Source organism: Cytobacillus gottheilii (assembly GCF_900166665.1).
Classification (GTDB): Bacteria; Bacillota; Bacilli; order Bacillales; family Cytobacillaceae; genus Cytobacillus; species Cytobacillus gottheilii_A.
Map to the genome: position 1 here is coordinate 4,094,544 of NZ_LT800494.1, position 57,671 is coordinate 4,152,214.

General features: G+C 38.1%; 49 protein-coding genes and 1 riboswitch (1 of these 50 only partly in view). Of the genes, 9 read left to right on the forward strand and 40 right to left on the reverse strand.

Annotated elements, in window-relative coordinates:
- Window positions 1-496: 496 nt before the first annotated feature.
- Window positions 497-1,678, forward strand: coding sequence for an IS256 family transposase (locus B7E07_RS20170; RefSeq protein WP_080844263.1), 1,182 nt, complete (start codon window positions 497-499; stop codon window positions 1,676-1,678).
- Window positions 1,679-2,137: 459 nt separating this feature from the next.
- Here the strand turns inward: B7E07_RS20170 and B7E07_RS20175 are convergent, their stop codons facing one another.
- The 6 genes from B7E07_RS20175 to B7E07_RS20200 form a co-directional block, all read right to left on the reverse strand.
- Window positions 2,138-3,391 carry an exo-beta-N-acetylmuramidase NamZ family protein gene (locus B7E07_RS20175; protein WP_080848599.1) on the reverse strand — a complete coding sequence of 418 codons (1,254 nt, stop codon included), beginning with the start codon at window positions 3,389-3,391 and terminating at the stop codon, window positions 2,138-2,140.
- 69 nt (window positions 3,392-3,460) lie between these two features.
- Entirely contained in the window at window positions 3,461-5,548 is a 2,088-nt protein-coding gene (locus B7E07_RS20180) for a glycoside hydrolase family 3 N-terminal domain-containing protein (RefSeq protein ID WP_080848600.1), read from the reverse strand.
- Window positions 5,549-5,566: 18 nt separating this feature from the next.
- Entirely contained in the window at window positions 5,567-7,276 is a 1,710-nt protein-coding gene (locus tag B7E07_RS20185) for a serine hydrolase (RefSeq protein WP_080848601.1), read from the reverse strand.
- Window positions 7,277-7,527: 251 nt separating this feature from the next.
- A complete protein-coding gene (locus B7E07_RS20190; RefSeq protein ID WP_176215311.1) occupies window positions 7,528-9,024 on the reverse strand; it encodes an AbgT family transporter in 1,497 nt (498 codons plus the stop codon).
- 628 nt (window positions 9,025-9,652) lie between these two features.
- The gene (locus B7E07_RS20195; protein WP_080848603.1) at window positions 9,653-11,476 is read right to left on the reverse strand and encodes a coiled-coil domain-containing protein; all 1,824 of its coding nucleotides are present in this window, start codon (window positions 11,474-11,476) and stop codon (window positions 9,653-9,655) included.
- Window positions 11,473-13,458 carry an efflux RND transporter permease subunit gene (locus B7E07_RS20200; RefSeq protein ID WP_139785755.1) on the reverse strand — a complete coding sequence of 662 codons (1,986 nt, stop codon included), beginning with the start codon at window positions 13,456-13,458 and terminating at the stop codon, window positions 11,473-11,475. Before B7E07_RS20200 ends, B7E07_RS20195 begins: the two co-directional genes overlap by 4 nt.
- Window positions 13,459-13,747: 289 nt before the next feature.
- Here B7E07_RS20200 and B7E07_RS20205 point away from each other — a divergent pair, with 289 nt between their 5' ends.
- Window positions 13,748-14,266, forward strand: a complete 519-nt coding sequence (locus B7E07_RS20205) for a TetR/AcrR family transcriptional regulator (RefSeq protein ID WP_257391509.1) — start codon at window positions 13,748-13,750, stop codon at window positions 14,264-14,266.
- A gap of 182 nt (window positions 14,267-14,448) precedes the next feature.
- On the opposite strand, the gene B7E07_RS20210 is transcribed toward B7E07_RS20205, so the two are convergent.
- The 4 genes from B7E07_RS20210 to B7E07_RS20225 all read right to left on the reverse strand — a co-directional run bounded on the left by B7E07_RS20210 (window position 14,449) and on the right by B7E07_RS20225 (window position 19,962).
- Window positions 14,449-15,192, reverse strand: a complete 744-nt coding sequence (locus B7E07_RS20210; RefSeq protein WP_080848605.1) for an MOSC domain-containing protein — start codon at window positions 15,190-15,192, stop codon at window positions 14,449-14,451.
- A gap of 188 nt (window positions 15,193-15,380) precedes the next feature.
- Window positions 15,381-16,268: a glycine betaine ABC transporter substrate-binding protein gene (locus B7E07_RS20215; RefSeq protein ID WP_080848606.1), complete on the reverse strand. Its 888-nt coding sequence runs from the start codon at window positions 16,266-16,268 to the stop codon at window positions 15,381-15,383.
- A gap of 1,234 nt (window positions 16,269-17,502) precedes the next feature.
- Window positions 17,503-18,228, reverse strand: coding sequence for a 3-ketoacyl-ACP reductase (locus B7E07_RS20220; protein WP_080848607.1), 726 nt, complete (start codon window positions 18,226-18,228; stop codon window positions 17,503-17,505).
- A gap of 210 nt (window positions 18,229-18,438) precedes the next feature.
- Window positions 18,439-19,962 (reverse strand): glycine betaine uptake BCCT transporter, encoded by a 1,524-nt coding sequence (locus B7E07_RS20225; RefSeq protein WP_080848608.1) that lies wholly within the window; start codon window positions 19,960-19,962, stop codon window positions 18,439-18,441.
- A 774-nt stretch (window positions 19,963-20,736) separates the two neighbouring features.
- Here B7E07_RS20225 and B7E07_RS20230 point away from each other — a divergent pair.
- Window positions 20,737-21,816, forward strand: a complete 1,080-nt coding sequence (locus tag B7E07_RS20230) for an iron-containing alcohol dehydrogenase family protein (RefSeq protein ID WP_080848609.1) — start codon at window positions 20,737-20,739, stop codon at window positions 21,814-21,816.
- Between the two features lie 242 nt (window positions 21,817-22,058).
- Here B7E07_RS20230 and B7E07_RS20235 read toward each other — a convergent pair whose 3' ends face one another.
- From B7E07_RS20235 to B7E07_RS20265, 7 genes are all read right to left on the reverse strand, one after another.
- Window positions 22,059-22,799 carry a hypothetical protein gene (locus B7E07_RS20235; RefSeq protein WP_080848610.1) on the reverse strand — a complete coding sequence of 247 codons (741 nt, stop codon included), beginning with the start codon at window positions 22,797-22,799 and terminating at the stop codon, window positions 22,059-22,061.
- A 4-nt stretch (window positions 22,800-22,803) separates the two neighbouring features.
- Window positions 22,804-23,487, reverse strand: coding sequence for a hypothetical protein (locus B7E07_RS20240; protein WP_257391510.1), 684 nt, complete (start codon window positions 23,485-23,487; stop codon window positions 22,804-22,806).
- Window positions 23,488-23,626: 139 nt separating this feature from the next.
- A complete protein-coding gene (locus B7E07_RS20245) occupies window positions 23,627-23,959 on the reverse strand; it encodes a DnaJ family domain-containing protein (protein WP_080848611.1) in 333 nt (110 codons plus the stop codon).
- A gap of 226 nt (window positions 23,960-24,185) precedes the next feature.
- Window positions 24,186-25,622 carry a glycoside hydrolase family 1 protein gene (locus B7E07_RS20250; RefSeq protein ID WP_080848612.1) on the reverse strand — a complete coding sequence of 479 codons (1,437 nt, stop codon included), beginning with the start codon at window positions 25,620-25,622 and terminating at the stop codon, window positions 24,186-24,188.
- 58 nt (window positions 25,623-25,680) lie between these two features.
- Window positions 25,681-27,534: a beta-glucoside-specific PTS transporter subunit IIABC gene (locus B7E07_RS20255; RefSeq protein ID WP_080848613.1), complete on the reverse strand. Its 1,854-nt coding sequence runs from the start codon at window positions 27,532-27,534 to the stop codon at window positions 25,681-25,683.
- Between the two features lie 189 nt (window positions 27,535-27,723).
- A complete protein-coding gene (gene licT / locus B7E07_RS20260; RefSeq protein ID WP_080848614.1) occupies window positions 27,724-28,554 on the reverse strand; it encodes a BglG family transcription antiterminator LicT in 831 nt (276 codons plus the stop codon).
- Between the two features lie 178 nt (window positions 28,555-28,732).
- On the reverse strand, window positions 28,733-29,656 hold the full coding sequence (locus B7E07_RS20265; protein ID WP_080848615.1) for a LysR family transcriptional regulator: 924 nt from the start codon (window positions 29,654-29,656) through the stop codon (window positions 28,733-28,735).
- 121 nt (window positions 29,657-29,777) lie between these two features.
- On the opposite strand from B7E07_RS20265, the gene garD reads away from it, so the two are divergent.
- Window positions 29,778-31,286, forward strand: coding sequence for a galactarate dehydratase (garD, locus tag B7E07_RS20270; RefSeq protein ID WP_080848616.1), 1,509 nt, complete (start codon window positions 29,778-29,780; stop codon window positions 31,284-31,286).
- Window positions 31,287-31,420: 134 nt separating this feature from the next.
- Here garD and B7E07_RS20275 read toward each other — a convergent pair whose 3' ends face one another.
- From B7E07_RS20275 to B7E07_RS20300, 6 genes are all read right to left on the reverse strand, one after another.
- A complete protein-coding gene (locus B7E07_RS20275; RefSeq protein WP_257391559.1) occupies window positions 31,421-33,757 on the reverse strand; it encodes an ABC transporter permease in 2,337 nt (778 codons plus the stop codon).
- Window positions 33,758-33,767: 10 nt separating this feature from the next.
- The gene (locus tag B7E07_RS20280) at window positions 33,768-34,529 is read right to left on the reverse strand and encodes an ABC transporter ATP-binding protein (RefSeq protein ID WP_080848617.1); all 762 of its coding nucleotides are present in this window, start codon (window positions 34,527-34,529) and stop codon (window positions 33,768-33,770) included.
- Window positions 34,530-34,651: 122 nt separating this feature from the next.
- Window positions 34,652-35,917 carry a HAMP domain-containing sensor histidine kinase gene (locus tag B7E07_RS20285; RefSeq protein WP_080848618.1) on the reverse strand — a complete coding sequence of 422 codons (1,266 nt, stop codon included), beginning with the start codon at window positions 35,915-35,917 and terminating at the stop codon, window positions 34,652-34,654.
- Window positions 35,917-36,603, reverse strand: a complete 687-nt coding sequence (locus B7E07_RS20290; RefSeq protein ID WP_080848619.1) for a response regulator transcription factor — start codon at window positions 36,601-36,603, stop codon at window positions 35,917-35,919. The genes B7E07_RS20285 and B7E07_RS20290 overlap by 1 nt, the downstream gene beginning before the upstream one ends.
- Window positions 36,604-36,788: 185 nt before the next feature.
- Window positions 36,789-37,178 (reverse strand): GtrA family protein, encoded by a 390-nt coding sequence (locus B7E07_RS20295; protein ID WP_080848620.1) that lies wholly within the window; start codon window positions 37,176-37,178, stop codon window positions 36,789-36,791.
- Between the two features lie 45 nt (window positions 37,179-37,223).
- Window positions 37,224-38,333 carry a phosphatidylglycerol lysyltransferase domain-containing protein gene (locus tag B7E07_RS20300; protein ID WP_080848621.1) on the reverse strand — a complete coding sequence of 370 codons (1,110 nt, stop codon included), beginning with the start codon at window positions 38,331-38,333 and terminating at the stop codon, window positions 37,224-37,226.
- A 246-nt stretch (window positions 38,334-38,579) separates the two neighbouring features.
- Here B7E07_RS20300 and B7E07_RS20305 point away from each other — a divergent pair, with 246 nt between their 5' ends.
- Window positions 38,580-38,909 carry a hypothetical protein gene (locus B7E07_RS20305; protein WP_080848622.1) on the forward strand — a complete coding sequence of 110 codons (330 nt, stop codon included), beginning with the start codon at window positions 38,580-38,582 and terminating at the stop codon, window positions 38,907-38,909.
- Between the two features lie 136 nt (window positions 38,910-39,045).
- Here B7E07_RS20305 and B7E07_RS20310 read toward each other — a convergent pair whose 3' ends face one another.
- The 7 genes from B7E07_RS20310 to B7E07_RS20340 form a co-directional block, all read right to left on the reverse strand.
- On the reverse strand, window positions 39,046-39,537 hold the full coding sequence (locus B7E07_RS20310; RefSeq protein ID WP_080849315.1) for a YehS family protein: 492 nt from the start codon (window positions 39,535-39,537) through the stop codon (window positions 39,046-39,048).
- Between the two features lie 215 nt (window positions 39,538-39,752).
- Window positions 39,753-40,505, reverse strand: a complete 753-nt coding sequence (locus B7E07_RS20315) for a cyclase family protein (RefSeq protein ID WP_080848623.1) — start codon at window positions 40,503-40,505, stop codon at window positions 39,753-39,755.
- 86 nt (window positions 40,506-40,591) lie between these two features.
- Window positions 40,592-40,689: riboswitch (SAM riboswitch) on the reverse strand.
- A 70-nt stretch (window positions 40,690-40,759) separates the two neighbouring features.
- Complete coding sequence (locus B7E07_RS20320) at window positions 40,760-41,482, reverse strand: dihydropteridine reductase (RefSeq protein ID WP_080848624.1); 723 nt, start codon at window positions 41,480-41,482, stop codon at window positions 40,760-40,762.
- A gap of 66 nt (window positions 41,483-41,548) precedes the next feature.
- Window positions 41,549-42,301, reverse strand: a complete 753-nt coding sequence (locus tag B7E07_RS20325) for an iron ABC transporter ATP-binding protein (protein WP_080848625.1) — start codon at window positions 42,299-42,301, stop codon at window positions 41,549-41,551.
- Entirely contained in the window at window positions 42,298-43,362 is a 1,065-nt protein-coding gene (locus B7E07_RS20330; protein ID WP_080848626.1) for an iron chelate uptake ABC transporter family permease subunit, read from the reverse strand. Before B7E07_RS20330 ends, B7E07_RS20325 begins: the two co-directional genes overlap by 4 nt.
- On the reverse strand, window positions 43,359-44,375 hold the full coding sequence (locus B7E07_RS20335; RefSeq protein ID WP_080848627.1) for an iron chelate uptake ABC transporter family permease subunit: 1,017 nt from the start codon (window positions 44,373-44,375) through the stop codon (window positions 43,359-43,361). Before B7E07_RS20335 ends, B7E07_RS20330 begins: the two co-directional genes overlap by 4 nt.
- Window positions 44,376-44,394: 19 nt before the next feature.
- Window positions 44,395-45,420, reverse strand: coding sequence for a siderophore ABC transporter substrate-binding protein (locus B7E07_RS20340; RefSeq protein ID WP_080848628.1), 1,026 nt, complete (start codon window positions 45,418-45,420; stop codon window positions 44,395-44,397).
- A gap of 565 nt (window positions 45,421-45,985) precedes the next feature.
- On the opposite strand from B7E07_RS20340, the gene B7E07_RS20345 reads away from it, so the two are divergent.
- Window positions 45,986-46,471 carry a zinc ribbon domain-containing protein gene (locus tag B7E07_RS20345; protein ID WP_080848629.1) on the forward strand — a complete coding sequence of 162 codons (486 nt, stop codon included), beginning with the start codon at window positions 45,986-45,988 and terminating at the stop codon, window positions 46,469-46,471.
- A gap of 474 nt (window positions 46,472-46,945) precedes the next feature.
- On the opposite strand, the gene B7E07_RS20350 is transcribed toward B7E07_RS20345, so the two are convergent.
- From B7E07_RS20350 to B7E07_RS20370, 5 genes are all read right to left on the reverse strand, one after another.
- Window positions 46,946-47,428, reverse strand: coding sequence for a hypothetical protein (locus B7E07_RS20350; RefSeq protein WP_080848630.1), 483 nt, complete (start codon window positions 47,426-47,428; stop codon window positions 46,946-46,948).
- Window positions 47,429-47,511: 83 nt separating this feature from the next.
- A complete protein-coding gene (locus B7E07_RS20355) occupies window positions 47,512-47,715 on the reverse strand; it encodes a PIN domain-containing protein (RefSeq protein ID WP_080848631.1) in 204 nt (67 codons plus the stop codon).
- Window positions 47,716-48,179: 464 nt separating this feature from the next.
- Entirely contained in the window at window positions 48,180-48,893 is a 714-nt protein-coding gene (locus tag B7E07_RS20360; RefSeq protein ID WP_218970440.1) for a hypothetical protein, read from the reverse strand.
- 8 nt (window positions 48,894-48,901) lie between these two features.
- Window positions 48,902-49,351, reverse strand: a complete 450-nt coding sequence (locus tag B7E07_RS20365) for a protein-export chaperone SecB (RefSeq protein WP_218970441.1) — start codon at window positions 49,349-49,351, stop codon at window positions 48,902-48,904.
- 60 nt (window positions 49,352-49,411) lie between these two features.
- Complete coding sequence (locus tag B7E07_RS20370; RefSeq protein WP_080848634.1) at window positions 49,412-50,008, reverse strand: hypothetical protein; 597 nt, start codon at window positions 50,006-50,008, stop codon at window positions 49,412-49,414.
- Window positions 50,009-50,618: 610 nt separating this feature from the next.
- Between B7E07_RS20370 and B7E07_RS20375 the strand changes: the two genes are divergently transcribed.
- From B7E07_RS20375 to B7E07_RS25280, 3 genes are read left to right on the forward strand one after another with little or no spacing between them, the layout of a single operon-like run.
- Entirely contained in the window at window positions 50,619-50,984 is a 366-nt protein-coding gene (locus B7E07_RS20375; RefSeq protein ID WP_080848635.1) for a recombinase family protein, read from the forward strand.
- The gene (locus B7E07_RS20380) at window positions 50,965-51,285 is read left to right on the forward strand and encodes a recombinase family protein (RefSeq protein ID WP_080848636.1); all 321 of its coding nucleotides are present in this window, start codon (window positions 50,965-50,967) and stop codon (window positions 51,283-51,285) included. The genes B7E07_RS20375 and B7E07_RS20380 overlap by 20 nt, the downstream gene beginning before the upstream one ends.
- The gene (locus B7E07_RS25280) at window positions 51,270-51,578 is read left to right on the forward strand and encodes a recombinase family protein (protein WP_080848637.1); all 309 of its coding nucleotides are present in this window, start codon (window positions 51,270-51,272) and stop codon (window positions 51,576-51,578) included. Before B7E07_RS20380 ends, B7E07_RS25280 begins: the two co-directional genes overlap by 16 nt.
- Before the next feature lie 534 nt (window positions 51,579-52,112).
- Here the strand turns inward: B7E07_RS25280 and rlmD are convergent.
- From rlmD to B7E07_RS20410, 5 genes are all read right to left on the reverse strand, one after another.
- Complete coding sequence (rlmD, locus tag B7E07_RS20390; protein ID WP_080848638.1) at window positions 52,113-53,492, reverse strand: 23S rRNA (uracil(1939)-C(5))-methyltransferase RlmD; 1,380 nt, start codon at window positions 53,490-53,492, stop codon at window positions 52,113-52,115.
- A 563-nt stretch (window positions 53,493-54,055) separates the two neighbouring features.
- Entirely contained in the window at window positions 54,056-54,991 is a 936-nt protein-coding gene (locus B7E07_RS20395) for a diacylglycerol kinase (protein ID WP_080848639.1), read from the reverse strand.
- A 305-nt stretch (window positions 54,992-55,296) separates the two neighbouring features.
- On the reverse strand, window positions 55,297-56,211 hold the full coding sequence (locus B7E07_RS20400; protein WP_080848640.1) for a LiaF transmembrane domain-containing protein: 915 nt from the start codon (window positions 56,209-56,211) through the stop codon (window positions 55,297-55,299).
- 15 nt (window positions 56,212-56,226) lie between these two features.
- Window positions 56,227-57,303 carry a hypothetical protein gene (locus tag B7E07_RS20405; protein WP_080848641.1) on the reverse strand — a complete coding sequence of 359 codons (1,077 nt, stop codon included), beginning with the start codon at window positions 57,301-57,303 and terminating at the stop codon, window positions 56,227-56,229.
- On the reverse strand, window positions 57,303-57,671 hold the 3' portion of the coding sequence (locus tag B7E07_RS20410; RefSeq protein WP_080848642.1) for an anti-sigma factor. Its footprint extends 114 nt past the window's final position; 369 of the gene's 483 nt are visible here — the last part of the coding sequence; the start codon falls outside the window, past its right edge; its stop codon occupies window positions 57,303-57,305. Before B7E07_RS20410 ends, B7E07_RS20405 begins: the two co-directional genes overlap by 1 nt.

Genomic DNA, 57,671 nt, shown 5'->3' on the forward strand with positions numbered 1-57,671 from the left:
TACCGCCATTTTTGGTCCCTATACATAGCAGTGCTTTTTTTGTTTGGTTATAGGAAGGTGGTGGGTTGTTCTCATAACCGTTTTAACAGCAGCATTTTAGCAAGGGAAAAAATAAAAGTGCCCGTCAGGTGAGAAATCTAGTGCGGACGGGAAGTAAAGTTAGAAGGAAGTGCCCGCCAAGAGTAAAACCAAGAGCTGACGGGAAGTAAAGTAGCAGGAAAGTGCGTGTTAGATGGAAAACCAAGAGTTGAAGGGAACTAAAGAGCAAGGAAAGTGCCCGTCAGTCGGAAAACCAAGAGCTGTCGGGAACTAAAGTACGCTTAAAGTGCCCGTCAGCTGAAAAATCAAGAGCTAGCGGGAACTAAAGAGCTATCAAAGTGCCCGTCAGAAGAAAAATCAGATTAAGTCCATATAATTGTGTAAAAAGAAAGAGTCATTTTATTCCTATTTGTCCACAATGTTAACGACCAAGAAAACATTGGAAAGAGGGATAAAAATGACTCAGTTACAGTTTAACCTAGATATGGACGTTTTAAAAGAATCGATTATGAATTCTAATCTTGAGCTTATTGTGAAATCTACCTTAGTATTAGTCTTGAACGAATACATGGAAAAAGAACGAGATGACTATTTAAATGCAGCTGCCTATGAACGTTCTTTAGACCGTCGTGATTATCGAAATGGATATTATGAACGTGAACTCATCATGAGTATCGGAAAGTTAAGAATAAAAGTTCCCCGAACAAGAGGAGGTGAATTTTCGCCTTCTATCTTTGAGAAATTTTCGCGTGTTGATCAGACACTTATATTATCTATGTTAGAAATGGTCATCAATGGAGTTTCCACTAGAAAAGTAAAGAATATCGTAAAACAATTATGTGGCCAGAGTGTATCAAAATCTTTTGTTTCCTCCCTAACAGAGAAACTGGATCCTGTAGTAAAAGCCTGGGCTAATCGCCCACTTAATGTCGAATATTATCCGTATCTCTACGCTGATGCCACCTATATAAAAGTTCGAGAGAATAACAAGGTCATTTCAAAAGCAGCTTATTTGATTACTGGTATGGGTGAGGACAAAAAGCGTAAAGTACTTGGCTTTAAAATAGATCACGTCGAGAGCTTTCAAGCATGGCAAGAGTTCTTTCAAGATTTAAAATCTCGAGGGTTACAATCACCAAAATTAGTGATTTCAGATGCACATGCTGGATTAAAGAAAGCAATAGAAAGAGTATTTATAGGTACGGCATGGCAAAGGTGCACTGTTCATTTCAAACGAAATATTGTTAACGCACTTCCAAAAACAGGATCACGACAAATCATTTCTGATCTGAGAAGAATATACCAAGTAGTATCAGTTGAAGAGTCAAGAAAATATAGGGACAAATTTATTGAACTATATGCAGAAAATAAGAAAGTAAGAAAGGCAATCGAAATTCTCGAAGAAGGTTACGAAGACACGATCCAATTTCTAAATGAACCAGAAAAGTATCAAATACACATTTTAAGCAATAACTCATTGGAAAGGCTCAACCAAGAAATTAGAAAACGAGTGAGTGTGATCCGTATCTTTCCTAATAATCAGTCTGCATTTCGATTAATTGGTGCATTGTTAATGGAGAATGAAAATTTAGAATTAAATAAGAAAGTATACCTTACCGCGGAGCGAAATTTTGCTTAGGAGAAGGGGGTACCCCCTTCTCCTAAGCAAAATCAACTAACAGCTATTAATAGGTGGTAACATTGTGAAAAGGAATTTACACAATAATAAGGACTTGACTTTTTTTCACAGCTGGCGGGCTCTTTCTACCGACTTTTGTGCCCCCCCACCTTCTTTTTTCACAGCTGGCGGGCTCTTATTTACGCTCTTTGTGCCCCTCGGCTTCTTTTTTCACAGCTGACGGGCTCTTTCTACCGACCTTTGTGCCTGCAAGCTTCTTTTTTCATAGCTGACGGGCACGTTCAACACCTCTTTATGCCCCCCACCTTCTTTCTTCACAGTTTGCCGGCACTTCCTCTCGCTCTTAAAACAGCTAAACCAGCAGCACGTTATCCTTTCCTCCTTAAAAAGCAAAAACCCGAACTCTTTTAACCATAGTTCGGGTTTTTGTTGAAATGAAATCTATTTGTCTAAGGAAGCCTATTTATATAGTAAAAACTGCTTTCTAACTTTCAAGAATGATCGTAATTCATCTTCCCATTTGTTTTTCATTTCATCCACTGTTTTCCCTGATTCAATGTCCTCCCGAATCCAGCCATTCCCCATCAGCTGGTCGAAGAATGAGATCCCGCTGCTGTTTTCGGCTCTGAATTCAAATTGATCCGGATATAAGTCATGAATTGTTTTAACAATATGCAAGCCTGCTTCAACTGGTTTAAAGTCATCGCTGTCGGTAATATGGATTTGGACTCCATGGGAAAGGGTTCCTGCATGCTTAGAGAATGTTGGTGTGAACGAGGCTGCTCGGAATGTCACGCCAGGCAGCTTCTTTCCATTTAAGCTTTTAGCAAGCTCATCTCCATTGATAAAAGGAGCGCCAATTAGTTCGAAAGGTTTCGTAGTGCCGCGCCCTTCAGATATATTGGTTCCCTCAATTAAAGCACCGCCAGGATAAGCTAAAGCTGTATCTAGTGTTGGCATATTCGGAGACGGCATCACAAATTCCAGTGGTGTGTCCGAATAATACATGCTCCGCTTCCAGCCTTTCATTTCGACCACATGCAAATCTGCACCAATTTCAAATTCTTCGTTAAAAAGCTTTGCCAGCTCCCCAACTGTCATCCCATGGCGAAGCGGAATAGCATAATTGCCGATAAAGGAAGAATATTTCATATCAAGAACGGGTCCCTCTACCTTTAAGCCTCCCAGCGGATTTGGGCGATCCAGTACAACAAAAGGAATACCCTTTTCCTTTGCTGCTTCCATCGCATAAGCCATTGTGTATATATACGTGTAAAAGCGTGTCCCCACATCCTGTATGTCAAATAGAAGCACATCTATTCCTTCAAGCATTTCAGGTGTAGGTTTTCTTGTCGCGCCATATAAACTGTAAACAGGCAACCCGGTTTTTTCATCAATATAATATTCAACATATTCTCCTGCCTGTGCACTTCCTCTTACTCCATGCTCAGGTCCATATAATGCAACAAGATCTGTTTCTGGATCCTCGTGCAATACATCAACAATGCTGTTTAATGATTGATCAACACCTGTTGGATTCGTAATTAAGCCGACTTTTTTGCCTTTAATTAAATCCTTTTCCTTATCTAATAAAACCTCAACGCCTAATTGAAAGCTTTTCCCCTTCTTTTTCTTGTCATTCTTCGCTGAAACGCCTGCTAAACCGGAAAGCACTAATGTAATGGTTATTAAGAAAATGATCCATTTCTTCATTCAAGCATCTCCCCTCAATTGATTCCCAGAAACAGCAGACCCCTTACGAACCCGCTGTTCCTAAAAACTTTAATAATTTAAGCCATAGCCAAATTCATATAATGTATTTCCATCACGATCAGGAATCGTTACAGGCAATTGACCGCTTGGATTGATTTCCCCGAAAATAGCTGCTGCAGAACCGTGGAAGCTGGCCGTTCTAAATCCGTATTGCGCGATATAAGCATCCACTTCATTGAAGGACATGATGTCATATGGATTGCGAATTCCAACTGCAATAACAGGCGCCTCTGTCTGGGCTGAAATATCACGGATCATTTTCATTTGTGGATGGTCGTAAGCGCGGCCCGCTACATTGGATGTATGTGAACCGACAATGACAGCATCGGCTGCTGCAATCGTTTCTTTCTGTTCATCTGTAAGAACAAAGTTTGATGATACTGTAATAACCTCTGTATTCTGATGATGCTTCTTAATTGCATCACCAAGCACTCCAATATAGCTGCTGCCTACAACCGCAATTTTTTGATTTTCATCAGCGTGAAGCGGGAGAACGCCGTTATCATTTTTAACCAATGTAATAGACTGCTGTGCCGCTTCCTTCTCAATTTGTTTATGTTCTTCGGAGCCGACCACTTGCATGGCATTTGCAATCTTCTCTTCAATGGACTGCGGCTCTTCCTGCTTGATTACACCCCGGTCAAGCTTTAACTTTAAAATTCGCTGTACAGATGCTTCAATGCGATTTTCAGAAATTTCACCTGTTTTCACTGCCTCTACAAGTCCTTCGGCAACCTCCTGCAAGCCAACCGGCATAAGAACAATATCTGTTCCCGCTTTAACCGCTCTGATTGCCGCATCCACAGGTCCAAAATGATCGGCGATGGCTTTCATATTCATGGCATCGGTGGTAATAACCCCTTCATATCCCATCTCATCTCGCATCAGTTCAGTCAGCACTTTATGAGATAATGTTGCCGGAAGTGAGATTTCTTCTCCAGTTTTTTGTGAAATCACTTTTGTATTGTCAATGTTCGGGAATGTGACATGTGCCGTCATAATTGCATCAATTTCTGCCTCCATTGCTTTTTGGAATGGATACAGTTCTACTTCTTTTAATCTTTCTAGGTCATGCGGAACCTCAGGCAGACCTAAGTGTGAATCGACTGCCGTATCTCCATGTCCTGGAAAGTGCTTGGCCGTTGCTGCCACACCTGATGCCTGCATGCCTTTTGTATATGCAACACCCATTTCTGCAACAAGCTCCGGATCTTCTCCAAACGAACGAACGCCAATTACCGGGTTATCAGGATTATTGTTTACATCTAATACTGGTGCAAAATTCATATTAAAACCAAGGGCGTTCAATTCCTCACCGATTGCATGCCCAACTTTTTCGGCCACTCCAGCAGAGCGTGTCGCTCCTAATGCCATATTGCCTGGCATGTCGGTGCCTGATTGAAGACGGGTGACGATACCGCCCTCCTGATCAATCGTCATCAGAAGTCCATATTTTTCAGAAGCTTCTTCATAGGAGGAGACCAGTCTGGCTGTTTGCTCTGTTGTCACAACATTTTCTCTGAAAAGGATAACCCCTCCCAGATGATAATCTTTAACGAGCTGTTCGATTTCTGGAAGCATTTCAGTCACATTTTCTCCATCCCATGTTCTAAAATCTGGCATAAGCATTTGCCCAACCTTTTCTTCGATGGTCATTGAGTTAATAGACTTAGAAATCAGATCATATTGCTTACCTTTTTCCTTCTTAAAAAATGGTTCTTTTGATTTTTCATTTCCTTTATACTGAACGGCAATCCGATCACTTTCCTTGCCAGCTGATACTGTAATAAATGTTTTTCCTTTTTTTCCTGTGAGTGTCATTTCGCCTTTGTCATTAACAGTTGCAACATTTTTATTAGAAGACTTCCATTTTAATGTTTCGTTATTGACTGTTTTGAATTGCCCATCATTATAAACATTCAGTACAGTCAGTTTATAACCGTCAGCCGGCTGCCGATCGATATCAGGCACATTTTCCAATAGAACGAAATCTTTCGTTTTGCTCTTTGCTGCCTGTACTCCAGCTGGCAGTGCCATAGAAGCAAGGAGCAATATTGTCAGGATACCTACAAGTCCATTCTTTAAGAAGTTTTTCATGAAGAGAGCCTCCTCTGTTTAATATCTTCTTTTTTCCCAGCCATCGGTTGATAATTTCAACTTGATATCTTTTCCGTTCGACTGCTTTAGTACTGCATCGTGAATATACCAGCCCCGCCCATTTACGGTCGCATCTGTTTCATACCGGAAGCGGATGTAGTTGCTTCCACTCGGGATGAAGACTTTGCTCTTCTTCCAATCAATACTTGTTCCTGTGTATGGGGCACCAATAGATGTCCAATTCTCTCCATCTGTTGAAACCTCAATGTAGCCATAATCGCTCTCATTTTCAATTCTGTACCAAGTATCAAAGGTTAATACTGCAGCTTTTTCCGCCTCAACTTCAGCAGTCAAGGTACGATCAAGCTCATCCCCATACCCAGAAAACCACGCTTTCTTTTTAGAAGGCATTGCCACAGGAATGGCGTCTGCTGTTAATCTGGCAACCTGTCTTCTGGCAGGGTTTGTTGAAACCGTCTCGCGGGATGGATGAACCCGATTTGTCAGCAGAATGCTAATGGTAGCGTTATTTTTGTTCACCACAATTGAAGTTCCTGTATATCCTGTATGACCTAAAGTACTGCCTTCCGATAAAGCATCCATATACCAGCCTTGCCCCAGCTCCCAGCCGAGACCATGATCATCTCCAGGAAAAGCTTCATTCTGGTTTTCCTCCAGCAGCTTCACGGTGTCAGCCTTCAAGATCTGCTTGCCAGCATAACGGCCGTCATTTATAAACATATGAGCCAGTTTGCCTAAATCCTCTGCTGTTGAAAATACACCCGCATGACCAGCTACTCCTTCAAGTGACCAGGCATTTTCATCATGCACCTCACCCCAGACAAGACCTCTGCCAATTGAGGATTGATCTTCAGTGGCAGCAATCCTGTGCTTCAGTGATTCAGGCGGGTTGTACATGGTATCTTTCATTCCTAATGGTTCGGTTATATGCTTTTTAACAAACACATCAAGGCGATCACCTGAAAGCCGCTCCACTAACGCACCAAGTGTAATCATATTTAAATCACTATACGTATACTGAGTGCCAGGTTCAGCCTCTAATTCATGCGTAAATACAAGCTGTAATCTTTCATCACGGCTATTCGCTTGTGAATACAGCGGAATTCCAGGTTCAAATCCAGACGTATGCGTCATAAGCTGTCTGATTGTAACTGCTTCTTTTCCGTTCTGCTCAAACTCGGGAATATAGAGTGCAACAGGATCGTCTAATTGAAATTGCCCTTCCTCATACAATTTCATTGCGGCTACCGTTGTAAAAATCTTGCTGATGGAAGCGACGTCAAAAATCGTATCCTTTTTCATTGGTATAGGATTGTCTGCTTCTGTGAACTCTCCATCTGTGTACTGATAGGCATTTCCATAAGCCTCATGCTTAACAATATGACCTCTCCTTGCCACTAAAGCGACAGCTCCAGGCATTGTTCCTTCTTCAATCAGCGCTTCGATTGCCGGATCCATTTCCTTTAGGGGCTGTTTCATCATTCCAGCACTGCGCGGTGAACCCTTATGCAAAACAGGCGAAATGGATCCCGGACGATCCCAGGAAAATAGAGGATGCATCCTTTGACTAGTTTTTTTCTTTTTTTCCATCGATTCCATCCTTGGAGGTTCATTTAATGGTTGCTGAGCCATTACGGGATCTGCTCCTGACATTAAAACGGATGTAGTGAATAAAATTGCGGCAACAGTCATTGCTTTTCTTTTCATTGGCACACCTCCATTTATTTATGACAGCACTTACAATTGTGCTTCCCTTTTAGGGTATCGAAATAATAGTATAGTTGTCTATACCAAAATAGTCTTAAAATTCAGATGGTTCTAATTATCTAGGAAGTGATTTAATCTTCTAAAAATCATTAACGTATTTATACTTTCCATATTATTTTCTAAGCATACTGCCTCCCGAAAGGATAAAAAAAGAACCTGTCTTTCATTAAGAAAGATCAGGTTCAAATTTTTTATGGATAAGTAATCGGTGAATCTGTTCCAATCGGAAGACCTGTCACCATCCAAATTAATAGCATCGCTACCCATGCAATTGTAAAGGCAATGGAGTATGGAAGCATAGTAGAAATCAATGTACCAATACCAACTTTTTTATCGTACTTCTGCGCAAACGCAATGACGATCGCAAAATAAGGCATTAATGGTGAAATAACATTCGTTGTTGAATCAGCAATACGATAAACAAGCTGAGTAAATTCAGGGGAGTAACCTGACAGCATCATCATTGGAATAAATACCGGCGCCATAATTGCCCATTTGGCAGAAGCACTTCCGATAAATAAGTTGATGAAGCCTGAGATTACAATAAACGTCAAGATAAGCGGAATGCCTTTAAAGCCTGTTGCGTCAATTAAGTCCGCACCTTTAACGGCTAGTACGGTTCCTAGATTTGACTCTGTAAAATACGCTACGAATTGTGATGCAACAAATGCTAATACAATGTACGAGCCCATCGTTGCCATTGTATCTGACAGCTGACTCGCGACATCTTTATCATTTTTGATCGATTTAGTAATTCGTCCGTACACCAAACCAGGAATGAAAAACATGATAAGGATTACAGGCACAAGCACCCCTAAAAATGGAGTATCAACAAAACTTTCTTGTCCAGCACGTAATGGTCCCCAAGATGGGATAACCAATAGCGCAATAGCAATACCCGTTACAATTAAAGATAATAATGCTCCCCATAAACCTTTTTTCTCTTCTGGTTTTAGATAGGAAACATCTTCAGTGACATTTCCTTTATATGTGCCCAGACGAGGCTCAACAATCTTATCAGTAATAATTGTACCAACTATGGTAATAAGGAAAACAGAGGCAATCATGAAATAGTAGTTCATTGCATAATTCATGCCTGCTGCATACTCCGGATCAATGATCGCTGCAGAATCCATTGTTAAACCGCCTAATAGCGGGTCCAAAGAAGTCAACAGTAAATTGGCACTGAATCCGCCGGAAACCCCTGCGAATGCTGCAGCAAGTCCTGCCAATGGATGTCGTCCAAGACCTGCAAATAATACCGCTCCAAGAGGAGTTAGAACAACATAACCAGCATCAGCAGCCATACTTGACATAACACCGCCAAATACTAAAGCAGCTGTCATAAGTACGCGCGGTACAGATGTTACAAGGCCGCGAAGAGCAGCACTGATTAATCCAGAACGTTCTGCAATTCCAATCCCGAGCATAGTCACAAGAACTGTGCCTAATGGAGTAAATCCAGTGAAGTTAGAGACTGCGCTTTCAAAAAGGTATAAGATCCCTTCTGAATTTAATAGGTTTTTGACTTCTATCATTTCTCCTGCATTCAGCGGGTCTTCTACTTTAAGGCCAGCAGAAGCAAAGATAGCAGACAAAACAACTACTGCTAAGGCAAAAAAGAAAAACAATGTAACCGGGTCTGGCAGCTTGTTGCCGACACGCTCAATTACATTTAAAAAACGCATAACGAAACCGTTCTTTTGAGCTTTTTCCAAGATTAAACCTACCCTTCATTTTAATAAAAATATAATTTTTATACATTAGTTAGTATAGACAATAGTTTCATAGAATGGAATAGATTTGGAAGTATTCAAAATAGTAATATAGTTATAAATATTATAAAAATGTAAGGGTTAATCCCTCTTTAGAGGTTAAAGTCCGTTTTATTTTCAGTTTGATTCATATATCCTCTATACATCTAGTACATTTTTTGCTCATACTGCTTAGACTTTTAGTTAAATCCCTCCTTTAAATATTATATTTAATCTTATATACAAATAATGAATGACTATTAATATACAAAGTATTTCTATACACGAAATATACAAAATTTATTCATTTCTTTCAAAGTGACTGGGAGAAACCAAAATAATATTTCTAAATACGAATATTCAATAAAGGTTGGCGTTTAAACAAACCCGTTCCATTTCACTCATATTAATAAGATATATTTTATAATCACAAATAAAAAAAAGAATGATTAGAAAGATGAACTTCCTAACCATTCGGTTCTATGAGCGTGTCACATACTTATGCCCCAGTCTCTTTACGATTTACGGCTCTTAATTCCAGTCAAATCTTCCGTCCGCGAGCTTATCTAAACAAATCAAGCAGCAAATCCCAAAAACCTTTTTCTTCTTCAGGCTCTGCTGTTTTTGTTTCTTCTTCCTTCTTCTCAATACTCTCTGTCTTGATTACAAATTGCACAGAGTATACATCTTCATTTTTAGGAGAAGTGAACGATACGGGCGTGAAATCGGATTTATCATATTCACCGATCATTTCATTGATTTGCTCTTGCATTTGAGCTGGCATATCTTTCGTTTCTTCATATAATTGTGCTGTTCCATCTTGAAGAGCAGATGCCCCTTCATTTAATTCACTTGTTCCATCTGCAATGCCTGTGATGCCTGTGTGCAATTGATTATAAGATGAAGCAAGCTCGTTCACTCCTCCAGTATAACCTATCAAACCTGAGTGAAATTCACCGTAATTAGCAGATAATGCCGCCAATCCTGTTTGAAGTTCTTCCAATCCGCTCATATCCATACCTTGTAGAGAATTAGTAAGATTCTCAGAGATTGAAGATAATGTCCCGCTCATCGTCTTCATGTTCCCATTCAACTCACTCAACGAAGGCTCTACCGCAGCAAATGCTGCTTTGACAGCAGAATAGGTTGCTTTCACCTTTTGAGCAACATTATATGTCGCGATTAACTTATCCAGCACTTTTGCAGCCTCACCATCGGCATTCAGATTTTCAATTGCCTGTTTCTCCTGCTCTGTCAGTTGCCCTGCAGGAATTTCAGCAATAGCTGCATCTAAGGCTTGATAGCTTTGTGCATACTGATCACCTAATTCATTTAAGCCACTAGCAGCTTGCGTTAACCCAGCAGCAAGCTCTGATAGGCCTTTTGGCAATTCAGTCAGGCTACTTAGGTCCATATTGGATGTTGGACCTGATAACGCATTGCTCATTTGTGTTAACGCTCCGCCAATCTCTTTAGACGCATTGATGATCTCATAAGAAGAACCGTCTAACTGGTTAATGCCATTGAGATACTCACTGGAACCGCTTCTCATAGAAGAAGCTCCGCTGTTTAATTGCGACACTCCAGTCTTTAAATCCGCCACGCCGCTATTAAGCTCTGCGATCGCATCGGTTAAAGCACTCATATCATCTGTTAGGTTATTGATTTCAGATGTGTCAATTGGCAAAGTGGAAGGTGCAGCAGCAATATCAATTCCTTGGAACTCAAAATCATTGACATCCGCTTGCACACTAAGCGTATCTTCCTGCCCTGGCATCACGGTGAAAGTCACTTGTTTATTTTCGCCTGCATTGGCAATCATTCCACCTGATGCTTCAATATTTTCATATAGGTTTGATAGCTGCAGGGAAACCTGCAGTAAATAATTTTCATAAAAAACACGATCTACATTGTCATTTGCCCTTACATCCATTGAAATCTCAAGCTGTCCTGACTGTCCGGCAAGGTCTGCAGCATTGATTTCATTTCCATTTAAAGAATAAGTGATATCAATATTCCACGGTAAATCGGTATCCCCCTGCATATTGCCCTGATAGTAAAATTTCCCCTCAGGTGCTTGAACCGATACGGCCTCATCTTCTTGCTGTATCTCAGTTAAATCCGTTAAATTTTTGACACTTTCATATGTTCCAAAGTCTTGAATTTCTCCAGCTTTTGCAACATCCAGTGTATTGACGACATAGATTTCCTCTAACGTGCCGCCTGCTTCTAACGTTGCATAAATCACTTCATCCTTTGAAGTGAGCTGTCCATCCGTACCTTCCGCATAAGCCCGGTTATGTGAAATCCCATTATTAAGGAATGAAGGAAGGCAGATTAAAAGCGCTAGTGTACATCTGAATATCTGTTTATTTCTCATCATCATTCTCCCTCATAAAAGTTTGCTTTCATTGTTGTTTTCTTAATAAACTTATCGAATACAACAAGCATCGCCGGCAATAGCAGCACAACCATGATAAATGCTAGTAAAGCTCCTCTTCCTAATAATAATCCGATCGACGAAACAATTGGATTCGATGAGGTTGCCCATAAAATAAACCCTACACTTGATAAAATAGCCGCAGAGATTGAAATTGAAAATGTTTTTTCATCTAATGTTTTCTTAATTGCCTTCATTGCAGGCATCTTTTTGCGATGTTCATTATAGGCTTCTGTAAGCAGGATCGCATAATCAACCGTTGCTGCCAGCTGAACGGTGCTAATAATTAAATAGCCTACAAACACTAACGACGAATTAGAAAAGTATGGAATGGACAGATTGATCCATACGGCCGATTGAATGGTCAGCAGCAAAACAACTGGTATCGAAATGGATCTAAACGTTACGATCAGGACAATCGCAATCGAAACCACCGTTAAAATATTGACCACAATATTATCTGTTGCTACCGTATTTTTTATATCATACAGGGTCACGCTCTCTCCTAAGCTAAACGCTTCATCTCCATAATAATTTTCCGCTGTTTCTTCTACATTACTGACAATTGAAAAAGGGATATCTCCTTCAGTTGCCTGATTTGTATTAATAATAATCCGGCTATAATTCTCAGAATAAAATTCACTAGTAATGGATTCTCCTAAGTATTCAGGCGGAATCACAGTTCCGACATTATTGACATAAGCAATCACACTAGTAACATAATCAAGCTGCTCAAGCTCCTCCACAAGCTCCGATTCTTTAGCAGGATCACCTTTAGGTACTAGGAGCACAATTGGCGTCGTTTCACCAAACGCCTCTTTTATAACAATAAAGTCACTGCCAGCACGTGTTGTTTCTGGCTGTTCCCCTAGTCCATAAGTAAATGTTGTATTACTTTGGGCTAAAAACGCTGGAACAATGATTATCAATACAAGCAATAAGCTTGGAAACCTAAGCTTCATCATGAGTTTTCCGGTACCCGTAAAGCTTGGCACAAAGCTTTTATGCTTCGTTTTATCCATCCACTTATAAAAATAAAGCGTTAGAGCCGGCAAGAACACCATAACACTAATGAAACTCAATATAATTCCCTTAACTAAGTTTAAACCGAGATCAGAACCGATTTGAAACTCCATAAAGGTTAATGCAATAAAGCCGAAAAAGGTAGTCGCTGCACTTGCCGTAATAGCAGGAAATGATTTTTTCATAGCAAGCTGCATCGCTTCCTCGGGACTATTCGTTTTCTTTCGGTAATCAGAAAAGCTGTGCAGTAAAAACACGGCATAATCAAGAGAAACGGCCAGCTGTAAAATAGGTGCTACAGACTGTGTGACAAAAGAAACCTCTCCAATAAAAATGTTCGTTCCTAAATTAATCAGCACAGATACACCTATTGCAGTTAAGAAAAACAACGGTTCAATCCACGAAGTCGTCGAGATGACAAGAATGAAGATAATAAGAGGAACCAATAAAATCGCCGCATACATCGACTCTGTCCCTGCCATTTTTTGAGACGAAGCTGTATTAATCGCTTCTCCGGCAATAGCACCATCTTCTCCGATCAATTCATAGATCGCATCTGTAATGGCTACTTCTTCACCTGCTGTAACAGCGATTGAAAACAATGCTTTTTCATTTTTATAATAGGATTCAACGGTATCTGCATCTGCCATTTCTAATGGCGTCTTTAAATCAACGACGTCATCTAGCCAAATAACCTCCGAGACTCCATCAATAGCTGCTAATTCTTCCTTAAAACTAAGCGCCTCCTGGACAGTTACATCTGGTATCATTACTCTTGTATTGGGGACAGAAGCAGTAAACTCTTCCTCCATAATCTCCAATGCTTGGGTCGACCCTGCATCATCCGGCAAGTAATCAACCATATTGTAATTCACGGACACAAAGAACTGTGCCGCTGTAGACATAATCGTAACTAAAGCAAACGTCAGCAAAACGGCTTTTTTATGTTTGATAATATATTCTGCAATACGAATCTTTTTTCACCCTCTCTTGAGTCATTTGCCATTACACTTTATCATTATATAAACACGGTGTTGGCTATTCAACAAACAGTTACTTTCATTATGTACGTTCTCCAACACATTTACTGAAAATGTTGAGGAACTAACTCATACATCTGTAAAAAAGAAGAAAGGGTTGTTGGTTTTGAGTTTAAAATTAGACAGACGCAAACAATATACACGCATGGTGCTAATGGAAAGTCTAGTATCGTTATTGCAGAATAAACAAATATCTGCTATAACGATCAAAGAAATTTGTGAGCTCGCCGATATTAATCGTTCTACATTTTACTCCCACTATTCCAATCAATATGACTTATTAAATTCCATTGAAGAAAAATTTATCGACGATATGATGGCCGCACTAAAGCAATATAACTTTTCAAAAGAGGAAGAAGCTTTCTTAATTATCGAGAAAATTCTGGAGTACATCTCAAAAAACAAGGTCATATGCCAAGTACTTCTTAATCAGAGCACCGAACATCATTTTCAAAAACAAGGCACGCTTATTATAAAAAAATTTATTTTTAATAATTGGATCACGAAAGAGAAGCTTGATCGGCATCATTTCGAATATATGATCATTTTTGTGGTAGGCGGAAGCGTTTTTGTTATCAAAAATTGGCTGGAGACTGGAATGAAGGAAAGTTATCAGGAAATGGCAGAGATCATAAACAATCTGATTAATAAAGGCCTATCGACGATTCGATGAGAAAACATCATAATAAATAAGCAGAACTCAAGACTATGATACAGCAAGCCATCACCCTTTTAATGCAGTCAAAAAAAAGACCCGGAAATTTGTTTCTTCATCCGGGTCAACTTTATAGAAGGAATTTAAATATTCTCATTTTCCATCTTACTTACAGCTATATAGCTAGTATCCTTATTAAGTTAGCTTTTGTTCTTTGTCTCCTGTAAAAGGTGAACCTCGTCGTTAACTTGAATATTGCCCGTTTTAATAACCGATGCATAGACGCCAAAATGATTATTTCTTTCTTTAATCACAGCTTTATGCAAACTCGAATCCCGCTTACTACTTACTGGATCTACAGTAATAATCATACATCTTTTGCAATATCTTACTAATTCTATTTCAACTTCATTCCCAATTCGAATTCGTTTACCAAACCATTCCTCTTCTATGAACGGGACTTTGTCGTTTAAATTAAGGACTAAATTAGGGCGAAATCTTCTAGAATCAATCTCGCTGCCCCATATTTCTTCTATTTTATGCAGGGAAGCATCAGTAACCAATAGCAGATGCTCTTCTGCAATTGGACCAATGGGAACATGTGATGGAGAATATTCGATCGTGGACACTTCACGATTTGATTTTTTTCCCATTTCATTTAGTAATTGACGATCGTTCCAATCAAGGACTTCACCCTCAGGTGTTTGAACGATGACTCTTGGGTATATATCTGATTGTTCTTCTCCTTGAAAACGAGCACTATACTGAACCATCTCCGGAAATTGGGTAATGGTTAAAAATTTCCCCTTTTTTGTTTCATCGATATACGCATGACTACGATCTCCATACAGGCCATATTTCATTACTTTTGTATTACGGACACTTTCTCCGCGTAATGATTTAACTGGGTGACGAACAATTTGTTCAATACGACCGATCAACATTATTTGTCCCTCTATTCTAAACCAGAATTTTCTATATGTAACAACACTAATTGATTTACATAAACAAATGAAAGAAGGTGGTAAGTAAGCCGAATGAAAGCTTACCTGCCACCTGCAATCATTTCTTAAATCCACCTTAATTTGAGCTGTCTTGTGTGTAAGAATAACCTATTCTTACTATATAGATATTACTCTTCTTCCTTTAGATCCTCAATGGAGTCAATATCCATATATTCTGGAACTACTAACCCTAATTTTGTTCCATGCATATTTGAACCGAGATCTTCAAAGTTGCCTTCATATTCAGCAAAGTAATCGGCATGTGTTGTTGGAAGCCATGCACCCACAATAGCATCTCCACTTCCATCAGCTACACCAGCCCACATAGGACCTGCATCAACTTGTACTAAATCCACTTCATACCCTACACTTTCAAGTGCACTAGCAACAACATTAGTGCTTGCGATTACATCATCCCATGCTACATACAGGAGGGTAATTTCTTCACCGCTAACCTCATTGACTCCTTCAGTCCATGTACTTACAACATCTTCATTCTCACTTACCCATTGCGAAGCAGCTTCATCAGGTGCTGCTCCCTCTTGGATTAAATTCATAACATTTTCGATATGTTCAGGTTCCCAGTTAAACTGATCCAGCAGCATGTGAGCATCTGGATGATCATCTTTTAACCCTAAACGAGCAATTGTATGAACATCTTCAGCTTCACCGTATAAACCTTCTGGATCCTCTAGGTATTTCAAATCAAAGGAATTAAATTTCCAGTGTGGGCTCCAGCCAGTTATAATGATAGGCTCCTCGCTATCGTAAGCTTTTTTAAGAGCAGCTGTCATCGCAGCTCCTGAACCTTCCACTACTTCCCAATTATCCAGTCCATATCCAGGTAAAACATCGTTAATTGTTAAGTTCATTATACCGGCACCTGGATCAATACCGATAATTTCGTAATCAAGCTGTTCTCCTACCGACCCTGTGGCAGCATCATCACTTCCACAAGCAGCTAAACCTAATGTTAATGTTACTGCTGAAGCCACACCTAAAAATTTCTTAATCATTACAGTTCCCCCTTAATTATGTTTGCAGTTTAAGTATGGAAAAACAAAATAGCTGTCAATACTGTTTCAAACAGCACAAGCAACTGTTCCATACATTAAATAGAGGAATCTGCTTTCTAGTATTAGCATAACGCTATAACCCTTTGTCATAAAGAAAGGAAGCATATCAAAATAGAACCAACACAGCAGTTTTGGCTTTAATATGAAATTAGATATGTATCTAATAACAATAAAAACTCGAGACATATCAATTGGCATATATTAACATATAGAAAGAAGAAAATAGAATTATTACATGCCGAAATCTTACGTTCTGGAAAGTCATCCTGCCTATCTTTTTTCAAGTAATGGATCATGTAATCTTAGAGAGTTACCCATTAAAAGAATATCAGGATCATTTCCCAGTGCCTTTGTCGGTTCAACAGGCTGCTGCACTCTTCCTTAAATGACTGAGGTGCTAATAGAATACTAATATGTAAAAAACATTTCCCTCTGTGAATCATCTCAAATTTCTGGAATTTTCAAAATGATCTACTTCTATTATAGAATAATACTTAGGAATCTTTCAAATAGCGTATTGGCTAAGGAATGGTTATAATCTCCTATGACATTGTACTAACGGTAATGGATCGGCATATGCTTACATTTCCTCCTTTTTTCTTATGATTCCTTACTATTTGACTCTACTGCTATAAAAAAAGAAGACTTACTTATTATTATTGTATACTTACCCTGTTGAGTTTATGAGTCTTAATTTCTATTTAAATTAGCTCATTCCATAAAAAATAATATAATAACTTTTTAGTTATACCCGCTATTTCTCATATGAAACCTATTTTATAAAGAAACTTGCCCACTGGCGAAACAAAGTCAAAAGAGGACAAGCCGAAATTAATATTTGTAAAACACGAATATACATTATCTCGGTTTGGATATTTAAACACGTCCGTTCCACCTGCGCTGCGGACCCTGTTTTTACGTGGGAACAGAAGCGTCTCCTCGAAACAAAATCTCCTGCGGGGGCTCAGCCTTTCCTCTATTTTCCACAGGAGTCGAGTGTCCTCCGCTCCATTTCACTCTTATTAATAAAATATATTTTATAATCATAAAAAAAACCGAATGATTAGAAAGATGACCTCCCTAACCATTCGCTTCTATGGTTGTGTTAAATATTTATGTCCCAACCTGTTTTCAGTGACATAAGGTTTATGTAACAAATTAAGATAATAATGAATTAATATGGATTCGTTGCAAGCATGCTAGCTGTTTTAACATAAATACGCTGATGTAATTTTAATTGTGAAACAATCACTTCAGCAATGTCCTCTGGCTGCATGTACTTTTCATCGTTATTTTCTGCAATCAGATTGGTTTTAACGGCCATGTCGGTTGCAACAGTACTAGGTGTTAAAGCTGTAACACGAATATTGTTTCTGCGGACCTCTTGTGCTAAAGATTCTGTTAAACCGATTACACCAAATTTAGATGCACTGTATGCGCTGGATGTAGCCGCTCCATTTAATCCGTTTGTGGATGAAATATTGATGATGTCCCCTCTGTTTTTTTCAATAAGCTGCGGAAGGACTGCATGGGTCATATAGTAGACGCCCATTAAGTTAACATCAATGATATGTTTCCAGTCTTGTGGATCCATCTCCAGCAATGTGCCAAATTGTCCTACACCAGCATTATTGATAAGAATATCTGCTGGGCCGGCTTCAGACGTCAAGTTCTTCACTGCTTCCTTAACCTCTTCCTGTGAAGATACGTCCACAGGTGCATATGCTACGTTTACACCTAATGCTTCCACTTCTTTTGCCACTTCCTTTAGAGCTTCCTCAGTTCTGGCTAGCAGCCCCAGGTTTACACCCTCTTTTGCTAAAGCAATCGCTGCCGCCTTACCGATTCCTCTCCCAGCTCCAGTGACAAACGCAACTTTTCCTTTTAATGATTGTGTCATGTTCAACAGCTCCTTTCTTGTTCTATTATATAATTGTGGTTAAAAATTTCTAAGAATATGCTTTTTACTATCAAATTATTTAAGTCAAACTGCAGCATTTTAGAATTCCAAATAAAATCATAAATCATATAAAAAACCCGGATTTCCTCTAAATCCGGGTTTCTTTTAAATGTGGCATATTAAATTTCTATAAAATTCATTCTGATAAAACTATTTATTAGCTGGCTTACGCGGTTTTGGTTTGAAATATAACCCAAGCTCTTTCTTCTCTTTTGCCAATGACCGGTACAGAGAGACCATCATTAATATGACAATAATGGAGAATGGGAAGGCTGCTCCGATAAGAATGTTTTGAAGAGCCTGCAGACCGCCACTGTATAAAAGAGTCAGCGCAATTGTAGATTGTGCAATCCCCCAAGTCAGCTTGATTGTATTTGGTGGTGTAAGTGACCCATTTGTCGTCTGCATTCCAAGTACAAATGTCGCCGAATCGGCTGACGTAATAAAGAATGTACAAATCAGCACGAGTGCTACTATAGAAAGAATTGTAGACATCGGGAACTCGTTAAAGACCGCAAATAGTACTTCCTCTGTTACATATTGCGACAAGTCAATATTCCCAGCATTTTGAACATCAATTGCCGATGTGCCAAATACAGCAAACCAGAAGAAGCTTACAATACTAGGAAGCAGAAGAACACCTATTAAAAATTCTCGTATCGTTCTTCCTCTTGAAACACGCGCAATAAATATGCCAACAAATGGTGACCATGATAGCCACCATGCCCAATAGAAGATCGTCCATGCATTAATCCAAGAACGATGATCTTCATTTAAAGGAGCGATTCGGAAGCTCATTTGGACAATATTTTGAATATAGCCTCCTAATGAATCAGTAAACAAATTCAAAATAAGAATCGTTGGTCCCGCAATAAACATTAGAATCAATAACGCAACGGCTAAGAACATATTTGCATTACTTAGGATCTTAATTCCCTTGCTTAACCCAGACCATGCAGACATTAAGAAAAGGACCGTAACGATTGCAATAATAATAAACTGCACCATGAAGTTATTTGGAATTCCAAACAAATAGGACAAGCCTCCATTAATCTGTGCAGCCCCAAATCCTAAAGTAGTCGCTACTCCAATCACTGTAGCAAATACTGCTAAGACATCTATCAATGTGCCAAGTCGACCTTCCATTCTTTTTGCACCTAAGACAGGCTTTAACGTGGCTGAGATAAGACCAGATTCCCCTTTGCGGAATTGAAAGTAAGCCAGCGCAAGTGCAACGATTGCATAAATCCCCCAAGCATGGATTCCCCAATGGAAGAAAGTATATCTCATAGCCTCTTTCGTGGCAGAATTTGATCCTCCCTCAGCAAGCGGCGGATCAATAAAGTGGGAAAGCGGTTCGGCTGCTCCCCAGAAAACTAAGCCAATACCCATTCCTGCACTAAAAAGCATCGCAAACCAAGATGACTTTGTGTACTCAGGTTTTTCGTCTGGCTTTCCTAATTTAATTGCACCAACCGGACTAAAAATAAGAAATATACAAAAAAGTACAATGATGGTTACCAGAATCAAATAATACCATCCAAAGGCTGTTGAGAAAAATGCCTGAATATTGCCTGTCGCCTCTTCGAAAGTTTCAGGTGCAGCAATACCAAATATGACAGCTGCAAGCACGATCGCAACTGATATCCAAAAAACGTTTGTTATTTTACTCATAGAATATTCCTTTCTCTGTAAAATACTGTTCCTTATAAATACAAATAACATCCTTTTATAACTTTTCCCAAAATCTCCACTTTAAGTTCAAAGATTCTATATTTTTTATTATGAATTGTTAATTTATGTTGAATAAACGGGGTTATTTGAGGTGATTCCCCAGGTGGAATTGCCAATTTTGCAGGAAATAAAAGAGTACAATAATTAATAATTTCCAAAAAGTATCCTATGCCATAAAAGGATGTACTTGGCTATAAGGTATTATGCCAACTGCTATATCTTAACATATCTGAGCTTCTTAAAAAAAGCGAGAAGCAATACTCAATGTCTTTTAAGGCATCAATTTTTGTCCGCATTTCAGAAAAAAACTCTTTCTTTATTCATCGATTTTCTGCTCAATTTGTATCTTTCGAAAAGTATTAATAAAGGTTGCTATTACTACATTTTTAAGCAGTAAACTTTCTTCTGAATGCTTTTATTTTTTGATTTTTGAAAACGTTAAACAATTTTCAACAAAAAATTTTTTTATTTTTTTTTATTTTTTTAGCTGATTCCAACTATACACTTCCAAAATATAGGGATATAGTCTTTTAGATTACACTTAAAATTAGACAGTGTTTTTCTGTTTGACAATTCGCTGAAAATTGTTAAAATACATATATTCTAAATATTTAGGCCTGTGACTGTCCTTGCAGGCAAGACCTAAATTAGCAGTTTGTTTTTATGTTGCTGAATTAGGTCTTTTTTTATTTTAATGAAAAGGAGTTAAAAAGCATGAAACCAGAGGATATCGTAAGAAGCGGTCCAAACCAGTATGTTTGTAAGGAAGGGGTCTTAAAAGATATTTCTTTCTTTTTAAAGGACTTTCAATCTCCTGTTGTAGTGACAGGACATAAATCCTTTGAAGCGTTTACTCATTACACAAGCCTTCCTTCTCATGTAGAAGTTCTTCAGCATAGTGGATATAGCTCAGATTCTGCTATTAACTCTCTAGCAGATCGTGCTCGTCAAGCAGATGTCATTATTGGCATTGGCGGAGGAATTATCCTCGACACCGCTAAATCGGTCGCCGACACATTAAACATTGAAGTGATTACGATTCCAACCGTCGTTGGCACATGTGCTGCGACCACTCCTTTAAGTGTTATTTATGATAACTCCGGCTCATTTATTAGAGTCGATTACCATAAGCGTTCCAGCTATTTCACATTAATTGATCCGGTCATGCTCCTTAGCTCTCCCGCTGACTACTTTAAAGGTGGAATTGGGGATACATTAGCCAAATGGTACGAGGCCGAGGCCATTATTCGAAACACAATGAAAGATGATAACTTTTCGATTATGATTCATTCAGGCTTACAGCATGCCGCATTTATTAAGGAAATATTATTAAAAGAAAGTTTAACGGCACTTGAAAGTTTGGAAACAAACACTGTTTCTCCTTCCTTTACGAAGGTCGTTGAATCCGTAATCACCTTAGCCGGAACGGTAGGCGGATATGCCGGTCGCTACGGCAGAATGGCTGGTGCCCATGCCATTCACAATGGACTCAGCTTTGTAAAAGAAACCCATAGTATTCTTCATGGACAAAAAGTGGCATATGGAATTTTGGTGCAACTCATTGTAGAAAATCGCCATGCCGAAGTGGAAGAACTTATACCTTTTTATAAGGCACTCAGCTTTCCTATCAACTTAAAAGATTTGAATGTCACTGAAAATCACAGTCAAGCCATGGCACTCGTCGCAGCACATGCAAGTAAACCGGAGGAATCCCTGCAGCTAATGGGCACATTTAGCGAAGCGGATGTCATCCATGCTATGGAACAGCTCGAAACCATATTGGTAGGGAATTGATTTAATTCGGGTGGTCATGCGACTGCCCGATTTTTTTGCTTCATACTGTATTTCAAATTTATTGTTATTTAACTGAAATTTAAAAGCTTATTTGTTTCTTCAGGCTAAATAAGACAGAAAGGCCTCCGTATTTACGAAGGCCTTTTTTATTCGGATTGATCTAACTTGTGATGTCTTCTTCGAATATAGATACTACGTTTTTAAAAGGAGTGTATGGCGATTGGAATACACTTCCATCCTAGTTAATCTTTCGGTATCTCTATATCCTGCCTTTGCATTCTTCTAATATATTCTAGTTCAACCCCGCCATAAGTTCCGTTTCCGCCAAAGGAGCGTTCAGGAACAGCCTCTTCACGTTCTGCATCATAGGCGATCCATCCAAAATACATATACATCTCAGAATAGAAGCTGCTCGTTATCGTTGACTGTTTTGCCATTTCCACTTCAATAAAAGGATTCATAAAAGCTGTCCATTCTGGTGGAAGCTCCACTATTCCATAGGATTCATCTCCAAGTGAAACCGTTTCCTTCATTTGAACTTTTGGATCGTAGAATTCAATTCCATCCGTCATACGATATCCTCTGTCTCTAATTAAGAATAAATCGATAGATCCTAATTGATCATCAGGATGAATATTCCATATGAAGCGATAGCTCGAAGGATCATTAGGGTTAGTTTTCCAAAGCATCGGATCTCCTTTTGTATTGACTGAATTTATCGTCCACTTTTTGTTATGCCAAGTCCATGAAGTAAATCCATAATTCTCCTTATTTGAAATAAACGGGACCAGAACATTGCGTTCGTCAATAAAAATGGTATCCTGGATGACTGCCGCATCAGCTTGAGGGTAAATGCTATTAATCTCTTTTACCAGTTGTTCGTCTGCTGGCATAGAGGAAGGATCCGCAAAGAAGTACCAGTATGTGATTGCTGCTAAAAGGACCAATAGGACCCCAAGTCCTATGAGGTATTTTTTCTTCATTATCTTATTCTCCCCCCTTAAGCAGGGATTCTTCTGAGCGTAGATATAATTGCTTTTCAGGCGTTGTTATTAAAAGACCTTTGCCATCTTCTTCGATATAAATAATAGCTGAGATACCGCTCCCCCACCTTGGAGAAAGCTCAATAAGCTGATAAGGAAACCGTTCGTTGACTATATTTTCTTCTCCATATGCAAATGTCTCTTCATACCACTCACCACCCATAATGGCTGCTTCCTTCATTGTTTCCATCTGATTTAGGAGGCTTTCTTTGTTTAATATTTGCTCCTCTGCTGAGGGGTGAATATGAATAACAGAAGCATTCTCAATGTTAGAAATATACGTAGATGGATTGTCAGGATAAACGAGCTGCTGAAGAGGTATTGCTAACAAGGTTAATGCTAAAAAAATAAAATTCCCCAGGAACCCTAACCATGCAAACTTTCGATATGTCTCCCAGCGTCCTTCTTTTCGTTTAAGAATAAAGTATAGTACCCAGACTCCAAGTGGAAGAAGCGGAATTCTTAAAAGCGTGCCAATAAGCACCCAATGAAACGAAAAAGTAAATAAACCAGCAAAAAGAACAATCATAATTTTCCATATTTTTGGTTTAACAGTTTGTTTTCTATAAATTCGAATAGCAATATACGCAATAATGCCCCATCCTACAACGGTAATTAGAATTGTCATAAGATTGAAGACAGGAAAATTTAATTCTATTTGAAACACCTCCTTTTTTCTGTCACAGTGACGCCCCGGAAAATCTTGTTTCATAGATTGTTCCACAGAACGCCCCTGGGAAAGTTAGCGCTCTCAATTAGCTGAAGGATCACCAAATATTTTTTGCTTCAGCTAAGTTTTCTAGGGATATGAGATTTTTTTGCATAGGTGCTGGACATATTTTATTATATTTTATGATGTGTTCATTAATTATTTTTACATCTTCTTCGGATTGGCACCGATGAACAGATTCTGAAATTTGCTTTTGTAATTTCAGCCACTCAGGCAAGTAGCCAGCGTCTTTTGCGATCTTCTGAAAGTTTTGATAAACATCCCTTTCCAAATACCCTTTTGGCAGGGGCTTTCCTTTGCCCTTTAAAGTATCTTTCTCACCTGCGTTTTCTAAAATATCGCCTATTAGATCATTGTATTTTCTCTCCATCGTATTCCCCCTTGATCTCCTGTCTATAAAACGTACTCATTTAAGTTTAGAATTAACCCCTTATTTTGTAAATGTTGTCCCTCAAATTAAACTAAATTCAGTGAAAATAGGACATGTGTGAGGTAAAGAATACACCCTAAGGCTGCACTGGTGATGTTCCCTCTTATAAACAGGAAAGACCCTAAAATCATAAAAGATATGATTTCAGGGTCTCATCTTAAAATTCTTAAAGCTTTTCTCCATTGCTCTCAATAACATTCTTATACCAGTAAAAGGACTTTTTCTTGCTGCGCTTCAGTGTACCGCTACCGTCATCATGCTTATCTACATAGATGAATCCATAGCGTTTTGAAAATTCGCCCGTTGATGCACTCACTAGGTCGATACAGCCCCAGCTTGTGAAGCCCATTAGATCAACTCCGTCTTCAATTGCTTCTGCCATTGCTTTTATATGGCTGCGTAAGTAATCAATTCGGTAGTCATCGTTGATTGAGCCATCCTCTTCGACTTTATCATAAGCACCGAGCCCATTTTCAACGATAAACAGGGGTACACGATAACGATCATATAATTTATTTAAAATCACACGCAATCCAGTAGGATCTATTTCCCATCCCCAATCACTAGCTTGTAAGAATGGATTTTTGACTCCTTCAAACAGATTGCCCTGTGCCATATTAAGTCCTGTTTTATCTTTCTTTTGCGTGAATGACATATAGTAGCTTAAGCCAACATAATCAACAGGATGATTTTTAATTAATTCCAAATCACCTTCGCGAATATCAAGTGAAATATTGTGTTTTTTAAAGAACCGTTCAGCATAAGCGGGATATTCTCCTCGTACTTGAACATCTCCGCAGTAAAAATTAAAAATACGTTCTTCATCTAGTGCAAACATGACGTTTTCTGGGTTAGAGTCATATGAATATATTGGTGCAGACAATAGCATGCATCCAATTTTTGCATCAGGAATAATTTCGTGACATGCTTTTACTGCAAGACTGCTGGCCACAAATTGGTGATGAAATGCCTGAAAGATGGACTGATATTTATTTTCTTCATTTTCAATTGAAAATCCCATGCTCATAATGGGAAAATGAAGGGCACTGTTAATTTCATTGAATGTCATCCAATTCTTTACTTTGTCTTTAAAGCGATTAAAAATCGCATTAACATACGTTTCAAAATAACCAATGACCTCTCGGCTTCTCCAGCCTCCGTATTCTTTAACCAGATTTAAAGGCATTTCATAGTGTGAAATTGTTACTACCGGCTCAATCCCATATTTATGCAGTTCGTCAAAAACACGGTCATAAAACGCAAGCCCCTCTTCATTCGGCTCTGCTTCATTGCCGTCAGGGAAAATACGGCTCCACGCAATTGACATACGGTAAACTTTAAAGCCCATTTCAGCAAATAATCCGATATCTTCTTTGTAACGATTATAAAAGTCTATTCCTTCATGGTTAGGGTAATACTTTCCTGGAACGATTTCAAAATCAAATCCAGGCTGTTTTAATACATTTAGTCTCTCTTTCCCTCCAGGCAAAACGTCGGCAATATTTAGCCCTTTATTTCCCTTGTGGAAACCACCTTCCATCTGATTTGCCGCAGTAGCTCCTCCCCAAAGAAAACCTTCTGGAAATTTATTTAATGAATTCATATCAGCACTCTCCTTATCATAATGAAGGGGATAATTCCCCCCAAAGCTTTACTTAAAATTAAATTAATAATGTTAGAAGTTTCTCTTTATTTTTAATGCTTTTTTGATCAGTAGCCACTATTTCATTATAACGATCAGTATTTGTAATAATGATCGGTGTGGTTAGTTCGTATCCTGCTTCTAAGATCCTTTCCATATCAAAGTCCACTAGTTTGTCGCCTTTTTTGACTATGTCTCCCGCTTTTACATGAGCGGTGAAGTGTTTCCCATTTAATTGAACCGTATTGATTCCAACATGAATCAAAATCTCTGCCCCTTCATCTGAAGTGAGCCCAATCGCATGCCCTGTTGGGAATACCACCGTAACCGTACCGTCTACAGGAGAAGTAACTTCTCCTGCTGCTGGTTCAATTGCAATCCCTTTTCCCATTGCTTCTGAGGCAAAAGCAGCGTCGTTTACCTCCACTAATGGTTTTAGCTTGCCTGCAAGAGGGCTAACCACAAGCTCTTTTTTCACTAATTGCTCAACAGCGGCATTCTGATCTAAAATCTTTGTTTCGTTTGAACCTTGTGCCAATTTATTGCCTTTATTTCTTGTTTCATATCCCAGGACCAAAACTAAGATAAATGCTACTGCAAAGGCCGTAAGGATACCAATAATATGAAAAGTAATTGGTGTATTGGCTGGAATTGCCAGCAAGCTTGGAAATGCAAAAGATGTTGATTTAGTGCCGAGCATCCCATTAATCGCACCGCCAACTACCCCAGCAATGACGAGCGTAATCAGAGTCTTTCTATACCTTAAAATAATTCCATATAAGATAGGTTCTGTAACGCCGGCGAACAAGCCTGGAAGCATTGTAGAACCCGCGAGTGTTTTTAATTTTTTATCCTTCGTTTTAAAGAATATACCTGCTGCTACACCAATCTGAGCAAAAACGGCTGCAGATAGCATTGATAATAGCGGATCTCCTCCATCTGCAATATTCTGCAGTATGATGGGAACTAGCCCCCAGTGTAGGCCTAATAAAGTTAAGAATGTCCAAGCTGCCCCCATAACAGCACCTGTTAGTATTCCGCTTCTTTCAGCTAAGAATTGGATGATAGCACCAATCCCCTCACCGACATACGTACCAAAAGGTCCAAAGATCAGAACTGTTAAAGGAACGATGACAATTAATGAAAGCATTGGCACCAAGAAGAGCTGTAAATCTTTGTGAATCACTTTCTTTAGACCCTTTTCGAACAGCGCATACATACAAACTGCAATAAAAACTGGAAAAACAGTTGACGAATAATCCACAACAATGGCTGGAATACCTAAAAACGATGATCCAGCTTCAATTAATCCTGTTAAATTAGGTTCAAGCAAGGCTGCACCAATGGTTCCACCTACATACGGATTGGCCCCAAGCCTGATCGCTAAAGTTATTCCTAGGAAAATAGGCAAAAAGTAAAAGATTGCGTTCCCTGCAGCTGACAGAATCATATAAGTTCCGCTTTCTGCAGATAGCCATCCCACTAGTGTAAGCAGAGTTAATAATGCTTTGAGCATTCCAGCACCTGCCAATGCAGGAATGATCGGTGAAAAAGTTCGAGATATAACATCAAAAATTTGTGAAGTAATAGAACCTTGATTTTTATTATCAACAGATTTCTTTTCTCCAATGCTGGCAATCTTAACAATCTCTTTATATACTTCTGAAACATGAGAGCCAACCACTACTTGGAACTGTCCGCCGCTTTGAACAACACTTAATATCCCGTCTGCATTCTCTAGAGCCTGTTTATTGGCTTTGTCATTATTCACCAGAGTAAATCTTAATCTTGTCGCACAATGAATAAGGCTTGATATATTTTCATCTCCACCAACATTTTGTACGATTTGCTTTGCAAGTTTTTCGTAGCTCATTGTTCATTCTCCTTTAAATGGTTAAAAGACTGCATTTCTATTTATTTTTAGTATCTTTTGAATCATCTATTTCATACCTCATCACATCTTCAGCAAAGAAAAAAACCTAAACTGACCCCTTCCCATTTGAAAGAGTCAATTTAGGTTTTGCCTCGTAAGTTACAATCCTAAAAAAACATATTTATTTATTTATTTATTTAAAACACGTTGAATATGAATAGTTAGATAAAGCATTTCTTCCTCTGTTAACTCATATTTATATTTATTTTCTACAAATTTTTTAATTTTTTGTGTGCATTGATACGCATTGGGATACTTACTTTTTATCACATTAATCAGATCATCTTCATCCTTATTCTTGTAATGCGAACCCTTCACTAGTCTATGTGCAAAAAACTTCAAATGAGTAATAAAACGATAGTAATTTAATGAATTCTCATCAAACTCAATTTTCAGATGATACTTAACGATGGTTAAAATATCTTGTATCACCTTCGTCATGTCAATGAGGTTTGTCATATCTTCGTTTAGTTGAGCATTTACGATATGAAGTGCGATGAAAGCTGCTTCATCTTCTGGCAAGATCACATTAAATTGATCACAAATCATATTTAATGCTTCCAGTCCAATTTCAAACTCTTCCTTATACAAATGCTTCGTTTCCCATAACAATCCATTTTTTATCGGCAAATTGTCATTGTGCCTCTCAATTGCAAAATGGATATGATCTGTCAAAGATATATAAATACTATCATTTAATTTCTTGCCTAACTTCATTTTTGCATATTGAATGATCTTTTCAGAGAGTTCCATATATTCCATAGGAATATCCGAGATAAGGGTTTTAAACTTCTTTGTAATATCATCATCTTCCGAAGTGAAAACTTTATCGATTTGTTTCTCATTAATTTGATCACCAGAACGTTTATTGAAAGCAATCCCACGTCCCATAACAATTACTTCTTGATCATCCTTAATTGAGACAACAACATTGTTGTTTAAAATTTTTACGATTTTCACTTCTTCACCTCCGATAACAAAAAGGCAAAACCGCCCCCTGTTAATGTAAAAAGGTCTCGGTTTTGCCTGATTTAACAGTTACAATCCGTCTTGTATGCGCTTTAAGTACATAGTACTATACTAACTTTTGAATTGCAAGTACTTTAAGTGTCACAGGGACACCCCGGAAAATCTTGTTTCACAGATTATTCCACAGGGCATTGGATTTTTTATTCCAGTAAAAGGCTGCATAACGGATAAATTCTCTCGCCGGATGGCTCAGGTAACTGCCCTTTTTATATGATGCATAGATTTTCCAGGTTGGTTTTTGACTTATTGAAAAGTATTTTACATTAGGATGGTTTTGGGCATATATTACTGGAATAACCGAACAGCATAATCCTTCAGCAACCATCTTAAATAGAGTTTGACAGCTTCTTGTCTCTAGTAAAATATTGATCTTACATTCACTTGTAAGCTGATCGAAGAGATCTCGTAAAGTGGAACCCTTTTGCATAATGGCAAAGGAATCTTCTTTAAACTGCTCCAAGCTGATCTCAGGGAGATGTTCTCCCAAAGCTCCTCCTAATTCGGCAAGGTAATGGGACACGGGAACCGCTAGAATAATTTCTTCAGCACAGATAGAGATATGTTCATCATTCGTTTTTTGGTGATCCTGTAAGGTAAGAAAGCCAATATCAAGATTTCCTGCAGCGATCTCATTTTGCTGCTGGCGGACTGTAAGCTCGTAAGGTTCCACTTTCACATGAGGAAATTGTTTATAGAATAAAGGATAGACAGAGGCAAACATTTCGGAACCACGCTCTGGAGTAAAGCCTAAGCTTAATTTTCCTTTTTGCTTCTCTAATAGGTCATTGATTTGATTATATGTATCTTTTTTTATTTGAAGCATTTTCTTGGCATTTTCACTATAAATCTTCCCTGCTGAAGTTAACTGCCAATTCGCTCTTGAGCGCATGAAAAGCTGTGTGCCAAGTTCCTTTTCTAATCTAAGAAGCTGCTGATTGAGGGCTGACTGGGTGATAAACAGCTTCTCTGCCGCTCGTGTAATATTCTTTTCCTCAGCTATTTTTATGATATATTCCAGCTGCTTTAAATCCATTCACACTTCACCCCTAACTCTTAATTTTCCTAAGAGCAGTCTAAAATGATTAACGTTTTCTTCTATTTTCTCTAAGCGTACAATGAAGGCAAAGAAAGAACAAGACTCTAGGAGGAAAAACATGGGGATTTCTTACATTAAAGTGAACAAAAATGATAACGTTGCCATAACTGTTAATGCCATTGCCTCTGGGACAGAAATAATGGAAGGTGTCAAAGCCAATCATGATATTCCGCAAGGCCATAAAATAGCATTATGCCATATAGCTGAAGGGGCAGCCATTACTCGATATGGCGTGACTCTAGGCTACGCAATTGCGGACATCGATATAGGAGATTGGATTAACGAGCATATGCTAAAGCTTCCCATCCCCCCTTCACTGGATGATATGAGCTATGCAGTTAACTTAGTGAGAGATTTACCAGAGCCTCCAGTCAAAACATTTATGGCTTTTCCTAATGAAGATGGATTTGCAGGGACGAGAAACATATTAGGCATCGTGACTACCGTTCAGTGTGTCACTGGGATTTTAAACAATGCTGTAAAAAAGATGAAAGAAACTCTTCTGCCGCTATACCCTAATGTAGATGATATTGTAGCGATTAATCACGCATATGGATGCGGGGTCGCCATCTCTGCTCCTGACGCGGTTATTCCCATTCGCATGCTGAGAAATATGGTGAAACACCCGAACTTCGGCGGTGAAACGATGATCATTTCTCTGGGATGTGAGAAGTTAACATTAGAAATGCTAATGGATGAAGACTATAACACACCTGAAAATGTGCTGACATTACAAGAAGTAAACGGGCATGATGCCATCATGGCCAAAATGATGAAAATGGCCGAACATAAGCTGAAAAAACTAAACAAAAGAGAACGCGTTGAACTGCCTCTCTCTCAATTATGTATTGGTCTGCAATGCGGAGGAAGTGATGCGTTTTCAGGTGTTACTGCCAATCCGGCAGCCGGATATAGCGCTGATTTGCTCGTAAATGCCGGTGCAACTGTGATGTTTTCTGAAGTAACAGAGGTGCGTGATGGCGTTCATCTTATTGCCGAACGCTGTGTGAATGAAGAAGTAGCAAGCAAATTAGCAGCAGAGATGAAATGGTACGATCAGTACTTAGAAAATTCTCATGTGGATCGTTCTGCAAATCCTACACCCGGGAACAAAAAAGGAGGCCTATCCAATATCGTTGAAAAAGCGATGGGCTCCATTGCGAAGTCTGGTTCCTCACCGATCGTAGAGGTCCTCTCTCCTGGAGAAAGGCCTGCAGAAAAAGGAATGATTTTTGCGGCAACCCCTGCCAGCGACTTTGTATGCGGCTCCTGCCAGCTATCCAGCGGCATGACCCTTCAGGTTTTTATGACAGGAAGAGGAACGCCATATGGACTGGCTGCGGCTCCAGTGATTAAAGTAGGAACTAGAAACGATCTAAAAAACATGTGGCATGACCTCATTGATGTGAACGCTGGACCAATTGCAACAGGAGAAGCCACCATCCAAGAAATCGGGACACTCTTATTTAACGAAATCATCGATGTCGCCAGCGGACGAAAAACCTGTGCAGAGAAATATGAAATCTATAATGATTTTACACCGTTTAATCCGGCTCCGATTACTTAAGCGGTCACAGTGAGCGGTTAAGCGGTCACAGTGACGCCCCGGTTTTTCTTGTTTCACAGCTAATGTTTCACAACCCTATAAAGCCTAATCCTGTTATAGGATTAGGCTCTTTTGCCTTTTTAGCAGAGAATAGTTTATTCCGTAATCAATCCATAAGCAGAGATCTTCTTAATTCTTCGCGATACAAGCATGGAGACTACATAAGCTAAAACAAAGATCGCTGTACAGATTAATAGAATGGTGGGTAAATGAATGGTGAAATCCAACCTCTTAACTCCTGCATTTGAGAGTAATAGGGACAGCATTGGATTCGTGAAAAAATAACCAAGTATTCCACCCATCACTACACCAGCTGTGACAACTGGAAGAAAACTGATCGATATTTGATTCATGAGCTGAAGGGTTGTATACCCTATTGCTTTCATGACCCCAAACTCTTTTTTACGCTTAATAATGACCGTTTTGATCACTAGATATAGAATTAGTACTACAACGAGAACAGTTATAGTCAAAACCATCACCATAACTGCAAATACCGCAGCTGTATACATCCCCGTCTGGGTTTCAATATTATCGTCAATATCTAACGTTTCAGAAATCTGATCACCGTACTGTTGCTCAACTTTATTCATAAAGTCTTTATTCGATATACCATCCAAATAGACATATAGAGAAGTCCCTTTATATGTTGATTGTAATTGCTGCATGCCATCCATTGTCAGTGCGGCTACCTGTCCTAGATTCCCAACAGTTTGACTGAGACCAGTTAGCAGATAACGCTTCTTTTCACTGCCATATCCTACTTCAACGGTATCGCCAATCCCTTTATTGATTTGGCTGGATACAATCCATGAGATGGATATTTCATTTTCATGAATTGGCTGACGGCCATCATAAACAATATTATTTTCTAATTCGCTGTAATCGTGTGTAACATTTGTATAAACAGTTTGATCATCAATTTTTACTGTAATTAAGTCGAATAAATTTACATTTTTCACATGATCCATTTTCTTAATGTTATTCAGCATGTCTCCTGTATCGGTATCAGGTTTCACATTTACCATTACATTTGCAGGTTCAGTACCGAATAAATGAATAAACGCCGTTTTGTCTGAAGCTACATTATAGTACAGAATTGCAGAAAAGATAGCAGCTAAAGTTAATGCACTCATAATAATGAAGATCATTATATTTTGTTTTGCATTTATGAGCGTTGATTTAATTGCAAGCAGGAAATGAAGATTTCCTCTCTCTTTCTCCAATGGAAAGTAATTTTTTCTAAAACTATGCGTTTGAATGCCGCCGCGCAGTGCCTCGACAGGTAAAATCTTTCTGACTCGAAAGGCTGATAACAGGGTAACCATCACAACTAAAAAAATGACAAGCATGATACTTACAAAATTTATTAAAATATCAAATTCCTGAATCCATACTAAGCCAGATAAGGATGAAATAGCACCACCGAAGAATGGCATTAAGACGTATGACAAAGCAATTCCAGCTGTACCAGCACAAAAAACAATAACGATAAACTGCAGGATAATGGATGAAAGAATTTGCCTGCTGGTATAGCCAATTGCCTTTAATACACCTATATTTCCCATTCCATCTTCAATGCTATTAGAAACTCGGAATGTAATAACAATGAGTGATATGAGCACAATAATCGCTGCAAAAGCTACCAGTATTGTCGCGATAATATTAATGGTTAACGTACTTACATTTTTCACTATTTCAATATCCAACCCTAATACATAGGAAGAAGTCTCTCCTGCAATTGTTTGAGGAAATTTCTTAGTGAAATCATTTAAAAGCTTCGGAGATTCCGTTTTTTCTTTCATCAGCGCCGATAGAATGATTCCATTTGATGAATCATCTACATGATCTGCCAGTGATCGAAAGGATCTCGCGGGCAGCATGAATTTCATAACTCCGATGTTGGTTGTACCCATAATGGTCGTTTCTAAGAATCCAGCTATGTGATATTCATAGACTGCACCAAGATAAGTGATGGTAAAGCTATCTCCTAATTTGTATCCTCCATCAGTTTTAAAACTATAAGGAACAAAAATATCGTTGGCACTTGTAGTATCTAGTTTTTCAACCAGTTTTAATGGTCCAATACTTCGGCTGTTTTCTGCATTAAAGATGGCAACACTGCTGGTTAGCTCACTGCTTCCATACTTAAATTTAGCAAGGTTCATCATGACAATTTCTTCTGTTTCAGTTTTTGTTACCCCAGAGTAGTTTGTTAAAAATTCGTCATATCCTGAATGAAAACTAGCTTGATCCATCATAATGGCTACATGGGGATCTCTTAATTCTTCAACTTTATCATCAAAAAAAGGATTTATTTGGGTGATGACCATTAGGCCAATATTAAGAAGCATTGCAGCAACCGTTATAAAGATAAATAAAGAGACAGCAGCAGATTTACTTTTTCTAATATTAGCCAATGCTAGTTTCATTATCTTCACATCACCACCCCATTTCTGCAAGGAAGTGTTTGAGCTTTTCAAGACGCTCAAGGTTCTCATTCTCACTAAATGCCCCTAGCTGCAAATCACCGCAAATGACACCGTCTTTTAGATAAATCACGCGATTTCCCCGCAATGCTGTTTTTAAATCATGTGTAACTAAGACAATACTTTGTCCTTTCGTATTTATATCTGTAAAAACATCCAAAACACGATCACTTGAAGCGGAATTCAGGGCACCTGTCGGTTCGTCTGCAAATAATACTATCGGTTTGTTGATGATGGCTCTTACAATTCCAACCCGCTGTGCTTCTCCGCCGGAAAGTTGTGCTGGAAACTTAGCCCATGAGTTTTCCTCTATCTCTACTTGTTTTAATAATTCTTTGGCTTTTTGAACGATTTCCCTCTTATTTTTACTAACTAAGAGGCCGCTTGTCAGCACGTTATCCAGCACACTCATATTATCAAGCAGATAGATTTGCTGAAAGACAAATCCGCAATGCTTTCTCCTAAAAACAGCCAGCTGATCGTTGCTGAACTTCGCCAACCTTTTACCAGCAAAATCTATTTCCCCTAAAGTGGGTTGATCCATACCGCTAATCGCATAAAGCAAAGTAGATTTCCCTGAGCCTGAACTGCCCATTATGATCGTAAAATCTCCTTCCAGTAAACTGATATCTAAGTTTTTCAAGACATGCTGCTGCGTTCCGCCACTTGAGAAGGTCTTACAAAGCTTTTCCGTTCTAATAATGGTTTTTGTCATAAATTTGGCAACTCCCTTACTATTTAACAGAATAAAAAAAGACTGTAAAAATGAGTACAGTCTTATCATACAAAATAAGTTCTTATTAAATCTTTGTGCAATTCTTAACTGATTCTTAATTATTACGCAAGCTTGATTTTAAGGGAGACGGTGAAACCATCTTCTCGGCTGTGACAGCTAATTTGGCCGTCCATGCTTTCCATAAAGTACTTTGATATGTATAAACCCAGACCTGAACCACTTTTCCCTTCCACATTTCTCCCCCGATAATATTTATTAAATAGGAGAGGCACTTCATCTTCACTAATTCCCATGCCGAAATCCATTATGTGGAGTTCAAGGAAACCTTGATTAATTTGAGAGCTGATCTTGATCTGTGTACCTGCGTATTTATAGGAATTACTAATAATATTGTCTATGACCTGCTGCACTCTTACAGGATCGATTAAAATAATACACGGCGGCAGCGAACCATAAACAATTTGCTGATCATAATTGACGTTTTCAATTATGTTAAGGAGTTCTTCACTTGATACTTCAGTAACGGTTAACTTTAATTGCTGCAGTTCTTCTAAAGTGGCATGGAACATATCCGTTATGAGCAAGTCAATTTGTTCTGCTTTCGAATAAATCGTGTTCACATGCTTTCTCACTTTCTCATCATTTGCCTGCACAAGCATTAACTCACTAACCGCTTTAATTGAAGCAACAGGTGTCTTTATATCATGACTCAATGTCGCCACCAGCTCCTTCTTACTCTGATTAGATTCATATTCTCTTTGTTTGGCTGCATCAAGTTCTTCCCGCAATAAATCAAAGCTTTCTGTGAACGCACCAAAATAATTATCCTTCTTTATAGGTAAAGGAATATCAAGAAGACCTCTTGCTATATTTGCTGCAAAGTGCTGAAGCTGCTGAAATGGTTTCAATAGTGTTCTATGAATATAAACAATATAAAAAATACTAACTAGCATCAATATTCCAAATATAACACTTAAAAATGTGATCAATTCCGTCTTCATCTGCTGCAAAAGCTCTTGCTCATTATTGCGAATAATGACCTTTCCAACCGTTTCGTCATAATTCTGTATGTCAACAATAGTATCCCTATTTCTTATGGCTTCGTATAAATCGGTAAAATGATTGCCGGGTGTTTGATAGATCACGTTTGATTGATCATCTATGATAGCAAAAGATTGTTTGATGTCGCTGTTGTTGAATGAATTTCCGCTGAAATTTCCCCAATCTGCTTCAGCTGTTTTCACCACATCATTAATGGCAGCCAGATCGGCGACTGGCAGATTTTTATTTTTTATAATGAGGATAGAGAAAATTAATCCTGCACTAAATACAGCAAGTATAATCATGATTAACAACTTAACTTTCATTAGCTGATATCCTCTAAAACATAACCTGTTCCCCACACCGTTTTAATAAATTGCGGATCCTTAGGATTCTTTTCAATTTTCTCACGCAAATGACGAATATGAACATTTAAGGTTCCGTCTCCTACAAAGGCGTCTCCCCAAACATTATGAAACAATTCATCTTTTGTGATGATTCGATTTTTATTATTCGCCAAGTAGGAAAGAAGCTTATATTCCATTGTTTTGAGGCCAATAGCAACTCCATTTACTCTTACACGGTGCAGCTTTGTATCAATTTGGATATTGCCAAACTCTATAGTTTCCAGGCTGCCTCTTTGACTGCTGCCATATCTTTTAAGTACCGCCTTTACTTTTGCCAATAAGATGCTTAGTGTATAGGGCTTTTGGATATAGTCATCTCCCCCTATGTTGAGGGCGATTAATACATCGTCATCACTAGAACGCGCACTGATAAACAAAATCGGAATCTGCGTAGTCTGGCGCAATTTTTTACACAAGTCAAATCCAGATGAATCTCCCAAGTTAATATCAAGAAGAATTACCGACGGCTGATTCGCCTCCAAAAAGCGCTCGCACTCCTCTGCCCCCGTTACAAACTCAGACTTCACATCAAACATATTAAAATATTCACAGGTCGACTCAGCCAAAGCAACCTCATCATCGACAATTAAACAATCCAGGATCATCCGCTGAACTCCTTTCGGTTAGCTTTGTTTTTATTGTACAAGAATTTTGCGTCACTGTGACGCCCCGAAAAATATTGTTTCACAAGTTGTTCCACGGTTCGAATTAGCACTATCAGCAATAATTGTGTATAAACCAAAAGCACCTGCAAACATATGCAGGTGCTTTTAAAAACGCGAAGAATATATTATTCCCCCTGAAAAGTCCAAAAGTTATTTAATAAGAAGTTGACCAGTGGAATAACGAGAACAGTTACCAGTTCTCCGATGAAGTAATGAAAAGAAAGAATATGAACAACGAAAAATATAAGAATAACGTTCAACAAAAATCCAACCAACGAAACGAATAAAAACCGAACTAACTTACGGTGAGTAAAATGGCTGTTAAAGGTATAACGGATGTTTATGAAAAACGAAACAATCGTCATGATAATAAAAGCAGCTGCAGACCCAATCACCGGATCCCATTGATATTTTTCTATAAAAATAAAAACAGAAAGAAAATACACACCCACACTAATGCAGCCGACCAGGCTATATTTAAGAAACCGTATAATTAAATCTCTCTGCAAAAGCATATTTTTCCCTCACTATATTCACTGCCGTCTTCATTTTGCAGCTTTCTAAAAATCCAGCTTTCTAAAAAACTTTTTCACAAGCATGCCGTGGTTCTCTGCGATTGGTTTTTCATGAACCTCTTGCTTTTGGTTGATCAAGAACACTAACTGCAGGAAGATTAAGGGCAGAAATGATTTTCTGTATGCTAAATATTTCGGCTCCCAATCTGATGCAAATTTACTCTTATATTCTTTTAAGCCTTTAAAGTTATATTTTTTATTGCCATAGCGATAGACCAGTCTGATCATCTTTTCAGCCCAAAAGCAGTCCTGCCCGTCTCCAACATTTGATAGAGGTGCCATTCCTAAACTGCATTCTTGGAATTGATTAGTTTGGGCCCATTCAAAAATGCTTAAAAATAACATATCCATTGCACCAGCAGGACTGCTATCGGCCTTTCTCATCAAATCAATGCTTAAGGTCTGCCTATAATCATCCGCTAAGGTTGCAAACGCCGTAATTTTTCCTTCACCGTCACGTAAAATGGCAATCGGGAAATGCGATACATAGTTGTGACAAAAAGAAACGACCGAGAACCCTTTTTCTTTCTGACTTCCTAACCAAGAATCTGACACCTCTTGGATTTCTGCCATCAGCATATCTGTATGAGGAGGTGCTGCAACACAGAATGAAAAACCGCTTCTGGAAAATTTACTCATCGTATTCCGGAATTTTCCTGCTTTTTTTCCTTCAAGTGTAAATTGATTTAACTTAATGACAGCTTCTTCACCCAATTTCACAAATCGGAACCCATTATCATGATAATTGTTCATATAACTAGGAGTTACTTGGTAAAATACAGGCTTTGCTTTTTTCCACTTACAATATTCAGTAAACTCTTTAATCGCTTTGCCAAAATGTGCTTCGTCTCCGATTGGATCGCCAAGAACAACATATTTATTAAAAATTTGCTTATACATAATTAAAACGCTTTGATCACTTGTCCAGAATTGTTTTTTATCACGTAAGAAGATTAAATGTGATACATGATTGCCGCCTTTTTCTTTTAAAAAAGCTAACAGCTTATCAGAATGAACTTGCTGCTGATTTTCAGATAAATCCCTATTTGCTTGTCGGTTTTGAAAGTTAAAAACGAGATTTCTCAGAAAAATCATAGGTATTTCCTCCTGATAAATAGATAAATTTCACAGATTTGATCATACCACATTCGGAACATTGTTCATATAAACAAATTATGGTCACTGTGACGCCCCGACAAATGAACTAGAAAAGAATTCTATATTCTAAGATATAGAAAACATATCCATTTTATCTCGATAAACTAACACACCCAAACAGGAAATTTATGTTAATATGTAAATAATGAACGAAGCACTCCTATTCAGAAAGGGCAAAGAAAGATGACTAAAAAAGCAAAAATTTCTATCATAGTAATCCTAATACTGATGCCAGTTATATTTCTTCTTTCTTATGAAGAATCTGAAACATTCGAGGGGTTTCCCGTTCCAAAAATGGCTGTACTCACAAAGTCTCAAAGTGACCTTGAAGCTTATGAATGGGGACCCGCTTCCGAGGAAAATGGTCTTCCCTTAAGATACATGGCCATTATTAGACTCTGGGGCTGGGATAAAAAAGAACAAGAAGGTGCTTTAACCACTTATGAGAAAGACGGAAGAGAAGTGGAATTACTTTCCCAGACCGATTATTTGGGTTTAAGTTCTTCTGAGTAAAAGATGCATATTTTCACACTCAAAAAGCTCAGATCGAGAAACCTCTGAGCTCTATGCTTTTTCTCTTGCGCTTAACAAGCTTGAATCTCCAAACTAATAAGGAACCCCAAGATCAGAACTCCTCCGCTAGACATCCTTAACCTCTATACTTAATCGCTAGCCCTTTCAAAAAGTTCCTCGCAAAATGGTCCATACAAACTTTATAGTTTTTATGTCCTTCTTTTCTTAAAAACGCACCAAGTTCACCTTTTGACACATTTAAGCCGGCATATTTGAATATTTCAATCATGTCTTCTGTTGTGAGCGACAAGGCGATTTTAACCTTCTTTAAAAGGATGTTATTCACGCTTGAGTTATTTTTGATGGGCGGTTCGGGAGCAGTGGCTTGGCCTGGTTTCGGCTCCTGCTTCCCTCTTTTATAAATAATGAAGCCATTCAAGAATGAATTCAGCATGCTGTTTGTTAGCTTAATTCTGTCTGTCTCTTCTTCTTCGTCTTCTTTCTTGAGAATTCTCACTACCTCTGGAACGGTGACCTCAAGCTCGCCCAGTTTGAAAATCTCTGCCATTTGACTATTTTTGATTTCTAACGCATATCTTAAACGGATTAATAGATCATTATTATCGATCATTCTACTTCCTCCTATAACTTGTACGGTTCAGCTTAAAAACACTTGGGATCCCTTCTAAAAGGCATTATTCATTTTAACACAAAATCATTGATCTTCGTTTTATTCATGAAGTTTCCGTTAAACCTCTTTCAAGGTTTGCGAATATTCTTATCATAACCAATTATCTCTCCAAAAATGAAAGAGCCCTCCTTATGGAGAGGCTCTTTTCTTCCTTAAGGCAGCAACGCAAAAGAACGAACTGGAAAACCTGTAGCCTTTTCGGGCTTTGCACAAATATTGAAGATCACAGCACCTTTTGCGGGCAATTTATTGAGATTGGTTAATAATTCAACCTGATAGGTATCTTGTTCCAGAACATAGTATTCTCCAATTAGAGATCCATTTTTACGAACATCGATCGCTGCATCCGTATCAAATGTTTCATGTCCAACAGCCTTGATGTTTCTTTCTTCAAATAAGAATTTTAAAGCCTCGATTCCCCAGCCTGGCGTGTGGCTATTTCCCTCTGCATCCTTATTTTCAAAAGCAGTCTTGTTCGGCCAGCGAAGACTCCAATCTGTACGCAATGCAACAAAGCTGCCTGCTTCGATTGTTCCGTGCACTTCTTCAAATTTCAAGATATCTTCAACACCTAGAATAAAATCATTATTTTCTTCTGCTTCCTTTGATTGATCAATGACAACCAACGGCAGAACCAATTCCTTTAGCCCGAGCTCCTCTAAGTAACGCTTATTGCGAACGAAATGAATAGGTGCGTCAATATGGGTACCATACTGCCCAGGAAAATTAAAACGCTGTGCAAAAAAGCCATCATCATGTGTAAAAAGTGTTTGAATCTCAGCATCTTCAAATGCAGCAAAATGAGGAGAATCCGGACCAAATGTATGTGTGAGATCGACCCATTCCTTCCCTTTCAGTACTTCAATAGCCTGCAATAAATCCGTCGTACTTTTAACTGTTGACATTACCAGCACCTCACCAATCTTTATAAAATAAAAATCCCTCTTCACAAATAAGAAGAGGGATAAATAAACATAAACTGCTGCCGCTCTTCTTATCTTCTAGCACACGCTACTGGAATTGGCACAAACTTTAAAGTTCGCTGCCGAGGCTTTACAGGGCCAGTCCCTCCACCTCTCTGGATAAGAAAAATTTTCTAAATATTAAGTTATTGTATTTACCATATAGTTAATATACTCACCTGTCAATACAAAAATGTTTATCGTTCATTTGACAAGTGAAGCGGCAGAAACTCAGCCAGCTGCTGTGCATGCTTATCAAGCATGATCTGGTCAGCCTTAATGCCTTGCTCCATAAGCACTTTAATATTCTGCAGGAGGAATTCGTCACTGCCGACAACATAGTAGAGACCATCTTTGTCATCAGCCAGATTTTTCACTTCTTCGTAGTATTCCTCACGGTTATCAACGAACTGTGATGTAACCTTCTTCTCAGGTGCAGATGCGAAAACATCTGTGAATAAGAACTGCTTTGATGAATCAATGTTTAAGGAATGAATTTGATTAACATTGTCCGCTCGGTTTAAGAAATCAAGTACAAGCGGTCTGAACGTTGCCAGGCCAACACCTGATGACAGCAGATAAATATTTTTTCCTTCCCTTTTCAGCGGAACATTTGAGTGGGTCTTAAAGATGGCAACTTCATCGCCAATTGTAAGATTTTTTAGTATCGTTTTGAATTCAGAGCATTGCTCTCTAATACGTGTTGTGATTCCAATCGCATTTTCATGAGGCAAAGTGGAAATGGACATATGACGAATCAGACTGCGGTTGGGTTTATCTCCTGCATTAAAACCCTTCAATGCGAAGTGGGTGTGAGAACCTTCTTCCCATGTAAAATCTTGCGGACAAGCAAGCAGGTACGTTCTTACCTCAGGTGTTTCTTCAATAATTTTGTTTATTTTTGTCCAATATATTTGCATGGTGATCCTCCTCAATGTGTTTCCATCTAATAATCTATTAAAATCCAATTTTCTGTAATCCAGTAATTAATAAACAGCAATTGGCCCATAAGGACCTTCGATAATTTCGATTTTCGTTTCAAAAATATCGGTCAAAAGTTCCGGATCCATAACCTCTTTAACTGTTCCAAAAGCCGCAATTTGTCCTTCTTTCATTGCGCAAATTCGATCAGAATATTTGGCTGCAAAGTTAATATCATGCATAACAGTCAAAATCGTTCTTCCAAACTCATTCGCAACATGCCTCAAATATTCCATCATTTGAACAGATCGGGCAACATCCAGGTTATTTAAAGGCTCATCCAAAAGCACATATTCAGTTTCCTGGCAAAGCACCATTGCAACATACGCCCTTTGTCTTTGACCGCCTGAAAGCTCATCTAAATATCTGTCCTCCAGATCTGTTAAATCTAAGAAATCGATATATTTAGAGATAATCTCTTCATCTTCTCTCGTTAATCTACCCTTTGAATAAGGAAAGCGTCCAAATCCAGCCAGCTGTCTAACCGTAAGCCTCGTTACAAAATGATTTTCCTGCCGCAAAATGGTAACAATTTTCGCTAAGTCATTTGATTTCGAAGAAGAAACATCCATATTCGCTACCATGATCTGACCTTCATCCAAATCCAGGAGTCTTCCAATCATTAATAGTGTCGTAGACTTTCCAGCACCATTTGGTCCAATTAAAGAAGTGAACCCAGCCTTTGGTATTTCAATATTTAAAGGCCCAATTTTAACTTCATCCGTATATAGCTTTCTAGCATTTTCAATCTTTATCATAGCGACCTCTTCCTTAAAATGACGATTAGAAATACGATTCCGCCGAACAGTTCAATAAAAACGGAAACAGCTTGAGAATTAAATACATGATACATTAAAAAGTATGCACTCGTTAAAACAAAGAACCCGATAGCAAGTGCCATTGGAAAAATATATTTGTGATCATAAGTTGGCGCGGCCTGATAACTCAAAATGGCAACTAAAAATCCAAAGAACGTAAGCGGTCCAACTAAAGCGGTTGATATCGACATTAAAACAGCAACAAGTACAAGCGTATAAATGACATTTGATTGGTATTTAACACCAAAGGTAGTAGAGACATCTTTTCCAAGTGATAATATATTTAACTTTCTGGAAAAGACATAAAGCAATAATGCGACAATGATGACCATTGGAATGACAATCGGAAAATATGCTGGATCGGCATTATTAACAGAACCAATTAATCTTGTCTGCAGAAGGTCAAATTCTGATGGCGCAAGGAGTTTCCTCATAAAAGCGGATATCGTATTCAGCCCAGTTCCAATAATAATTCCTATCAGAAGCACAAGCTGTAGATTCCCATATTTCCCCGAAAGCAGCCAGCCATACAGGATCAAACTCATTAAGACCATAAGACAAACTTGAAGAAAGAATGGTCCAATGCCGCTAAAACTCACCATTGCGCTAGCACCAAAAATAAACATTGTACTTGTATGAATGGTTGAGTACAGTGATTCAAAGCCTAATAGAGAAGGCGTTATAATTCGATTATTCGTAATGGATTGAAAGGCAACAGTCGACAAGCTGTGGCAAATAGCAGCAATCAGCATGGCCACAACTGCGACGATCCTTCTTTCAACAACTGGAATAAATGAAGGTGAATCAACTGGAACCGGATTATTATAAACCAAAAGGCCGAATGCAAAGAGAAGACCCAAAGCAATCAATGTTATGAGCAGAATCCAATACCGTTTTTCATCCTTTTTCGTGCGAAAAGCACTAGCAGATCTGTTTTTATGATGAAGGCTAAAATCGATTTTCTTCATATTTTCTTTCTTTTTATATTCTAAAGCGTTCATCTTAGCCTCCTTGATTTTCTTTGTCTCAATAAGATCGAAATAAACACGACTGATCCGACAGATCCGAGTATTAAAGAGACAGGTACTTCAAAAGGCATAATAATGGTTCTAGAAATGATGTCACATAGAGTAATCGTCCCCATACCGATCAAACATACCCAAGGCAGATTACTTCTAAGATCATCTCCTCTAATCATTGAAGTGATATTTGGGACGATTAAACCTAAAAAAGGCAAGTTCCCAATTACTGCTGCAACAATACCAACTGCAACAGCAATAAGACCATTAGCCAAAAGAATGAGCGTATTATAATTGACTCCAAGACTAGTTGCTACATCTTCTCCAAGACCAGCTAAAGTCAATCTGTTTGCATAAATAAAAATAAGAACTGTAACAATGACAATGATCCATAAATACTCATATCTTCCAGCCTGAACAGATGCAAAAGAACCGACAAACCAGCCTTCAATCACTTGCGACATTTGGAAAAAGAGTCCTAAAAAGGTGGAAACAGCTGAGATAACTGCACCCAGCATCAGACCAATAATCGGAACAATTAAAGAGGAACGAAGTCTGACCCGTCTTAAGAATAAAAAGAAAATCATTGTTCCCACAAATGAAAAAATGATTGCACCCGTCATTCTAAGAACCAAAGATGGTCCTGGCACCAATAAATAAACAACTAGAAGTCCCAAGCCTGCCCACTCAATCGTGCCTGTTGTGGTAGGTTCAACTAAGCGGTTCTGTGTAATTAGCTGCATGACCAGCCCAGTCATTGCCATTGCAGCTCCGGTAAGCATGAGTGCAACTGTTCTTGGCACACGAGTGATAAAAAACATTTCCATCCCGTCTTCTTGCCCGCTTATATCATAGACTCCAGTAAACAGCGAGACAACTCCTAGACCCAAAACAACGATAATCGCTAGTATAAAAGGTTTTGTCCATATTTTATTTTGGTTATACAACCGGGATTGAGAATTTTTCTCAATCCCGGCTATGATATTTTTCTGCACTATGTTAAACCCCTTTACACTACTCTGCTAGAGCAGCAGCAATGCTTTCAAACAACTCTATGAAAGTTTGCACTGATTCATTTAAGTAAGTATCCATTGGTGCATAAACGATCTGTCCTTCAGCAACAGCTGTTGTGTTTTGAAGAGCAGGTGAATTATCAATTACATCTTGTGCTGGTACTTTATCTGCTTCACCAGAGATTGGCGCATCACGGTCTAGTACGAAGAGCCAATCTGGATTACTTTGTGCAATTGCCTCGACAGAGATCTCATCACCTTGGTGATCTGCCGACGTTTCATCAACCTTTAATGCTGGCGTCCATTCAAAAATTTCATATAGCGGCCCCCAAACACGTCCAGTAGATGGAGCTGAAAAGTTAATGCTTCCGCCAGAAACAATCACGCTCATCACTTTATCACTGCCATTATAAGCAGCCTTCGCTTTTTCAATTGCTGTATCAAGATCTGCTGCCAATTGCTCAGCCTCTTCATTTTTATCAAAAATCTTTCCTAAAGTAAGGGTAGTTTCTTTAAAGCCATTCACTAAATTCTCTCCAGGAGCACTAGCTTCCTCAGAAACGTCAACATTTAAATCAATTACCGCTGCATTAGGCACTAATTTTTTAATATCTTCATAGAATCCTGAAAATCTTTGACCCACAATAACAAGCTCAGGATCTGCAGCTGCTAATATTTCAAGGTTTGGTTCACGGTGATTTCCAATATCCTGTACATTCTCATCCGCGACATATGGGGAATCTTCTAACATTACCGCCTTTGGAACAGCAGCTAACTCAATATCCCAAGCAGCTAATGTTTCAAACGTTCTATTATCCAAAGCAACTACATTCTTAGGATTGACAGGAACTGTAACCGTTCCATGAGCATCAGTGATTTCAACTGTTTCAGGTTCAGCAGACTCAGCGTCCTCAGTTGTTTCAGGTTCACTTGCCTCAGGTTCACTATTTGCAGTATCTGAACTTGAACAAGCCGCCAGCATCAATACAAAAATTGCCATAATGACAGTTAATTTAATTTTCCCCATTTCTCATACCTTCTTCCCTATGTATTATAAATTGTTATAAAACTAACAGATTATTGAAATGATAAAACGACTACCTATGTTTTATTTTTTGCTGAATGAAATAAGATGTTTAACATAGTGCTCAGCTAGTTGATAAAACATTGATAATGATTATCATTTGCAGTGTTCTATCAAAGTATATAACAAGATTATTAGAAAAATCAACCCTAAATTGGTTTATTTTCTCAATTACTGTGCTAATTTTTTCAATTAGGGTTTGTTGAATGCAGAATGGGGCCCAAAATGGGGCCAGACCCCCAGTGCGTTAAAGCTTTACTGAACCGGGGGACTGACCCTATCCACACTGCTCCATTAATTGTTAATAGGTTATTAAAGTAGCAATCTGCCTAAAGCTTTATCTATGCCTTGTTAGCAAAGAGATTGGAAATATGAATAATGAGAGAACTCCCTTAGAGGAGGATAGGTGTTATTCCATCTTCTGAAATTTTAATTAGTTTTATTTTATGGATTGATTTTTGGGAAATTTATCCTATAATATAGGTAGACTAAATGAGGAGATGGGATAATGAAATTTTGTCCTGAATGTGGCACAAAGAGAATAGAAGAGGCAAAATTCTGCCATGAATGTGGTTATAAATTTATTTTCGTAAGCAAAGAAGAAGTTAGAAATGAAATGAAAGAAGAACCAGTGAGTATAGAAGAAATACAGGGTACAGAGAATGTTGAAACAGAAGAACATAATGAGCCAAATTTTGTCCTGTTAGGCAGTGATGGTAAAACAGATGAACAAAGACGAGACGATCATTTAAACGTAGCCCTAAATCACATAAAAAGCACAGAAAGTTATAAAGCTATGAAGGCAGCAGATAAAGTTATGACACCAACAAAAGAATTTGCGAGTGAGCTTGCAAAAGAAAAGTTGGAAGAAGGAAAAGAAGCCGCAAAAGAGATTGTTAGAAAAGCTGCTAATAAAGTGGTCGATCATGTAAAAAAACATGGTACTGAATATGCTTTTAATGCAGGAAAGTTTATATTAACCAAGAAACAATAAACTAAAGCCACCTTTTGGTGGCTTTTGTTTATTGTAAAAAGAGGTATAACAAATATATCTACTCAGGTGAAGTAATTCTTTATACCTTTTGTTGGCTGGGATTTCTAAAGTCTTAAATGGAACACAATATTATAGTAACTACGATAAATCTATCTATTAATACCCTGAGGGTGCCACTGTTTAACAACCATGTACTCCTCTAATGTAATTATAGAATACTAGGCTAAATTAACCAGTTCTAAATCGAACCTGAGACTGAACCAATGTCTTTCTATATCTTCTTTCTTGATGTCGTCACAATTAAAAGACCCAGTATTATGAATGCTCTCTTTTAAATTTTCAAGGTCTTCCCAAATATCTAACAGTGTTCTGACAACCAGCCGAATTGGTAGTCAGGAATAAAAAAAAGCTGTGTTTGAATATTTCTATCTTTGTTTTCAGTCCATTATTTGCGAATTACTTTCTCCTTTCTTCTTAACCAAGGTTTAAGCACTTGTTCAATAATAACTCTACATCAACAGCTGATAATTCCCGGTGGGTTCTTGTTGCATTAGAAATGGTTTGAAGTTCTGATTGACCACTATCAAAACGAGTACTGTCAATGCCCAACGATGTTAGTTCTACTGCTAAGCCCCGCTCAAATGGCAATGGGTACGTTAATATTTTCGAACGTTCTCTACTACCTAAAATTACTACATCATCAACTTTTGAATCCGTTACCAAACTTGCAATTTCCGCACCATTTTCTCCCCTTGTTAATATCCGTTCAACATAAAAATAGGCAGTAATATAACCCTTTCCATTAAAAGAAGTATGAAAAAAAACATATGAACTAGGTAAAACTGAATTAATAATTTGGCTTCCTCTAGTTCCACTATCTCCATAAGTGAGATATGTAAAGTTAGGGTCGACATGATTATCTTCCCTAGATATGTATTTAATTAATAGATTTGCCATTTTCATTACCTCCAATTATAAATGATGGAAAACTGCTGCTACTTAATTCGCTATTAAGCTATCCATAGATGGAATCTAAAAATTTATTTGCCGCTATTAACTTCTACAAATGGCACGTTAGCATATTCTGCTTTATTGTGTAGATTGATATCCTCATTTACAAGATTTACATAATTATTCGGATGCTTTCGTAAAAGTGTAATAAGTGAAGCTAATATTCTATCATCATTGTTATCTTTACTGCCAAGGAAGGGTTCAATTAAAATCTGGTTTAATTGCAAAAGCATTAATAATACTCCTGTCTTTTTTTATACAACCCCATCAATAAGCCTTCCGCGTCTTCTATATCCCTTTAATTGCCTAACAAGTTTATTAGCATTGTTTCTGACACTTTCATTTCTCCCGAATAATTTTAAGTTGCTCTAATTCGGATAATACTGTCGGCATTAATCAAATTTAAATTTACTACAATGATGAACCAGAATCGGAATTCTTTGAACTGGCAAATCTTTCTTAATAGTTCTTGTTCCACAAACGTGGGCTCTCGTTTAATAAAATATACAGAAAAAATCCTCCCTATATGAAGGAGGATTTGTTAAATCCCACTATTACTTCTCACTAATTTTCTTTTCTCGCTAACCGTGAACAACACTCCACATGTCCAGAGTGTATGTGGCAACACATGTGGTGTTGGTGAAGTTTATATTTAATATTATATAAATAATTTAGGAGAGAATATAATTTTTCTCTCCTAAACTGCTACAATATGTTTAATTTTATTATATATCTCCTCAGGGCCAAGAAACTTTATAAAGTTGTATCCCCAATTATTATGAACATTGTTTAGTTGATCTTCATACTCAGTATTATAACAAGCTACAAAAATCTCAGGCTCGACAAAATGTGTATTTAAATAAGAATGTGCATTGACCAAGTATTCCACCTTTTCTCTATTATCAATGCTCATTCGAACAAGAGGTAAGGTTTTAGGGATTACGCTAGCAATATTTGATTTACATTCTATAAATTCAATTACATCATGATCATTCACATGGAATACTGAATCTATTAATCTCTGGTTATTACCTATTGTAACAGAGTTATGTTTAATCGTGGGTTCAATATACGTGTTAACTCTTGAGATTTTATTTGAAAAGGGGCCAAATTTATAAATTATCAATTCTAGTACCTCAGACCGAATATCAGAAAAATTCTTATCTCGATAGATATCCTTCAGTAAATCTGTCAATTCTGTGATTTTGCTTTGTTCTAACTTCAATTTTGGATTTTTAAAGGTTTTTTGAATAACACTATCTATTGTTGTAAGCTTTGTTTTATCATTCGACCGATGGTTATTAAATATTCTAGAAATATACAATAATAATAATTTATTTTTTTCAATTTCATCTATTACTCTGATTACTAATGTACGAACGCTAGGGGAACCTAAATTTTCAAATTTCAAACTCATAATTAAAAATTCTGTGACTTTTTTAAAGGAATTAACAATCGAGGAAAACCCATTTTTGAAGTTAAATCACTAACTATTTCCCTTGCGTACGGCCATACATTAATACTTACATTTCTTTCGGCAAATGTATCTAATATGTCGGAGTATTCAACTACAATATTTTCATTTTTACTGGTTTTAGGAAACCTTAAAAAATATGAGACATGGAAATTAAGATCTATATGAAAAAGTGTATCTTCATCTTTTATAGAGTCTATAGCCTTTTGTTCTTTAGTATCATTTTTAAATGCTTTTAATCTAAAAACAAAAGGGAATTTAATCTCTAATCCCTCTTGGTTACCTTCTTCCACTTCAAAATCCATAGCTATATCCAGCACTACATCTTCTTTTTCAAACTCAGAATTTTTTTTACAATTAAGAGCGTCTACATCTATTCCTTTTAATTCAATCATTGATATAAATTCGTTATAACGTGATACGATTATATTTTCTTCCACAAATGTTACCTCAACTTATGCATATTTTAATTCATAATAACTCTCTAACAACATTGAATCATGCTCTTTAATTGGTAGAGCTACTTTACTATTTAACAGCGGTAAAGTTTCTAAATCTAAATCAAACCTCAAATAATTGGCTACTTCGCTTAAATAACTTATTATTGTCTCTAGATCCTCTATTTTTGATAGTCTAACTTCAAAAATTTCTTGAGCAATCTCTTTCTGATTTCTTATAACATGATTAATATAATCAAAATTTTCTTTGTCAATATCTCTAATCTGGAGCTCTCTTATGAAAAAATTAAATACTTGGCTTTGCTTTTCCTTTAATCTAAGCTCTGTATTTTCTATTTCTTGAAACCACATAGACCAATTATGTAATTCATCTTTATTTCTAGTTGAAAACTTAAGTTTAAAGGCTTGTTTCTTGATATTGTCAAATCTAGCCTCTAAATAATCTTTGAAATTAAAAATCTCACTTTGAAGTTTCAGTGACATACTTATGTCTACATTTTGTTGTGTATATATATATATCATGTTAGAAGTTAAAACCTGATTTCTTAAAACAAAACTATTCTTGAAGATAAACGCCTCCCTATATAGTGACATATTCAAGTACCTCCAATTTATCATAGTTTGTTGTTACTGTAAATATTTACTACAGCCTAATACAATCATTCCATATTTATGTAATATATATACAATACATTCCACCCTTTTTCGATTATAAACATTGATATATCTTCCTTTTAGCAAATTGTTACTAACACTCTGCCTCTGTAATTAACTACAATAGTCAAGGTCTCTTTTGCTTTTATAGAGTTAGTTGTGACCCTTAGAGGTGTGGGAACGGTTTCTTGCAGTATGTTTCAGTTGGAGTATTGATTGGTTAAGGCCAAAGGTACTTATCTTGATCGTGTCGGCGAAATATTCAATATATTTGAAAGATAAGTTGAGCTAATTCGTATACCAATATGGATGATAAATAGAATTATATTTTCAGTATGGTCTAACTACCGAACAATTAAACATCTTAGATAAAACAACAAGGAGAGGAATTTCATGAAAATGATACGTTCTTATGCTACACCAGATAAAGCAGTCAATGTAAAAAGCTTAATTCAACAACTAGTAACTATAGAATTTGAAAAAATGGTGAATACTAGAACAGGAAATTCACCAGCACCTCATGACAAAATTACTCTAGGTGGTGATTGCCATGAGAAGTGCAGTATATGCTCGTGTATCTACAGAGTTAGATTCACAACGGACATCAATTGATAATCAGATAGATATTTTCAGAAATTACCCAGTAGGTTGGGAAATTGTTAAAGTCTACACCGACAAACAATCAGGAACAAAGGAAAATCGTCCTGGATTAAAGTCTCTTATAGAAGACGGGAAGAACGGAATGTATGATGTTATCTTAGCCAAATTATCCCGTTTAGCTCGTAATGGAAGGCTGTCATATGAGCTAAGGGATATTTGTCAGTTTAACAACATTCATATTGTATGTTTAGATAACTCGATAAATACTTTAACAGGAAAACGTACAAAATTTCGGTTTGTTTGCTTGGTTATATGAAAACGAATCGGCAAACAGCAGCCGTCTTAACAAGCAGGCAAAACGGGTAAAAGCTCAACGAGATTTATTTGTTGGGTCAAATCCTCCATATGGCTACTTCTCAGAAGATGGTGTATTGAGAGTAAGAAACGACGATACACCTAAAATCGTTAAACGTATTTTCGAGGAATATTTATGCGGAAAAGGTATGGATTCAATTGCTAAAGATTCAACAACAGCTAATATCCCAACTCCATCTCAAGTAGCTATTAAGTCCAATGCCTTGACTTTAGGCATGCTTCAAGTATTAAGAAAGTCTTAAACAACCATCATTACCGAGGTGAGCTTGTACAAAGCAGAACTGAGACGATAACTGTCACATCTGCAAAACGGCGTGAGGTTAATGAAGATGACTTAATTATTATAGAAGATATACATGAAGCCATCATCCCAAAGGAAACGTTTAAAGCATTTCAAGAGATGATGACTAAACGAACAAGAGCAGCACAGCCCCGAAGAAGCACTTATTCACTAATGTTTTATACTGTGAAGAATGTCAAAAAGGAATTTTGTTTAAGGCTAATCAAAAAGGCTATCGTTGCGGAGGGAACATAAGACACGGCTAAAACTTTTGTGCAATAGTGTTGATGTGAAAGAAAAGGAGTTAAAGCATATTATCCTTAAGGATCTCAAAACCCTTTTTAATTCACTACGAGAAGATAGCTTTATAAATTCGTTATAGAGCAAATTAAACGTAAAAAAGCACCAACTTCTTAAAGAACTACAAAATAATGATAAAGAAGTAGCAGCACTAAGATATAAGAAAATTAGAGTACGTTGATTTGTACACTGAAAACGTCATCTCAAAAGAAGAATTGGTTGAATACCTAAGGCTAAATGATAACAAAATCAAAGATGTTCATATAAAAAAGACTCAAGTTAATGAAAAACTGCGGGAATGTGCTAATGAAGATTGCGTGTTCAAATCAATAAAAAGCTCTAAGATGTATTAACATTAAAAGATCCTACACCGAATATCCTGCACTCACTTTAAGAAAAAGTCACTTGTGAGCATGACGGTAGTGTTCGTATTCAATACAGCTTCGTTAATCCATTGCAAGAAACGTAAAAAGGCAACAACCACAAGGGTTAGTTGCCTTCTTTTAAAATGAGTTGCGAGATACACTCAACGTGCGTCGTCTGCGGAAACATATCCACCGGCTGTACTTCCAGCGTTTTGTACCCTCCGTCCTCAAGGATTCGTAGATCTCTTGCAAGGGTGGCTGGATTGCAGCTGACGTAGACGACTTTTTTGGGTTTCATTTCAATGATGGTTTGAAGCAAGGCTTCATCGCAGCCTTTACGTGGCGGGTCGACGACTAGAACATCCGCTTTAATTCCTTGCTCGTACCATTTCGGGATCACTTCTTCAGCCTTTCCAACAGCAAATTCCGCATTGGTAATGTCATTTAGCTCAGCATTTCGCTTTGCATCTTCAATGGCTTCGTGAACGATTTCGACTCCATAGACCTTCTTCGCTTTTTGTGCCAAGAATAACGAAATTGTTCCGATGCCGCAATACGCATCAATGACGGTTTCATTTCCAGCAAGACCAGCATACTCTAAGGTTTTATCATAAAGAACCTTGGTCTGGTCAGGATTAACCTGATAAAAGCTCAAAGCAGAAATGGCAAATTTCACATCACCGATATAATCGTAGATCACTTCGCTTCCCCAGAGCACCCTCACTTTGTCCCCTAATATCACATTTGTCCGTTTGGAGTTGATATTATGAACAATGGATTTCACCTTTGGTACGCGCTTGACTATTTCAGCGACAATTTTATTTTTATTTGGGAAATCAGGGGTTCTCGTGATCATGACAACCATCAATTCATCCGTTTCCTTCCCGTAGCGAGCCATAATATGACGCAGATCTCCCTTATGTGTTTCTTCATTGTAGGCCTTCACACCAAGCTCACTGCAGATTTCTTTCACCGTCTGGATTGCTTTATCTACTTCTGGAAGCTGGATTAAACTCTCGTCCGTTTCGATAATTTCATGGCTTCGTGGTTTAAAGAAGCCTGAGATTAGTTTCCCATCTTTCTCCCCAACAGGAACTTGCGCTTTATTTCGGTAATGCCATGGATGCTCCATACCTAGAACCGGATGTACCTTCACATCTTCAAGCTTCCCAATTCGTGTCAGTACTTGACGTACTTGATTCTCCTTGAATGTAAGCTGACCTTCATAGCTGATATGCTGAATCTGACAGCCTCCATACTTATGGCTATCCTCCTTAGCAATATCGACTCGAAAATGGCTTCGTTCAAGAAGTTCAGCCAGCCGGCCGATCCCAAAGCCTTTGTTGACTTTAATTACTTTAATATTTGCCTTTTCACCTGGCAGTGCGCCTTGAACAAAGATTGGATAACCATCTACCTTAGCGACACCTGCTCCGTCATGGGTTAAATCCTCGAATTCTACTTGTATATAATCATTCTTTTGAACTGGAATTGTTTTGCTCATATATTTGTCTTCCTTTACTCTCTTAATACGTGCTGATTGCTAGCAAAATTGTACCATATAATCAGCCTGAATACGAAACGGATCATAGCTTTCCCATTATAATCCAGATGACTTACTTGTTACCCGCTATCCATTGCCCGCTCTATTTTTGACTCTACACCATGATGCGCATTTAAACATTGAATACTACTTATCAGCTGTAAAATAAGCGGAGAGATTCCGCTTATTTGCAGGCAGACCCTCATTTAGGGGGAATTTAAACGGAGATTTTCCGACTATTTATAGAAAAAGCTCACTTTTTCCCCTTTTTCAGACCAATAGTCGGAATTTCTCCCGCTATTTTAGCTGATTTCAGTGATTTTTATTGATTAGTCGGAATTTCTCCGTCTATTTATGAACATGGGTATTTAACAAGATTCTCCCTCCTATAAAAGCGGGCCTCTAGATGCGGAAAAGTTTCTTCTTCAAAGATTCATATCAAATTGTTCTCTCCCTTAATCTGGTGCACTGTTTTACCTATAAAAAAAGAGCTTTCCTGTACATCTGGAAGCTCTTCTTTCATCTTATTCTTTTCCTTCTTCCAATTCAGCTGGCCGATCTTCTTCGCGAATTTGGTCAATTGGAACTAGCACCTCTAAATGCCTGTACAAATTAACAAACTCTGCAGGCAAAAGTCCGCCGAATTCGCCATCAAGGTTCAGCTGTACTTTTTCTGTGGAATGGACTTTAATTCGGTTTGCCTGAGTATAGATCACATGTGGATCATTTACATGCTCACCGCGCACGGCCAGCGTGGCAATCCGGATAAAATCTGCCAAATTCGTTTTCTTCAAAATGAGAAGTGAAAATAAACCGTCATTGATGGAAGCGTTTGGTGCCAGCTTCTCGAAGCCGCCAACAGAGTTTGTTAGGCCTACAAGGAAAAGCATGGCTTCACCTTCAAAGATTTTCCCATCATACTCAATGCTTACTTCTGTTGAACGGATAGAAGGCATCATTTCGATTCCTTTTAAATAATACGCAAGCTGGCCTAGCATGGTTTTCAGCTTGCTTGGCACTTCATACGTCAGCTCTGTTATTCTTCCGCCGCCGGCAATGTTAATGAAATACTTGTCATTGATTCTGCCGATGTCTACTGGAATGCTATCTCCTTTAGCGATAATGTCAGCAGCTGCCTCAATATCACGGGGGATATGCAATGCGCGAGCGAAATCATTTGTTGTCCCTGTTGGCAGGATGCCTAATTTTGGAATAAAATCCTGTTCAGCAATGCCGTTGACCACTTCATTGATTGTGCCGTCTCCGCCTGCAGCGATAATTAGATCAAAGCGGCGCTCAACTGCCTGACGAGCTGCTTTTGTGGCATCACCTTCGCCTGTCGTTGCGTGACAGGAAGTTTCATATCCTGCATTCTCCAGCTTTTGCAGTACTTCTGCTAAATGCTTTTTAAAAATCTCCCGTCCGGAAGTTGGATTGTAGATAATTCTTGCTCTTTTCATGACCATCATCCTAAAAATAATGATTTTATTTACCTTCTTGCCTATTCCATCATTTTACATCATAACGAAACCTTCGCTATATAGCAATGTATTTGGAATCAGCATCATTTATTCTATTCATTTTGCTTATATAAAACAAGCTTTCAAGTATATCCTCTAAAGAAAACTTGCTGACTGGCATGCCAAAAGCAAGTTATTTCCTACCTTATCCTATTCAAACGGTCTAACAATTTACTGCCTGCGAAAAATCAATACGTAATCTAACTCTCTCATTCAATACGGAATGTCTATCAGAAAAGTTTCACCTATTTCATCATATGCAAACTAACTCGATATCCATTCACAATTTGCAGAGAATGGCTGCCTTCTCCTGTTTTAAAGGAAGCATCGAATGCCGGTTCAGAGTATGAATCCGCTTCTTCTCTGTCAGTGATTGTCCAATCTTTTTCATCTCCACCTAACTCCTGTACACCTTCTGCAAGCAGACTGACATCACTTGCTTCTTCTAAAATAACACTTAAGTCTGAGCTTCCGTCTACGGTCCAATCACTTTTTAAAGAGCGCGGTTTTACAGTAATTGCGCTTCCCTTAGCATCTACCTCCAGCTGAAGACCAACTGGCACAAGAAGCGTTGCGTCCATGCTTGTATAATGATTAAATGGTCCGTTTGTATATTCAGGCATTTTTTTGATATTAATATAGAGTGTATCTCCTTTTTCAATCATTGAAACATACTCTTTTTTTGACATCTCAGCATCTGCTAATGTGCTATGCACAGTGCCAAACATTGAAACCTCATTTAAATCTGTTCCTTCAACGGAGATCGGATTGCCGCCTGTATCCACTACAACTCTTTTAATATTTTCTCCTATTGCCGTCTCCATACCTTGTAAGTCATACGTATGTTCCTCACTGTTCATATAAGCGTTGACACTTTGTAAAACACCGCTTGAACTCAGCAGCGCAAAGCCAATCCCGCTCATTCCCAAGACACCCACAAAGAAAATACTAATAAAATCGTATTTAAGAAATGGTTTTTCCTTGCGTGAAAATAGTAAAAACAGCAAAATTTCAAGACCAAGAATTACGAGGATTATCGGCCACCATGAAATCATGATGTGTTCTATATTAAAGCCCATCAGTTGTGATAATAATAAATAAATCCCAAGCAGGAGCAAAGCTGCTCCCATTGAAAAGGTTCCTACTCTCCATGTCCTCACTCTATTTCCCCCTTACTACTTAACTGGATCTTCACTTTTTTTCTTTTCTAAGTTGCCGGAAAGCAATTTAATTCCGCCTGCAATTAACACAATGCAGACAACAGCTGTTTGGAAATACCGGTTGAACACATACCAAATATCAAAGTCATAAATCATCGGTGCCACGATCGGCAGTAAAATATTGGTTGTCATGTAATACAACCCGACAACCACTAGCCCAATGCCAATCCATCTTTGATGATTGATAAAATAGGAAATAATCGGGACATCTTCAAGCTCCTCTTCTCCATATCGAGATGATTTTTGCAGGCCATCAAAGAAGCTGTAAAACCAAATGATCGGGATGAGAAAAAGGAATATGCCAAGTCGGAGCACATCCAGGATATAGACAGAAAACAGAAACGCCGCCATCAGCTGAACGCCTCTTTTTTGAAGACCTAAATAAAGATGGCCTGCACCAGGAAAGATGGATAAAAAAGTGGCAATTGATTTGCTTTTCTTCCCTTCTTCACGGCGCACTTCAAAGTCTTCTAGTATCGTGCGGTCAATTAATTCGATTCCCTGCTGCTTTTTGTTCAGCTGTCCGATTGCGTCAAAAAAACCATAGACCCAAATGACCGGAAATAAGAGCAAGAAAATTAGAAACTCACTTCTGCCTGTCAAAAAGGCAACAAACAAAACCATAATGCCAAGCCCAAGAAAGGCGGCAAGTAATGTTAATCCCCTATTCATTAACCCAAGATGAAAATGGCCGACACCCGGGATAAAAGATAACAGGATGGTCCTGAAACGCTCGTATTCCATTTCAGACGATTTCTGCTCCTGCTGCTGGATAGACGTTTTATTTTGAAGAAGCTTAGATGCGGTTATGGCCGTATCGACTAAACTGACAATATATAAAAAGACTCCTGCAATTACGAAAAATATAGCAAGACCCACAGCACCGGAACCACTAGCAACCAAGAATAACACGATTGCAATTAGAATAAACTCCGTAAACATGTACCCTAACCCTCGAAGTACCTTTCCTAAATACAGCAAGCCTCCGCCAGGGAAAAATCCTAACAAAAACGCGATAATGGGATTTTTCATTATTTGCCTTCCTCCTTATTATTACTCTCAAGAGAATCCATCCAAGCGAAGGTTTTATCCACTAATCCTTCTGTAACAGAAATCTTTTTCTCTTGGAAATTTGTACTTTTTACACCCTCTGCATATTGGGTAAGCGACTGAAACACGCCTGTTGTCATTAATAAGATCGTCATCGCCGCCGCCACAGCATAATGAAAAATCGCCGTTTTGTGCACTGTTTTTTTCTTTTCCGGCTTCTTTTGAGTCGGAAATGGAATAATGACTGCTTGGGATTGGTTTTGGACCTTAGACATGACCATATCAGTAAAGTTCAGTTCATCTGCCATAACAGGCAATTCATCCTCTGCTTCCTCGACCGCAAGAAGATA

What these genes read in the sequence shown, in the direction of transcription:
- B7E07_RS20170 (WP_080844263.1), top strand. Translation starts at nt 497, where the DNA reads ATGACTCAGTTACAGTTTAACCTAGATATGGACGTTTTAAAAGAATCG.
- B7E07_RS20175 (WP_080848599.1), bottom strand. Translation starts at nt 3,391, where the DNA reads ATGAAGAAATGGATCATTTTCTTAATAACCATTACATTAGTGCTTTCC.
- B7E07_RS20180 (WP_080848600.1), bottom strand. Translation starts at nt 5,548, where the DNA reads ATGAAAAACTTCTTAAAGAATGGACTTGTAGGTATCCTGACAATATTG.
- B7E07_RS20185 (WP_080848601.1), bottom strand. Translation starts at nt 7,276, where the DNA reads ATGAAAAGAAAAGCAATGACTGTTGCCGCAATTTTATTCACTACATCC.
- B7E07_RS20190 (WP_176215311.1), bottom strand. Translation starts at nt 9,024, where the DNA reads ATGCGTTTTTTAAATGTAATTGAGCGTGTCGGCAACAAGCTGCCAGAC.
- B7E07_RS20195 (WP_080848603.1), bottom strand. Translation starts at nt 11,476, where the DNA reads ATGATGATGAGAAATAAACAGATATTCAGATGTACACTAGCGCTTTTA.
- B7E07_RS20200 (WP_139785755.1), bottom strand. Translation starts at nt 13,458, where the DNA reads ATGTCTACAGCGGCACAGTTCTTTGTGTCCGTGAATTACAATATGGTT.
- B7E07_RS20205 (WP_257391509.1), top strand. Translation starts at nt 13,748, where the DNA reads ATGGAAAGTCTAGTATCGTTATTGCAGAATAAACAAATATCTGCTATA.
- B7E07_RS20210 (WP_080848605.1), bottom strand. Translation starts at nt 15,192, where the DNA reads ATGTTGATCGGTCGTATTGAACAAATTGTTCGTCACCCAGTTAAATCA.
- B7E07_RS20215 (WP_080848606.1), bottom strand. Translation starts at nt 16,268, where the DNA reads ATGATTAAGAAATTTTTAGGTGTGGCTTCAGCAGTAACATTAACATTA.
- B7E07_RS20220 (WP_080848607.1), bottom strand. Translation starts at nt 18,228, where the DNA reads ATGACACAATCATTAAAAGGAAAAGTTGCGTTTGTCACTGGAGCTGGG.
- B7E07_RS20225 (WP_080848608.1), bottom strand. Translation starts at nt 19,962, where the DNA reads ATGAGTAAAATAACAAACGTTTTTTGGATATCAGTTGCGATCGTGCTT.
- B7E07_RS20230 (WP_080848609.1), top strand. Translation starts at nt 20,737, where the DNA reads ATGAAACCAGAGGATATCGTAAGAAGCGGTCCAAACCAGTATGTTTGT.
- B7E07_RS20235 (WP_080848610.1), bottom strand. Translation starts at nt 22,799, where the DNA reads ATGAAGAAAAAATACCTCATAGGACTTGGGGTCCTATTGGTCCTTTTA.
- B7E07_RS20240 (WP_257391510.1), bottom strand. Translation starts at nt 23,487, where the DNA reads ATGACAATTCTAATTACCGTTGTAGGATGGGGCATTATTGCGTATATT.
- B7E07_RS20245 (WP_080848611.1), bottom strand. Translation starts at nt 23,959, where the DNA reads ATGGAGAGAAAATACAATGATCTAATAGGCGATATTTTAGAAAACGCA.
- B7E07_RS20250 (WP_080848612.1), bottom strand. Translation starts at nt 25,622, where the DNA reads ATGAATTCATTAAATAAATTTCCAGAAGGTTTTCTTTGGGGAGGAGCT.
- B7E07_RS20255 (WP_080848613.1), bottom strand. Translation starts at nt 27,534, where the DNA reads ATGAGCTACGAAAAACTTGCAAAGCAAATCGTACAAAATGTTGGTGGA.
- B7E07_RS20265 (WP_080848615.1), bottom strand. Translation starts at nt 29,656, where the DNA reads ATGGATTTAAAGCAGCTGGAATATATCATAAAAATAGCTGAGGAAAAG.
- garD (WP_080848616.1), top strand. Translation starts at nt 29,778, where the DNA reads ATGGGGATTTCTTACATTAAAGTGAACAAAAATGATAACGTTGCCATA.
- B7E07_RS20275 (WP_257391559.1), bottom strand. Translation starts at nt 33,757, where the DNA reads ATGAAACTAGCATTGGCTAATATTAGAAAAAGTAAATCTGCTGCTGTC.
- B7E07_RS20280 (WP_080848617.1), bottom strand. Translation starts at nt 34,529, where the DNA reads ATGACAAAAACCATTATTAGAACGGAAAAGCTTTGTAAGACCTTCTCA.
- B7E07_RS20285 (WP_080848618.1), bottom strand. Translation starts at nt 35,917, where the DNA reads ATGAAAGTTAAGTTGTTAATCATGATTATACTTGCTGTATTTAGTGCA.
- B7E07_RS20290 (WP_080848619.1), bottom strand. Translation starts at nt 36,603, where the DNA reads ATGATCCTGGATTGTTTAATTGTCGATGATGAGGTTGCTTTGGCTGAG.
- B7E07_RS20295 (WP_080848620.1), bottom strand. Translation starts at nt 37,178, where the DNA reads ATGCTTTTGCAGAGAGATTTAATTATACGGTTTCTTAAATATAGCCTG.
- B7E07_RS20300 (WP_080848621.1), bottom strand. Translation starts at nt 38,333, where the DNA reads ATGATTTTTCTGAGAAATCTCGTTTTTAACTTTCAAAACCGACAAGCA.
- B7E07_RS20305 (WP_080848622.1), top strand. Translation starts at nt 38,580, where the DNA reads ATGACTAAAAAAGCAAAAATTTCTATCATAGTAATCCTAATACTGATG.
- B7E07_RS20315 (WP_080848623.1), bottom strand. Translation starts at nt 40,505, where the DNA reads ATGTCAACAGTTAAAAGTACGACGGATTTATTGCAGGCTATTGAAGTA.
- B7E07_RS20320 (WP_080848624.1), bottom strand. Translation starts at nt 41,482, where the DNA reads ATGCAAATATATTGGACAAAAATAAACAAAATTATTGAAGAAACACCT.
- B7E07_RS20325 (WP_080848625.1), bottom strand. Translation starts at nt 42,301, where the DNA reads ATGATAAAGATTGAAAATGCTAGAAAGCTATATACGGATGAAGTTAAA.
- B7E07_RS20330 (WP_080848626.1), bottom strand. Translation starts at nt 43,362, where the DNA reads ATGAACGCTTTAGAATATAAAAAGAAAGAAAATATGAAGAAAATCGAT.
- B7E07_RS20340 (WP_080848628.1), bottom strand. Translation starts at nt 45,420, where the DNA reads ATGGGGAAAATTAAATTAACTGTCATTATGGCAATTTTTGTATTGATG.
- B7E07_RS20345 (WP_080848629.1), top strand. Translation starts at nt 45,986, where the DNA reads ATGAAATTTTGTCCTGAATGTGGCACAAAGAGAATAGAAGAGGCAAAA.
- B7E07_RS20350 (WP_080848630.1), bottom strand. Translation starts at nt 47,428, where the DNA reads ATGGCAAATCTATTAATTAAATACATATCTAGGGAAGATAATCATGTC.
- B7E07_RS20355 (WP_080848631.1), bottom strand. Translation starts at nt 47,715, where the DNA reads ATGCTTTTGCAATTAAACCAGATTTTAATTGAACCCTTCCTTGGCAGT.
- B7E07_RS20365 (WP_218970441.1), bottom strand. Translation starts at nt 49,351, where the DNA reads ATGATTGAATTAAAAGGAATAGATGTAGACGCTCTTAATTGTAAAAAA.
- B7E07_RS20370 (WP_080848634.1), bottom strand. Translation starts at nt 50,008, where the DNA reads ATGTCACTATATAGGGAGGCGTTTATCTTCAAGAATAGTTTTGTTTTA.
- B7E07_RS20375 (WP_080848635.1), top strand. Translation starts at nt 50,619, where the DNA reads ATGAGAAGTGCAGTATATGCTCGTGTATCTACAGAGTTAGATTCACAA.
- rlmD (WP_080848638.1), bottom strand. Translation starts at nt 53,492, where the DNA reads ATGAGCAAAACAATTCCAGTTCAAAAGAATGATTATATACAAGTAGAA.
- B7E07_RS20395 (WP_080848639.1), bottom strand. Translation starts at nt 54,991, where the DNA reads ATGAAAAGAGCAAGAATTATCTACAATCCAACTTCCGGACGGGAGATT.
- B7E07_RS20405 (WP_080848641.1), bottom strand. Translation starts at nt 57,303, where the DNA reads ATGAAAAATCCCATTATCGCGTTTTTGTTAGGATTTTTCCCTGGCGGA.